This is a genomic window from Bradyrhizobium sp., from assembly GCF_022844465.1.
In the GTDB taxonomy this organism is placed as follows: Bacteria; Pseudomonadota; Alphaproteobacteria; order Rhizobiales; family Xanthobacteraceae; genus Bradyrhizobium.
This window is the reverse complement of the sequence record NZ_JALHLP010000017.1, coordinates 1,123-56,139: the sequence shown is the minus strand read 5'-3', so window position 1 is coordinate 56,139 and position 55,017 is coordinate 1,123. Positions and strand designations below refer to the sequence as shown.

Genomic DNA, 55,017 nt, shown 5'->3' with positions numbered 1-55,017 from the left:
CTTTGAACTCTTTCGCGGAGTCGGTGACGAGCTGCCGCGGCCGTCCGAACATCGGCCAGCGATGCTCGATGCCGCGCGCCGCCAACCAATCCTCCTTCGGACACATCGCCTGCGCGAGGCATAGGGCGACGGACAGCGCCGACGGCTTTTCGAGGGTCAGACAGAAGCCGAGTATGCTGCGCGTCGCCACATCCGCGACGAGGGTCAGGTACGCCCTGCCGACGAAGACGCCTTCGCCCTCCACGACCTCCACGAAATGGATGTCTGTGGGCGTGTGATCGATCTGACAAACCTCGAGCGGCTTCGAGGCGCGGATATATCCAGGTCTCGGTTTGAGCCGCAGCAGATGCTTCGGGTTCGCCGACCGCTTCTTGGCGATTTCCTCCGGGCTGAACAGCGACGGGATGCGGCGGTCGATAGCGCCATAGGAGGGCGCAGCCAGCCCGGCCTCCTCGCAACGGGCGCGGATTTCGGCCACCACAGGCGCAAGCGGCGGCGCCTCCAGCGTCAACCATTGCGCCTGCAAGGTCGCCGCGATGATTTCCTCGACTTCATGGTCAAGCCGCTTCTTCCTCGCGCCGTTCGTGCGTGGCAGCAGCGACGACACCCGCCGGTCGACCCGATAGCGCGCCAGCAGATTATAGACCTGCCAGGTCGAGAGGCGCAGTTCGGCGGCCGCCCGATCGACCGCCGCTCGATGCGGACCCGCCTCATCGAGAATCCTGTCGAGTTCGCGCGCGACGCGGCGCGCCGCCAGCCATGCCTGGTCCGACGGCGGCGAAGGCGAAGAGACGGTTGTTCGGGTTTGCGGTCGGTGCGGCAAATCGAGCAGTCGCTGCAATCGTTAGCGGAAAATTTGGCTCGCTTTAGCCCCTAAACCTAAACAACATATGACGTTTGCGCTGTTGAAATCGGGAAGTGAAAGCGACACCGCTCGCCGCCGCCGAGGATGCCTTGGCGCGCCTCGACGAGCGTCTGGCAAAGAGCCCGGTCCGCGAGGGCTGGGTCGCGCGCACCCATTATACCGACGCCTGCGCCAGTCTGTGGCTGGAGGGTGAGCTCGTCCATCTCGAAGATCTGGTTCTCCACGACGCCGGCATGGATATCCGCGCCCCGACCCACGAGCTGACCCGGGCTCGGGCCGTGATGCGCGTCCGGCGTCGTATCGCCGCGGCCAAGCCGGACTGGGCGCTGTCGGTCACCGGTCTTGCAAGCTTGCGCGGACGGGGAGGGCAGGGCGACCGGGAAGCGGGAAGCGACGACCGGAAGGAAGGGACGGGAGACGGCGGCGATGCGAGCGATGCCGAGGACACGTACGGCGAGGATCTTGATCAGCCGCTCGTCATCATCGAAACCGACCCGCGGCTCGCCGCCGCCTTCATCGCAGTCGACGCCGCGATCGCGAAATCGGACCGAACGCTCGGCGGCGAGACCACCCGCCGGTCCGAGCGCGATCCGCTGGTCTACGATCTCGATTGGGATGAAGACGCCCGGATCGAGGAGTGGCAGCGCGTCGTCGATCAGACCCGCAGCTTGCCGCCGGCGCTGGCGGCGGCGATCGCGGCTGAGGCCTGGGACCGGATCGAACCGCTGCAGCACACGCCGTGGCTCGGCCAGTTGCTCGCAGCTAGCGTGCTCCGAGGACGCGGCAAAACCCGGACGCACCTGGCGTGCCTGCATGCCGGGCTGAAGACCATCCCGCGCGAACGGCGGCGACCACTCGACCCGGCGGCACGGCTTATCATTCAATTGGAGGCCATCACGGCGGCCGCCACGGCCGGCCTCAAGGATCATGATCGCTGGCTTAACCAGCGCACCCTGCTCGCCCGCAAGCTGGCGGGCCGACGCTCCACCTCAAAATTGCCGGCGCTGCTCGACTATATGCTCTCCCGGCCGATCGCCTCGGCCGGCATGATCGCCAAGGAACTTGGCATCACGCCACGTGCCGCGCAGGACCTGGTGGCGGAGCTGGGACTGCGGGAGGCAACCGGAAGGGGACGATATCGGGCTTGGGGAATTCTTTAGGGCGGCCCGGTTAAGTGCGGCGGCGCGCCGCCACGAAGGAGGTGACGGTAACCGTGCTCGGTCATCCATCGCGCGCGGGCCAGATGAGTTTCCCAGGCGCGTCGCGCCCGATCCGGTTCTCGCGTGGGATCGATGTGCAGCACGATTTTAGCAACCTCCTTCCAATCGGCGCCGTCGCGTTCGGCGTCGAGCAAACGGAGATAGGTGATCAGATGCTCCTCGTCATAGCCGGTCAGGATCGGCGCGCTCGGCGCTTCATCGGCGACATCCGGGTCAAGCGGTGGCTTCTGCATGGGTGAATTCGCTGGCAAGATTCCTGGCGCCTGAAGCGTAGGCCAGTTGCCGCACCGGCGAATAGATCCCAATTGTGCACCACGTGGTGCATCGCCGGCATCGCCGGGCGTACCGCGGCTGCGGTTACATCTTCGATCCCGCTCGGGGCGCGGGGGCGTATTTTTTTGCGACTAGGTGGTCCTCGCAAATTGGGGATTTCCGATCTGACAATTTTGTGATAAAACCTCTGCTATAATTTGAGATAACAGAGGAAACGTCACCTATCATGACGTCCACCGACACCCAGCGACTTCGCGCGCTCGATCTCCTGAAGGCCCGGGGAATGCTCCGGCTGAAGGAATTCGTTGCCGAGGGCATTGGACCCGAAACGCTCGCCCGTCTCGTCCGAGAGGAAGCGGTCGTCCGCCCGGCGCGCGGCCTCTATCAACTCCCGGACACCCAGGTTGAGGCTGCCCATGCACTTGCCGAAGCGGCTGTTCTGGTTCCCAAGGGGGTAATCTGTCTGATCTCGGCGCTCCAATACCACGAACTGACGCTGCAGATGCCGTCGGCAGTCTGGATGGCGATCGACCGTGCTGCCTGGCGCCCCAAGATCGACTACCCACCGATTCGGTTCGTGCGCTTCACTGGGTCGGCGCTGACTGAAGGGGTCGAGCGTCACAGCATCGAGAATATCGACGTTCCCATTACAGATCCCGCGCGGACAATCGTCGACTGCTTCCGCTACCGTACCAAGGTCGGTCTCGACGTTGCAATGGAGGGGCTGCGCGAGGGCCTCCGCCGCCACCGGTGCAATCCGGACCAGCTCTGGCGTTACGCGCGCAAGGCGCGGGTCTGGTCGACCATGCGCCCTTACGTCGAAGCGATGGTGTCTGATGGCGCGTGAGCCCCGCAACATCGGCGCATCAGTGCGAGCTCGGCTCCTTGATCGGGCGCGCGCCGAAAGATCGGATTTTCAGATTCTCCTGACGCGATATGCGCTCGAACGTCTGCTTTACCGGCTGAGCGTCTCACCGCATCGTGACCGCTTCATCCTCAAAGGAGCAATGCTCTTGGTAACGTGGGTCACCGACCCGTTCCGGCCTACGCGAGATCTGGATTTGCTCGGCAACGGCGACAACGATTGCGAGGCCATCGCCGAAACCTTCCGGTCCATTTGTGCGCAGCCGGTTGCCGATGATGGCGTGACGTTCGACTTCGCTGCATTGACGGCGGCTCCGATCCGCGATGAGGCGAAATATGGTGGCGTGCGTGTCCGCACGACGGCAACCATCGCCGGCGCTCGTATTTCGATCCAGGTCGACATCGGCTTTGGAGACGCTATTACGCCTGCTGCTGTCGAGATCGACTATCCCACCCTGCTGGACGCCCCTGCGCCGCATCTTCGAGCCTATCCTGTCGAGACGGTGCTAGCTGAGAAATTCGAGGCGCTGGTAACGCTCGGCGTGGCCAATAGCCGGCTCAAGGATTTCTATGATCTCTGGGTGATCTCCCGAACGTTCAAGCTTCGCCGGTCTGGCCTTGTCGAGGCCGTTCAGCGGACCTTCGAACGACGCGGAACGGTGCTTCCGTCCGATATTCCTGTTGGTCTGACCGATGAATATGCGGGGGCATGGGCCGTTCAATGGCGCGCCTTCCTTGGCCGCGACCGGATGGCAGCCGCACCGGATGTTTTCGCCGTTACCGTCGCCGATCTGCGCGTCTTCCTAATGCCGCTGGTCGATGGATCGAAGGAAGAACGAATTTGGCGGCCGAGCGGGTCGTGGTCAGCGGAAGCAGCAATCAATCAGGCATAGACGAAGAGGCCACCAACTCCTTACTTCTCGCCGAGCAGCTTGCCTGTCGAATTATGGATGAAGTGCAGTTTGGCGCAGGCCGGGCATACCACGGACGAGTGGTGGTCTTTTGCATCCTCTGGCACGTCCGCCAGCCAATGCTGCACATTCATCCCGGTGCCAGGGCATCTGAATAGAATGGGGTGAGCCATCGGATAAGTTTGGCACAGCCAAAAAACCGAAACTTGATTTTGCTCAAGCTTTCACTGTCCGTTCTAAGCGGACTAAATACCTTGACCTATCTCAAGGATCTGCTGCGGCCCGGAACAAAACAGGCCGCTATCGATACACCGCGACGTTGCAGGTCTCGCAGACGAAGTTGGGGCCATAATCGTTAGCCACGATCTTAAAGCCGCTCGGGACGCATTGAACGGTTGGTGTCTCGGAATCTTCCTCCTGACACAGGCTGGCCATGCCTGCCTTGCTGCAAACCGGACACCGGAGTCTCTCATCCCATTCGTCCTTCATCGGACGGAAATGTTGCCGGAGCGGACTCGTTCCACTGCGAAAACAAAAAACTAGGCCACCAGGGGTCGAAACAGGCCAGTACCCAAAACCCGCTGATGAACAGGTCGCGAGCAGCGAGGCGGTGCGCATATGTGGGCCATACTGTCCGAAGTTTGTATATGGATTTCGGACGAACTTTTCGTCCGAAAAAGAGCTACAATTTTCGGACATGAACAGCGACTCACTCGATCTGACAGCCATGCTCGAGCGCATCCGTGCGGACGCGCCGCGCAAGGTCTGGACGCCCAGCGCCGTCCTGGCGCCCTCATGGATGCTGCCGACACTCGTCTCCATCGCCAACATGTCCGGTGTGGTCGATTGATGAGGTCGCCCTTCTCGACGAACGAGTGACCGAACCTCACGTTAAATTTGACGTTCCTTCCATCCTTCGCAAATGGCCCTCGCTGAATAATGCGCGTCGAAATGACGGCACGGGTCCATACATGGTGGCTGAAGGAACGCTTCAGGCGTGCATACGGGAGTTCATGGCCAAGCCGGAAGCGGCGCGTCACTTATATGAAATCCATACGGCGCCGCAGCCCCCACTAATTACCGAGGTCTTATCGGCCGCGCACATCATTGAACTTGCACGGCTGCGAGATTTTCTCTGAGCCAGCGCGAGGCGACGGGGCGGCTCGCAATTCAGTTCGGCGCGATGACGGCGGCCGCCGAGTACAGCCTCAAGGGCCACGACCGGTGGCCCCACCCGCGCGCAAACTAGAAGGCCGCCGCTCTATCCCGGCTGCTGGCATTGCTTGACAACGTGCTGACCCGACCCATCGTCGCTGCCGGAATGATCGCGCAGAAACTCGGGATCACCCGTGCCGCACACGACCTCGTCGCCGGGCTGGGGCCACGCAAGGCGACCGGACGGAGACGGTATCGGGCGTGGGGGATCCAGTAGGCCCACTCAGTGCGGTGCTCCGCCACGAAGCAGATGCCGATAGCCGTCCTCTGGACGGTCTGGTCGAGATGAGCCGAAAGCACCTTAAAGAGTCGCACCATATTGCCGCCGACTGCAGCGTGGTCACGATCCCAGACAGGCTTCGATCCCATCGTGCATGCAGCCACGCAAACGTAAGACGCCACTTCGCGCAATAGCTCCGACGCAAGCACCGTGAAGTCCCACTCGCGCGTGTAGGCAGCAATCGCGATTGGGGTCTATCTCCACTCGCTCGATTACTGGAAATGGTCCTTCTGTTGCAGTCATGCCTCGAATCCCAAGCGCGAATTTGCGACTCGAGAATGCTGGTAAGTGTGGCTGCGGGCAATTCGCTGGGGGTCTTTTATGCCCCGATTTTCAGACGCATATCGGCCGCAAGATACCAAGATTTGCTCGATCTGGAGTGATATTCAGTGATGTTCTTTTCTATCTGAGATGCTGGAATCGTGACCATAAATGACGCCTATTGATGTTTGGTGATAGTGCGGATTTAAGCCTTCCAAGCTCGATACAGCGCGGCTGGTGCGGTAGCTCTTCAAATAACGCCGGCGGAGGGAAGGAACCTCAGTTCAAGACAGACGCAATACGTAGTGAGGGACCTGGAGATTGGGCAACCTAACAACTCCGAAAAGTGTTCAGAAACTGCAGATGGCGTTACACGCGAAAGCGAAGGCAGAAGCCACCGCTTTTACGCGCTGTACGACAAGATCAGCCGTGAGGACATTCTGGCACACGCCTACGCGCAGTGTCGCTCGAACAAGGGCGCACCGGGAGTAGACGGTCAGGACTTCGCGGACGTCGAGGCGTATGGCGTCGAGCGGTGGCTTGGCGAACTGGCGCTTGCGCTCAGGGAAGAGACTTACCGACCGGACCCCATCAGAAGAGTGTTCATTCCGAAAGCCAACGGCAAACTCAGGCCGTTGGGCATCTCGACCGTGCGAGATCGGGTCTGCATGACAGCAGCGATGCTGGTGCTGGAACCGATCTACGAAGCTGATCTTCCACCGGAACAATACGCCTACCGCCCTGGGCGAACGCCCAACAGGCGGTGGCTGAGGTGGATAAGCAGCTGTTCCATGGCCACCCGGAAGTCGTCGATGCCGACCTCGCGGACTACTTCGACAGTATTCCCCATTCCGAGCTACTGCAGTCGATGGCGCGCCGGATCGTTGATCGGCGTGCTGCATCTGATCAAGATGTGGCTGGATTGCCCCGTTGAAGAAACCGACGATCGAGGACGGACGAAGCGCACGACCGAAGCCCGGGAGGCGGCGAGGCATTCCGCAGGGCTCACCCATCTCACCGCTGCTGGCGAATCTCTACATGCGCCGGTTCGTGCTGGGATGGAGGAAGCTCGGGCTGGAGCAAAGCCTCGGCACGCGTACCGTGACCTACGCGGACGATCTCGTGATCCTGTGCAGAAAGGGCAAAGCCGAAGAGGCATTGCATCGACTGCGCGAGATCATGGGCAAGCTGAAGCTGAAGGTGAACGAGGAGAAGACACGAATCTGCAGGGTCCCGGAAGGGCAGTTCGACTTTCTGGGATACACGTTCGGACGGATGTATTCGGCGAGAACCGGCCAGGCGTACCTGGGACACCGGCCATCAAAGAAGAGCATCAAACACGCGGTGGAGAAAATCCACGCGCTGACTGACCGAGCGGGGACAGGGCAAGAGACCACAATGCTGGTGAGCAAGTTGAACCGCATGCTGCGCGGATGGGCGAACTACTTCAAGGTAGGCACCGTCAGCACGGCTTATCGGGCGCTCGACAACTACACGGCAGTGCGGTTGCGTCGGTGGTTGCGCTCCAAGCACAAAGTCAGGCGGCGGCGCAAGGGCGGGAGCTATCCACTCTCGCACCTGTACGGGCACTTCGGGCTCGTACGCTTGAACAGGCTTGGGCACGACGTGTCGTGGACGAAGGCGTGAGATCTTGTCCGAGAGCCGGATGCGGGAGATCTGCATGTCCGGTTCGATGAGCGGGATGTGGAAACGGAGCCGTGGTCGAACCAGTGAGGCACCGCCAGACGAAAGAGGCGGGAACAGATATGTTCGAACCTAAAACCACCGCGCCACATCTCGACTCTACCGCAACCAAATTGATAGTTTTACGACATCGTCTTCGACCCTGGCACGCATGACGCCTCTGCGAGGCGCAGGAAGTTGGAAAGCAGCACATGCCCCTGTTCGGTAAGTATTGATTCCGGATGAAACTGCACTCCATAGGTTGGTTGATAGCGATGTGCTAGAGCCATGATCTCGCCTTCGTCCGAACGCGCCGTCACCATGAGAGAGGAAAGGGATACCTCGTCGAACTCGACGACGAGAGAATGGTATCGTCCTACGCAAAGTGGGGTCTGGAGTTCCTCAAACAGCCCTTGACCGTCGTGCGTCACATATGAGGCTCGTCCGTGCATAGGACGACGTGCGCGCACGACGCTTCCACCGAAGACGCTCCCGATACATTGGTGTCCAAGGCAGATACCGAGAATCGGGATGTGGCCAGAGAACTCACGGACGACGGCCATAGAAATCCCGGCCTCGGTTGGAGTGCAGGGGCCCGGCGAGATGACTATTGCGCGCGGCCGGAGCCGACCAAGATCGCCGACGCTGATCGCGTCGTTTCGTATCACTTCCGTCGCTTCTCCAAGCTCGCGAAAATAGCGGGCTATGTTGAAGACGAAGGAATCGTAGTTGTCGATGATCGCAATCATGACGTACCGTAATTCCCGGCACGAAATGCGTCAAAGATACGCTGCGCCTTGGCGAGCGTCTCCTCGTATTCGGCCGCTGGCTCCGACATCGCCGTAATCCCGCCGCCAGCATGAAAGACAGCCAAGCCATCGTCGATCGTTACGGTTCGGATCGCAACGTTGGTGTCCATGCACCCGTTAAATCCGATGAATCCGATCGCCCCGCAATAGGCCTCTCGCGCGACGCGTTCAATTTCGGCGATGATTTCCATCGATCGTACCTTCGGCGCCCCGGTGACGGAGCCGCCGGGAAAGCAAGCTCGTAGCAGGGTAACGGCGTCGTGTTCTCCTGCGAGTTTCCCTGTAATGACCGACACGAGGTGATGCACTGAGGCATAGGATTCGAGGTCACACAGCGCAGGGACCTCGACCGAATGTGCAGCGCAAACCCGTGACAGATCGTTACGGAGGAGGTCGACGATCATAATGTTCTCGGCACGGTCCTTCTCGGACGCAAATAGGAATTCAGCGCGGCGCTGATCTTCCATCGGGTCAACGGACCGTGCGATCGTGCCCTTGATTGGTCGCGTTTCAACCTGTCGCCCATCGAGTTTCAGGAATCGCTCGGGCGAACTGGATGCAATGGTCAGCTTGCCATAGAGGAGCAAGGCTGCAAAGGGAGCCGGATTAAGCGACCGCAGCCGACAGTAGAAAGCGAGTGGATCAAACCAGCTTGCTAGCTTCGCGCTGAAGCGCTGCGCGATGTTCGCTTGGAAGATGTCTCCTGCCAAAATCAAGTCGATGACGCGCTGCACTGCTTCGATGTAGCGTTCGCTGGTAAAATTCGAATGCCAGCCGCCCGCTGTATTGCAAGAGCCATTCCGCGGGGACTCTGGGCGTACGAGTAGCGCTGCAAACTCATCGGCTCGACGGCGTGCGCGCTCGCCTCGCCGTGCGGGATTCTGCTCTGGCCATCCGGTGGAAACAATCCAGCATTTGTTGTCACGATGGTCGTAGGTGATTACCACGTCATAGAAATGCAGGATCGATTGGGGCAATCCCTGACCGGCGATTGCTGGGGGCGGCAATCGCTCCAATGTCCTGTTCAGATCGTAAGCAAAAAACCCGGCCGCGCCCCCCTGAAACGGGGGAAGATCGGGGCGATGCTCTTGTGGATACGCAGCGAGAAGAGTGCGAAGAGCTCTCCATGGATCGCCTTCGAGCGGTTCTCCGCCGCAACTCGCCTGTCCGTTGGCAACCGTGTAGGTGCTGAACGGGTCGCAGGCCATGTATGAATACCGCCCGAGCGCCTCGTGCTTGGCTGCGCTATCCAAAAACGTGAGGTTCGGCCGATGTGCGAGACGTCGCATCGCCGTGACAGGATCAATCCAATGTACCTCACGAACGCGCATCGAGCTTACGTCACCAACGAAGGCTGTGCTGAGGGAGATTCCTCGACCTGTGCTTGCCCTTCCAACGAACGCAGCTCCCCCCTGGGATCAGTGCACTCTTGACTTCGACCGTCAGAATTTACCTCCTACTCAGCCGAAGCGTTGTAGTCGGCTGCGAACCGCAATTCCCGAAGTGGTCGCACCCGCTTGATCGATTCTTGATATAGATCGTGCGCCTTATACGCTGCGAGTTCCGTCTCGTTGTCGAACTCACCATAAACGACGACGTCGATGTCGTTGCCAAGCTGGTCGTTTTTTCGGTTGCGTGCGACCTCGAGCCGGCGCGCATGTGGGATCGTGGTGAGAACCGATAGGCCGTCGATCATTTGATCGATGTCGGCCTTGTCTTTAGCGGTGAATAAGACGATATGACGAATCATGGCCAGCCGTAGAGTAGGGTGTGGTCCAGGTCGCAAGACTATCTTGCGATCAAGTCTGACGCAACGCCAACGTCACTGACGCCTTCGTGCCGGCAGCAAGACGCCGGGGTTTGCACACTCTTGCGATGGCCCTACGGTTGCAACGGGGAATTCGCCAGATCAGCCCTTCCCGCATCACGACGCGGGAATGGTGAGGCGCTCAATGGTTTGAATGTGACGCGCGAGCAGGCTGCAGGCTTGGTCAACGTTGCGCATTCGCAATGCTTGCAGAATTAAGCGGTGATCCTGATTGGACCGCGGCCGCCAGCCGGTACTGCGCGCCATGGCGAACACCAATCGAGAATTCGCAAGCTGCAATTCATCGAGGCTGGCGAGCAGTCGCGGCATGGCGCAGGGCGCCACTAGCGCGTGGTGAAAGGCGCGGTTGGCGGCCTCAAATTCCTGAATCGTCTCGGCATTGTCTGCTTCAATCAGGGCCAGCTCGATCCGTGACAGATGGGACGGCGTCAGCTTCGGTGCGGCATTCCGCAACGCGACCACTTCCAGCGCTGCGCGCATCTCGGCGATCTCCTTCACCGAATTGGTATCGAGCGGCGCAACACGCACGCCGCGACGCGGCACAGCGACGACAAGATGTTGAGCTTCTAGCTGCCGAAATGCCTCACGCACCGGGACGTGGCTTGAACTGAATTCCCGCGCGATATGGTCCTGCCGCAGCGCCGCATCGGGCTGCAGCGCGCCACTGATAATGCGCTCGCCAATGATCTGCGCAATGCGGCCCGCCGTCGTCGTGTTCTCATCGCCGGTTATCATAGATTATCTATCATAAAATCGAATGCGTTTGCGTGCTGCCTAAGCTAGAATCGGTTATGGCTGTGATCATAGATAATATTTGATATTATCTATAAAAATTCAAAAGGGCAAGGTCTCATGATTCATGCCGGGGGAGCGAGGCAGAACGGCAGCCACAACGCAGAGCCTGTCCGCCACGACTGGACGCGCTCCCAGGCGGAGGCGCTCTATGGCTTACCGTTCGCCGGCCTGATGTTTCAGGCCCAGAGCATGCATCGCAGCAATTTCGACCCCAACCACGTCGAGACTGCGAGCCTGCTCAGCATCAAGACCGGCGGCTGCCCGGAGGATTGCGGCTACTGTTCGCAGAGCGCGCATTATGACACCGGCCTGAAGGCGACGCGCCTGATGGATCGGGCCGATGTGGTCGCGACCGCGCAGCGCGCCAAGGACGCCGGGGCCAGCCGCTTCTGCATGGCGGCAGCGTGGCGCAATCCGAAAGACCGCGACCTCGACCGGGTCTGCGAGATGGTGTGCGCGGTCAAGGGTCTCGGCATGGAAACCTGCGTGACGCTCGGGATGCTGACGACTGCTCAGGCCTCACGACTGCATGACGCCGGCCTCGATTTCTACAACCACAACGTCGATACATCGCCCGAGTTCTACGACAAGATCATCACGACGCGCACCTTGCAGGACCGTATCGACACGCTCGCGCGTGTGCGCGACGCCGGCATCAAGGTTTGCTGCGGCGGCATCGTCGGCATGGGTGAGCGCGTCGAGGACCGGCTCGGCATGCTCGTGCTGCTCGCCAATCTCCCCGGCCATCCGGAGAGCGTGCCGATCAACCTGTGGAACGAGGTCAAGGGCGTGCCGGTCGTCGACACCGCGGAGCGTCCCGATCCGATCGCGCTGGTGCGGCTGATCGCGGTCGCCCGCATCATGATGCCGCAGAGCGTCGTGAGGCTGTCCGCCGGACGGCAATACATGACTGATGAACTGCAGGCTCTGTGCTTTCTGGCCGGAGCGAACTCGATCTTCATCGGCGATGTGCTCCTGACCACCAAGAACCCGCAGCGTGATCGCGATGCGGATTTGCTGGATCGGCTCGGGATCAAATCCTGTCTCAACCAAGTGAAACAGGTCAACGCGCAGCCAGCGCACAAACTTCAGTGTAGGTAACAAATGCAAATTACTTTGATGAAAGGCACAATCCATCGCGCCTCGGTGACCCAAGCCGATCTGCATTATGAGGGCTCGATATCGATTGATCGTACGCTATTGGACGCTGCGGGATTTCTGATCAATGAGCGCGTCGAAATCTACAACATCGACACTGGCGCGCGCTTTGCCACCTACGTGATAGAGGCGCCTGGAGGGTCAGGCATGATAGGCCTCAATGGTGCGGCTGCAAGCCTAGCGATGATTGGAGATAAGGTGATTATCGTTGCATATGCCTCATGTGAGGAGGTCGAAGCGAAAGCATTCAGGCCGCGCGTCGTGCTGGTCGACGAAGAAAACCGCATCCTACCAAGTTGAAATCGACGAGGCCGACGCTGAGAACTTTTGCATTTTGCGGCCGTCATGCTTTTGCGCAACTGAGCGCGTGTCTGGAGCTGTACAATGAACCCAGTCCATGCGGACAAGATTGCCACCTACGTAACGGGCCTCCATGCCCTGAAAGCCGAGGACCGGCTGCGCGGCCTCAAGCCACGAGCGGGTATCGATTTCGCATCGAACGATTATCTCGCGCTGGCGCGCGCGCCGCGTATGAAAAAGGCTGTCTCGGCTGCGCTCGAGGCCGGCACACCGATCGGAGCCGGCGGGTCGCGGCTTCTTCGCGGAAACTGCGAGGAGCACGAAAGCCTTGAAGCAGAAGCCGCTAGGTTCTTCGGAGCAGAGACGGCCCTTTTTTTCGGCTCTGGATATGTCGCAAACTTTGCCGTCCTGACAACGCTGCCGCAACGCGGCGATCTGCTCGTCCTCGATTCGCTCGTACACGCGAGTATTCATGAAGGCGCACGGGCCGGCCGGGCCGAGTTTCGCGAAAGCGAACACAACGATCCTCGGTCGGTCGAAAACACGATTCGGGACTGGCGAGCGAAAGGCGGAACGGGCCGCGTCTGGATCGTGGTCGAAAGTCTCTACAGCATGGATGGTGATTTCGCGCCGCTCAAAGAGCTTGTCGCGATGGCGGATCGGTACGATGCGTTCCTGATGGTGGATGAGGCTCATGCCACAGGCGTCTACGGTGAGCTGGGACGAGGACTGACCGCCACCTATGAGGGGCGCGAAAATCTGGTAGTCGTTCATACCTGCGGCAAGGCGCTGGGGGCCGCCGGCGCGCTCGTCACCGCGACCCGCGTGCTGCGCGACTTCATGGTCAATCGCTGCCGTCCGTTTATCTTCGCGACCGCGCCGTCACCTTTGACCGCCGTCGCAGTGCAGGAGGCACTGTCAATCCTGCAGCAGGAACCTGACCGGCAACGGCGTTTGGCCAACCTGGTCGCATTCGCGCATCGGGAGATCGGCAAGCGCGGTGGCCGGAGCCCTTCCGACTCGCAGATCGTGCCGTACATCGTTGGCGACAACGCGCGGGCGATGGCGCTGGCATCCTCGCTGCAGGCTCGCGGCTTCGATATCCGTGGGATCCGGCCGCCGACCGTCCCCGCGGGTACGGCACGGTTGCGAATTTCCCTGACACTTAACGTCGCGGAGGATGACGTGCGTGCCATGCTCGACGCCCTAGTCGAAGAAACGAGAGGCGACGCTCGATGAGTCAGCGGATCGTGGTCACCGGTACGGACACCGGGATCGGGAAGACGATCTTCTCGGCGGGGCTCGCCGATTTTCTCGGCGCGGACTATTGGAAACCGATACAGGCCGGCCTCGAAGGAGAGACCGATTCCAAGGTCGTCGCACGGCTGGGCGGTCTCTCGGACGATCGCATTGTGCCGGAGCGTTACCGCCTGGAAACGCCCGCTTCGCCAGATCATGCCGCGGCAATTGACGGAGTTCGCATCGACGCGGAGGCGCTCGATGTGCCGGACACCGGCGAGCGCCCGCTTGTGATTGAGGGCGCGGGCGGGCTGATGGTGCCGCTCAGTCGTAGTACACTCTATATCGACATCTTTGCGCGATGGCGCCTTCCCGTCGTGCTTTGCGCGCGCACGGCGCTAGGCACCATCAATCATTCGCTGTTGTCGGTCGAAGCGCTGCGCAACCGCAAGATCGAAATTCTCGGAATTGCCTTCATCGGCGAACGAAATTCCAACAGTGAAAGTGCTATTTGCGAGATCGGACGGGTACGGGGACTCGGCCGGTTGCCCCGGCTTTCTCCGCTCACGACAAGCGCGCTGCAAGCCGCATTCAAAGCCTCATTCAACCGTGATGACTTCAACCCATGATAGCCAAGCAGAAGTCGCCGATCTGGCATCCGTTCACGCAACATGCGCTTCAGGACGAGATGACAAGCATTGTGCGCGGGGAAGGCGCATATCTGCAGACCGCGGATGGCCGCCGTATCATCGATGCGATCTCATCGTGGTGGGTCGTGACCCACGGCCATTGCCATCCATCCATTGTCAGCGCCATTCAGAAACAGGCAGAAAAGCTCAACCAGATTATCTTTGCCGGCCACACTCACGAACCGGCCGAAGAGGTTGCTGCGCTGCTTTTGAAGCTTGCGCCCCGTGATCTCGACTATGTCTTCTTCTCCGACAGCGGCTCGACCAGCGTGGAAGTTGCGCTGAAAATGGCGCTCGGCTACTGGCACAACATTGGCCAGCCGCGAACCCGCATTGTCGTGATGCAGCACTCCTATCACGGCGACACCGTGGGGGCGATGTCGGTCGGCGCGCGGGGTGTGTTCAACGCGGCGTACGGGCCGCTGCTGTTCGATGTCACTTCAGTCCCATTCCCGGCGAGCGGTCATGAACAGGCGACGCTCGATGCGCTCGAAGCTGCGTGCCGGAGTGAAAATCCAGCAGCCTTTATTGTGGAGCCGCTGATCCTGGGGGCGGGCGGCATGCTGATGTATCCCGCCTGGGTATTGAAAGAAATGAAGCGGATCTGCGAGGCATCGGACGTCCTGTTCATTGCCGACGAGGTCATGACCGGCTGGGGCCGCACGGGGACATTGTTCGCTTGCGAGCAGGCGGATGTGTCGCCGGATATCGCCTGCTATTCCAAGGGTCTCACGGGCGGATCGCTACCGCTCGCGGTGACACTCTGTGGCGCCGACATTTTCGACGCGCACTATTCGAAGGATCGTACGCGCACGTTCTTTCACTCGAGTTCATATACTGCCAACCCGGTGGCGTGCGCCGCCGCAAAGGCGAATCTCGATCTTTGGCAAAATCGGGAATCTTACGAGCGCATAGCTTCCGTCGTCGCGATGCAGGAACAGGGAATTGAACCATTCCGCGCCGACGCGCGTTTCAAAAACCTCCGGCGGACCGGCACCATTACGGCACTTGATCTGGAAGTGCGCGATGGAGGGTACCTCGCCGGCATCGGTCCGAAGCTTCAAGCCTTCTTTAACAGTCGAAATCTTTTGCTGCGTCCTCTCGGCAACACGATCTATGTCATGCCGCCTTATTGCGTCACGGCGGCAGACCTCGAGGAAATATACGCCGCCATCAGTGATGCAGCCGACGCGCTGGCTTGAGAGAGAATTAGGGGAGTTTAATTTGTCGCAACGCAGCTGCCACCTGTCTGCGGCGAGCTCAGTCGTCGCCGATGAACGCAGAACAACCTGTTTCATAGTGAGGGTACTGCTTCAATGAGTTCAAGTTCGCGCAATTGTCTCATAAACGAATATGAAACCGAGGACATGGAGGAGAGAACGTGAGTTCAGAGTTTCCAAAAAAAGCGCTGATGCCGCCGGACATCTTGGCAAGAAAGGGCAGTCTGCCGATCGTCTGCTTAACGGCCTATACCACACCAATCGCTGCGTTAGTTGATCGACATTGTGACGTCGTGCTGGTGGGCGATAGCGTGGGAATGGCTCTTCACGGCCTTCCATCGACGCTCGGTGTTACTCTCGACATGATGATCTTGCATGGGCAGGCGGTCCGCCGCGGAATTAATCGAGCTCTCATGGTCGTTGATTTGCCCTTTGGAGCATATGAGGAAAGCAGAGAACAAGCATTCCGGAATGCCGCGCGAGTGATGGCTGAAACCGGGTGTGCGGCTGTTAAGCTTGAGGGCGCTGAAAACATGGCGGAAACGGTTCGTTTCCTAACGGCACGTGGCATTCCGGTGATGGCTCATATTGGCCTTACTCCGCAGAGCGTGAATGCATTCGGTGGTTACAAAGTGCAAGGTCGAGGCCGCGATGGCGAGAGGATCATGCGAGATGCGGTCGCTAACTCGGAGGTCGGTGCGTTTGCTGTCGTTCTTGAAAAGGTTGCTGAATCATTGGCTCGCCTGATTACAGGAAAAATCCCCATTCCGACTATTGGGATTGGCGCATCTGGTGCGTGCGACGGTCAGATTTTGGTCACGGACGACATGCTTGGTATTTTCACGAAGTTCCGCCCGAAGTTCGTTAAGCGCTACGTGGAACTGGGGCGTGATGCCGACCAGGCGATCGCCACGTACGCAGCTGAGGTGCGCTCCGGGCAATTTCCGACATCAGAGCATGTCTTCGTTGATAAGCCTCATAAATCCGCGAAATAGTCGATACCGCAGGTCCGGAGCTTTCCGCCGGTCCTTTCAGGCCTGGGTTCGGCCGATGCGGGAAAAGCGGTAGCGCTCTCCCGCTACCAACCCTCCAAACCGCACCAGCTTTTCATTCTTCCCCAATGTGGCGACTCAATTGTGCCAATCAGATGCTCGGAAAGCTCTGCAGTACCGTTCGCAGTACCGATGCTGTTGATGAGCCTCTGCGAGCGAATGATTTCGGGCGCTCGCTTTCGTATGAATGCAGCGCTCTGTCTCGTTTGTCGAGGCGGTGAAAGCTCTGACCATCGTGCTCGCCATCGCCACCGCGCTGGCATCCAGCCTGGCTTGAAGAGCGTGAGCGGGATGTCGAGGGGAACGCAGGATCAAAGCTTCGAACGCGTGTACTCCGCACCGTCAATTTCTGTGCTTACGGTCGCGAGATACGTCCGAACGCAACGCTGGTGGAGACGCCGAGCAAAGCCCAGAACAGCAGGCTGGTGAGCGTCACCACCACGATGAACCTGTGCGACAGCGCGGCCCGAACCTCGCTGTGGGATTCCGGCGCAAGGGGCGCGCCAATCAGATGCGGAAGCGCGATCAGACCGAGGCCAAGTACCGCAGCCCATGCTGCGGAGCGGAAGGCCAGCAGGCAAAGCCCGATGGCTGTTGCAGCAGCCGTGGCGATCCACCAGGTCTGCCGCGCCGCCAGTTCGGCCACCGGCATGCCCGGCAATTCTGGCGGCAGGCCGAGGCCGGGCGCCGCAGTAAACACCACAAAGCCGCCAAGTCCCCACAGCAGGCCTTCCCGCCACGCCACCGGCCGGCCCCGGATCGCATAGACCCCGGTGAGCGGTAGTGCGAAGCCGATCGCAGTCAGGATATTGGCCGCGATCGTGAAGGCGTTGCGCTGAAACCCATCTTCGGGCTCCCATTCGCTATCCTGGCTACGGGCCTTATCGTGCTCGTGGGGGTCGCCAGCCTGCTCATGCCCAGCCGTCGGAGCCTCGGCTGCAGCCTTGCGTTCGTAGACTTCGCTCTTCTGGATCAACGGCACCGTTCCGAGGAATTGCGCGACCGAGATCACCGCGCCGACCATCAGCCCGGCGAGGGCGGCCGAAAACACAATAGATCTGAAAACCGGCATTTTTGGTCAGTGACAGGGAAACGCATTGGCGTGGCGGACATCGTGCGCGGCGTTGTGAACGGCGCTGATGTGCGAGAAGCCGACCACGCCGACAATAAAAAGGCCAAGCGCCATCGCCAGCACGGCTTGAACGACCACGCTCGAATCGGTGGCGATAGCGGGCAGATGGGCGGCCTGGGACTGTTGCATGTCGATCCTCGTCGATGATGACCTTGTTTAGCGGAAAACAAGGGCTGGCGCGACCCTAATTTTTCAACTGTCGGGTCACATCCCGGCTGGTGAGGTGAAAATTCGCGGTGTCAGCTACGTCAGCGCGAACCACTTTTGCGCGGGCCGCCGCCTGAAACGCGTCGCTATGGGTGTGGTAGAAGTCCACGCATTCCTGCGGCGACGGGACGATTCGCAACAGCGTCCGGAACGCCCGACGATGCACCATGCAGAGGCCCGTGTGATCGGCGGCCTGGAACGCCAGCGCGTCGATATCGTCCCGCCAGATCGGGGTCTTGCTGTAAGGCATCGGTTGATCGTCTGCACGGTGAGTGAAAGCTTGCCGAAGGTCGCAATCTAGCAAGGATGGCAGGCCGCGTCAAAACGGATTTTGCCGTGCCCTGGCTTGCGCATGTTGCTCGATTGAACTGTTGACGCCATCACGGTCAGATGCCACGGTTTGCGGTGGTGGTGCCCGCAAGGGCTATCCAAGGGAATGCGGTGCGCCTGCTCCAGCAGGCCATTCCGCGGCTGCCCCCGCAACTGTAGGCGGATAGCTGACGACCATACATACCACTGGGGATTCCAAAAGCTCCCTGGGAAGGTGGTCCGAGGCGACAACCCGCGAGCCAGGAAACCTGCTGCCGGTCATGGTCATGCGCGAACGCGTCAGGCGGGGTGCCTCGATGTCGCAGGAGTAGCTGGTCGCATCTGCCGCCACGGGCGAAGGCAGGATGGAGCAGCAACCGCGCTGACGGATGTTTTTTCGCCGTCGAGCGCTATCGTGTCAAATTCAGGCAATCATGATGATCCGGCGTCGCCGTTTCGCGTGCGCGCCGCGCAGAACAAGAGTGCATGTTTCTGCAATTGGGCCGGACCTGGGACGGCAACGTCGAAACGCCACGGATGTGCTGTTGCTCGGAGTACCTGTGATGAAGAAGATACTCATTATTGGCATCGGGGCTGGAGATCCCGGCTATGTCACCATGCAGGCTGTGGAAGCCCTCAACCGGACCGATGTCTTCTTCATCCTGGACAAGGGACCGAGCAAGACGAAGCTGATCGAGCTTCGCAAGGAGATCTGCCGGCGCTATATCAGGGGTAATGACCATCGGTTCGTTGACGCGACCAGTCCGGAATGGGCACGCGACACCGAGGATTACTTCTCGACCGTCGATGACCTCAATCGCGACAAGCAGGCCTTGTTCGAACGCCTGATTTCGGAGGAGATGGCAGACGGTGAATGCGGCGCGTTCCTGGTGTGGGGCGACCCGACATTCTACGACAGTACGATCCGTATCATCGAAATGATCGCGAACAGCGGTCGCCACCAACTCGACTACGAAGTCATTCCGGGCATCAGCAGCGTCCAGGCGCTCGCCGCCAAGCACAAGACAACACTCAACCGGATCGGTCAGTCGATCGAAATCACCACGGGACGGAAGCTGGCGGAAGGCTTTCCTGATAACGCCGATAGCGTCGTCGTGATGCTCGATGGCGGCGACACCTACAAGCGGTTTGCCGATCAGGATATCGACATTTATTGGGGTGCTTATGTCGGCATGCCCGATGAAATCCTGGTGTCCGGCAAGCTGAAGGACGTCGCAGGTGAAATCGAACGGGTCAGGACGGACGCGAGGCGCGCCAATGGATGGATCATGGATAGCTACCTGATGCGAAGGGCAACGTGAATAGTTCGGCAGCGATAGAGGTGAAGGGCTGGTGCCCGGGCGCGTTGCGACCGATGCCAAGCAGTGACGGATTGATCGTCCGCGTGCGCCCGCGATCGGCAACACTTGGCCTCGACGAATTGGCCGCGCTCGCCGACGCCGCAGGGCTTTTCGGCAACGGCCACATCGATCTGACGCGGCGGGCCAATCTGCAGATCCGCGGTGTCAGCGAAGCAACTCTGCCGCAACTGCACGAGGTGATCGCCCGACTTGGCCTGCTCGACGACAGTCCGGACGGTGAGGCCGTGCGCAACGTAATGATTAATCCGCTCGCCGGGATCGATCCCGCCGAGGTGCTGGATGTCAGGAGCATCGGTGGAGACCTTGCGCGATTGCTCGCTTTCGAAAAATCCCTTTGGGCGTTACCGACCAAGTTTGGCTTCGTTGTCGATGGCGGTGGTGTGTTGGGCCTTGCGGGCCAGCGCGGCGATGTTCGTCTTGCCGCCATTGCCCGCGGCCCGGACGCTGCGGTTGCGGTCGGGATCGAGACGGCAAACGGGGTAGAGTGGCTTGGTTCAGTCTCTCCCGGTGAAGCAGCGGAGGCCGCCATCGAAACAGGGCTTGCCTTCATCGGCGTGGCGTCGCGTGAAAAGCGGCAACGTATGCGCGACCTTTCCGATGAAAATCTTGCGTCTATTCGATCCGCGATCGGGCCGCGGCTCGATGCGCTCCGCCAGAATCCGCGCAATGCCGATGGGCCGTTGATTAGGCGCGCCGGCTTGATAGAGCTGGGTGCAGGCCGGCTCGCGGTAGGGATCGCAGCGCCCTTTGGACGCGTCGAAGCCGATCAGTTCCGGGTGTTCGCTGACGCGATGGCGGCCCATGGTGTCAAGGAGATCAGGCTTTCGCCCTGGCGCGCGCTCTATGCCGAGGTACCCAGCGAGCAGTCCGGGCAAAGCATCCTGGTGGCTGCGGCAAGCGTTGGCTTGATCGTTGACCCCGGCGATCCCCTGCTTCAGATCGAAGCTTGCCCGGGCGCCCCCGGCTGTCAGTCGACCTCGCTCGATACGCGTGGCGATGGACGCCGGCTGGCGGGACTGCTGCCGCTGTTTGGCTTCACTGGGACGATCCACGTCTCCGGCTGTGCCAAGGGGTGTGCGAAATCGGGGACGAGCGATCTCGTGCTGGTCGGTGCTGAGGGTCGTTACGGCCTCGTGCGTAACGGAACCGCCCAGGGTTCCCCCGCGCGCCGTTTTTCCTTTTCCGATCTTGCCGCCGATCCAGGCAAAATCTTCGATGCGGACCGAGGCAGCAGGCATGACTGAATTGCGCTCCTACATTCGGGATGGCACCGAGATCTATCGCAACTCGTTTGCGATCATCCGCGCCGAGGCCAATCTTTCCCGTTTCAAGCAGAACGAGGAGAAGCTGGCTGTCAGGATCATTCACGCTTGCGGCATGGTCGATATCGCCGATGACCTCTTGATGTCTCCGACATTTGCCGCGCGCGCATCCGAAGCATTGTTGCGCGGCGCGCCTGTTCTTTGTGATGCGAAGATGGTCGCCCACGGCATCACCCGCAGCAGATTGCCCAGGAACAACAGCGTCGTCTGCACTCTCGACGATCCGACTGTAGCGCAGCTCGCAACCGAGGTTGGAAACACACGCTCGGCGGCGGCGCTTGAGCTTTGGCGGCCGCATCTTGAGGGAGCTGTTGTCGCCATCGGCAACGCGCCGACTTCGCTGTTTCGGCTGCTCGAAATGCTCGAAGAAGGCGCGCCGCTTCCTGCCGCCATCATCGGCATTCCCGTTGGTTTTGTCGGGGCTGCCGAGTCCAAGCATGCCCTTGCGGCGCAGAGCCGCGTTCCATTCCTTGTTGTCCGCGGTCGCAGGGGCGGTAGCGCCATGGCTGCTGCGGCGGTCAACGCGCTGGCGAGTGATCGTGAATGACCAGTATTGACGCAATCGGTGGAACCGCCCTTGGTGGAACACTCTACGGCATCGGGGTCGGACCCGGCGATATCAGCTATCTGACGCTGCGGGCTGCAGCATTAGTGCGGGATGTCGACGTGATCGCTTTTTTTGCCAAGCGAGGCCTGCAGGGAAATGCGCGGGGCATCGTCGATCCGCTGATCGCGCCACACCGCCATGAACTGCGGCTCGAATATCCCGTCACCAACGAGATCCCGCCCGAAGATCCTTCATACCAGCAGCAGATTAGCCGGTTCTATGAGGAAAGCGTCGAGATGCTTGCCGCGTTGCTGCGGCAAGGCAAGTCGGTAGGGCTTCTGGCCGAAGGAGATCCGTTCTTCTACGGTTCCTTCATGCACATGTGGCGCCGTCTCGAAGCAATTTTTCCGCTTGAGGTCGTGCCCGGCGTCACCGGCATGTCAGGCTGCTGGACGCGCGCCAACGCGCCCATCACCTGGGGCAACGACATCCTCTCGGTACTGCCCGGGACCTTGGGCGAGGAGCAATTGACCCGCCGGCTCGCGGAGACCGACGCGGCTGTCATCATGAAGGTCGGCAAGAACCTCGTAAAGGTCCGCCGGGCTGTCGAGGCGGCCGGATTGCTCTCCCGCGCGCTCTATGTCGTGCGCGGCACTATGCGAGGCGAGCAGATCATGCCTTTGTCCGAATGCCCTGACGGCAACGGCCCCTACTTTTCGATGGTGCTGATACCGGGGCAGGGGAGGCGGCTGTGAGCGGCTCGCTCGTCATCGTCGGTCTTGGACCCGGGTCGTCAGATCTTTTGACACCGGCGGCGGCCAGAGCGCTTCGGGCTGCGACCGATCTCGTTGGTTATGGGCCCTATCTCGATCGAATTCCGGAGAACATTTCCGGTCAGCGCCGTCATGCTTCGGACAACCGTGTTGAGGTCGAACGGGCGCGCCACGCACTCGCACTCGCCGCCGAAGGCAGGCAGGTCGCCGTCGTCTCGGGCGGGGACCCCGGCGTATTCGCCATGGCGGCGGCGGTCTTTGAAGCAATCGAGATCGGCGATCCCGCGTGGCGAGAACTCGATATTCATGTCGAGCCCGGTATCACCGCCATGCTGGCTGCCGCAGCAGAAGTCGGCGCCCCGCTCGGAGGTGACTTCTGCGCGGTCTCGCTGTCCGACAATCTGAAGTCATGGGAGACCATCGAGCGGCGCCTGCGGGCCGCGGCTCAAGGTGACTTCGTCATCGCGCTCTACAACCCGGCGTCAAAAGCCCGCCCGCATCAGCTTGGGCAGGCATTCAATCTGTTGCGAACGATCAAGTCGCCGCAGACCGTGGTGCTGTTCGTTCAAAAAGCAGCCACACCCGAAACGCGTGTCATCGTCGCAACGCTTGCGGAAGCCGATCCGGCGCTTGCCGATATGCGTACGCTGGTCATCATCGGGGCCACGGCAACGCGGCTCATCCCCCGAACCGGACGGCGGCCCTGGGTCTATACGCCCCGCGCTGAAACGGGGATGGCGCGATGAATGAGCCGCTGTTCCAGCCACTTGGCGGCGCCCTCGGCATTGCCCAAGGCATGTCCGTGCGGCTTATACGGACGCGCGATCATCACAACGGGAATGCCGAGCTGTCGCGTCGCCGTGATCTTCGCGTAGGTTGCCGCACCTCCCGAATTTTTGGAGACAAGCACGTCGATCTCCTCGTCCATGAGGAGCGCCGTTTCGGCCTGCTCGTCGAAGGGACCCCGGTCGAATATCAGCCGGATATCGTGCGGCAGCACGACACCCTCCGGCGGGTCGATCATGCGTGCGGTATAGTGATGGTGAGGACTGGTTGCGAAGGCGCCCAGGTCGAGACGGCCGAGGCTGAGAAAAACCCGGCGCGGCTCCGGTCCGAGCGCATCGGCAGCCCCTTCCGCGCTTGCAACCGTCAGCCATGTGTCGCCCGGCACGGGTTGCCAGGCCGGCCGCATGATCGTGGCGAGCGGGATCGCAAGCCGCCCACAGGCGGTCACGGCATTGGACGAGATTTGATCGGCATAGGGGTGTGTCGCGTCGATGACGGCCGCGATGGCTTCTTGTTGCAGCCACGCGGCCAATCCGTCGGGACCCCCGAAGCCGCCAATCCTGGTGCGAACCGGTTGCGTCCGTGGCTTCGAAGTGCGTCCGGCCAGCGAGAGCGTCGTTTCAAAGCGGGGGTCGGCCGCAAGCAGATGCGCCAGGCCGGAGGCCTCTGTCGTACCTCCGAGGATGAGAACGCGCATCGGGGCTTGTTCCATGATGACTGAGCCCGCAATTTGCACAGGGCCGCGTTGGCTGTCTATCGTTGGCATTGGTGAGGACGGCGTGGAAGGACTTTCCTCCGTCGCCCTCCAACTGATCCGTTCGGCCGAACTGGTGGTGGGCGGCGCGCGCCATCTAGAATTGGCGAGCGGACTTATTCGGGGCCGGCGTCTGGCGTGGCCGAGCCCCATCAGTGACGCGTTCCCCGAGATCGAACGACATCGCGGGCGTGCCGTCGCGATTCTCGCGAGCGGCGATCCCTTTCATTTCGGCGTCGGCAAGCAGATTGCGGCCTTTGTCCAAGCCGATGAGTTCATTTGTCTGCCACAGCCCTCAGCTTTCAGTCTCGCCGCCGCGAGGATGGGCTGGCCGCTGCAGGACGTCTCGCTGGTCACGCTCCACGGCCGCGCCCTCAGTGGCATTATTCGGCACCTGCAACCCGGCGCGCGGATTCTGGCGCTCTCCTGGGACAACGCGACGCCGCGCAAGCTTTCCGAACTTCTCACCACGCATCGCATGGGAAAGACGCGAATGACCGTGCTTGAGGCTATGGGTGGCGCTCGCGAGCGCATACGTCACGCGACGGCTTCGAATTTTGATCTCGAAGAGATCCAGCCACTCAACACGATCGCCATCGAGATAGTCGCGGAACTCGAAGCCATCATCGTCCCTTTGGCGCCCGGCCTTGACGACGATTTTTTCGAGCATGACGGCCAGCTGACGAAGCGGGAAGTTCGTGCGGTGACGTTGTCGTCGCTGCAGCCGCTGCAGGGTCAATTGCTCTGGGATATCGGGCTTGGAGCGGGTTCGGTCGCAATAGAGTGGCTGCTGCGGCATCCATCCCTGCGCGCGATCGGCATCGAGGCGCGCAGCGACCGCGCGGGCCGGGCGGCCCGCAACGCCGCAGCACTTGGCGTGCCGGAGCTTGAGATCGTGCAGGGCCTGGCGCCGGACGCGCTCGCGGGGCTTACGAGACCGGATGCTGTCTTTATCGGCGGCGGGATGATGGATGAAGGCGTGTTCGACGCGGCGTGGTCCGCGCTGAAGTCAGGCGGCCGTCTCATTGCCAACGCCGTGTCGTTGGAGACCGAGGCGCGGCTGGCCGGCCGTTTCCAGCAATTTGGCGGAGATCTCGTTCGACTGCAGGTCGCAAGAGCCGATAGAGTGGGCGCCATGTCTGGCTGGCGGCCGGCGATGCCGGTCACGCAATGGCGAGTGAGGAAGCCATGATCGTTGCGGGCATTGGATGCGGACGGGAAAGTTCCTCCGAGGACATTGTGAGCCTGATTTTCGTGGCTCTTTCGAATTTCGGCATCGCGCAGGAGAATCTCGCGGCGATCGCGACCGAAACCTCGAAAGCCGACGAGCGCGGCATCGCAAGCGCGGCCCGGTCGCTGTCGATCCCCATCGTTCGATGCCCGGTTGCGGATCTGGGGCGGGTCGCCGACCGGGTTTTAACACGCTCGTTGCGCGTTCAGGAGATCAAGGGGGTTCCGTCGATCGCGGAGGCCTCAGCCCTCGTCGCGGCCGGCCCCAACGCCCGGCTGCTCGGAGCGCGGGTCGCGGCCAACAGGGTAACCTGTGCCATCGCCATCGGTGAGGGATCGTGACGGTTCATTTCATAGGGGCCGGACCCGGTGCCCCCGATCTCATTACGGTGCGCGGACGCGATCTGATCGCGAGTTGTCCGGTCTGCCTGTATGCAGGCTCGCTGGTGCCCAGGGCGCTTCTTGAATACTGCCCGTCCGGCGCGCGCATCGTCGATACGGCGCCGATGTCGCTCGACGAGATCGTCGCCGAATTCAAGCGAGCGACCGACCAAGGTCAGGATGTCGCGCGCCTCCATTCCGGCGATCTGTCGATCTGGAGTGCGCTTGGCGAACAGTTGCGACGGCTCGAAGCGCTCGATATTCCCTTCACGGTTACGCCGGGCGTTCCGGCCTTCGCAGCCGCCGCCGCTGCGCTGGCCAAGGAACTGACGCTGCCCGAAGTCGCTCAATCCGTCGTGCTGACCCGGACCTCGGGACGGGCCTCGTCGATGCCTGAAACCGAAAGCCTGGCCGCGTTCGCGGCTACCCGCGCGACGCTCGCCATTCATCTCTCCATTCATGCGCTTGAAAAAACCGTCGCAGAACTCATTCCCGCCTATGGCGAGGCGTGCCCGGTTGCCGTGGTGTTTCGTGCCAGCTGGCCGGACGAGCGGATCATCCGCGCGACGCTCGGCACCATCGTCGGCGAAGTCGAGAAAACCAACATCGATCGTACCGCGCTTATTCTCGTTGGCGAGGTGCTGGCCGCGCGGGATTTCCGCGACAGCGCGCTGTACGACAGCGCCTATCAGCGGCGGTTCCGGGGGAGAGGCTCGTGATGGAGACGAAGCTTCGCGTCGACAACCTTCCTGACTTTCCGGATTTTCCACCGGGCGAGGTCTGGCTTGCAGGTGCCGGCCCGGGTGACCCCGGACTTCTGACACTCCATGCGCTCCACGCGCTGAGGACGGCTGACGATATCGTTCACGATGCTCTGGTAGATCCACGCATTCTGGAACTTGCTGGCAACCAGGCCAAACTGATCTTTGCGGGCAAGCGCGGGGGAAAGCCATCGGCTCAGCAGGGCGATATCAACGAGCTTCTGATCGAACGCGCCAGGATGCGGCGGCGCGTTCTGCGTCTCAAAGGCGGTGACCCCTTTTTGTTCGGGCGCGGCGGTGAAGAAGTTTTGGCGCTGACGCGCGCCGGTCTTCGATTTCGGATCATACCAGGCATTACGTCGGGACTTGCGGCAGCCGCACTCGCCGGTATTCCCGCGACAATGCGGGATACCAACCATGCGATCATCCTGATGGCGGGCAGCCGATCGGCCGATGGCACCTCGGTCGCCGAGTGGGAGAGACTGGCTAGCGTCGGACAACCGATCATCGTCTATATGCCGATGGCCAACTTGCCCGACATCATGAGTGCGTTTGAGCGCGGCGGGATGGCGCACGATACCCCCGCTGTGGTCATCAGTTCATCCACCACATCGGAAGAGCGCATTATCGAAACGTCGCTTGGGACGGCGGCCGTCGATGCTGAGAGACAGGGAATCGGCGCGCCGGCCATCGTGATCGTCGGCGCGATTGCGTCGATGCGCCAGCAGCTCTTGGCCAACATGGTTGGTCGGCCATGATCCATCCCGCCGGTCCCCCAGGCCTCATCGTTGCCGCGCCCCGTTCCGGCGCCGGGAAAACAACCGTCACGCTTGGGCTGTTACGCGCGCTTCGCCGTCGAGGCCTTGCCGTGCAGCCCTTCAAATGCGGACCGGACTATATTGATCCGGCCTTCCACGAGGTCGCGGCCGGTCAGCCAAGCTATAATCTGGACAGCTGGGCGATGGGTGCGGGCCTGATCGCAACGCTTGCGGCGACGGCATCGATGGATGCCGAGATTTCCGTTGCGGAAGGCGTGATGGGATTGTTCGACGGCGCCGCGGCTCGAGGACAATCTGGGTCCGGCACGACGGCCGATCTGGCATCGCTGCTGGGGTGGCCGGTGGTGCTGGTGCTCGATGTCACCGGCCAGACGGAAACGGCTGCCGCCGTCGCACTCGGATGCGCCAGATATAGAGATGACATCGATATCGCGGGCGTGATTCTCAACCGCGTCGCGAGCGCGCGGCATCTTGCGCTGATTGCACCGGCATTCGAGCGGATCAAGTTGCCGGTTTTCGGGGCGGTACTGCGTGATGAACGGATCGCTTTACCGGAACGGCATCTCGGCCTTGTTCAGGCGCGGGAAATCGCGGCGATCGACCAGCATCTGGACAGACTTGCCGATGTCGTCGACGCCGCTGTCGATGTTGATGCGATCAGACGATCGGCGAGGTCCGCGAAGGTTTTGCCCGCAACCAGCGACGAGCGGTCAAATGAGTCGAAGCATCATTTGCGGCCGCCCGGGCAGCGCATCGCGCTGGCGCAGGATCGGGCATTTTCATTCATGTATCCTCATTTGCTTCGGCAATGGCGCCGAGCTGGCGCGGAAATCATTCCGTTCTCACCATTGGCCGATGAGGCTCCCGATGACACCGCCGACGCGGTTTGGTTGCCGGGAGGCTATCCGGAACTCCATGCCGGCACTTTGGCGTCGGCGCATGGTTTCCGCGCAGGTCTTCGCACATTGGCCGAACGTTCCATTCCCATCCACGGTGAGTGCGGGGGCTATATGGTGCTGGGGCGCGGGCTCGAGGATGCCGACGGGCGCAGGCACGAGATGATCGGACTGCTTGGACTCGAGACCTCTTTCCTGGAGCGTAAGCTCCATTTGGGCTATCGGCGCGCCCGGCTTCAGCGGGACTGTTCGCTCGGTGCGGAGGGGACGGAAGTGTTCGGCCATGAATTCCATTACGCGAGCACGGTTTCGGTCAATGGAGATTCGCTGGTCGATTGCAGAGATGCTTCAGGGACAAAAGTGCCTGAACAAGGTGCGCGGCAGGGTTCGACAACGGGAACGTTTTTTCATGTCATCGACGGGGCGGCCGCATGACGCAGATGCCTGATCCATCTCCGCGAAAGTTTAACGAGGAATTTCGGCGGTCATTCCGGGACCTCATCCTCTGGCGCCGCGATGTCCGCCGGTTTCGTCGCGATCCTATTGATCCCTTGTTAATGCATTCGCTGCTTGAACTCGCCAGCCGCGCGCCCTCTGTCGGACATTGCCAGCCCTGGCGGTTCGTGCTCGTCGAGTCAACTGGTCGTCGTGAGGAGGTGAAGTCCAGCTTCGCGCGCGCCAATGCGCGGGCGCTGGAAAATTATTACGGCGAACAGCGTGCGCATTATGCGCGACTGAAGCTTGAGGGCCTCGAAAACGCTCCTGTCCATGTCGCCGTCTTCGCCGACGAGGCGGCGGAGGAGGGCAGTGGGCTAGGCCGCCACACCATGCCGGAGACGCTGCGCTATTCAGTCGTGGCCGCGGTTCAGACCTTGTGGCTTGCGGCACGCGCCGAAGGGTTGGGGCTTGGCTGGGTCTCCATTCTCGAGCCCGACATCATTCATCGGGTGCTCGAGGTGCCGCAGACCTGGGCGCTGGTCGCCTATCTCTGCATCGGCTGGCCGGTGGAGGAGCATCTCGATCCCGAGCTCGATCGTCATCGCTGGCAGCAACGGCTGGATCTCACGGGGATGATCTTTAAGCGGTAGAGCCTGATCGGTACGTCATGATCCATGTTAGTTCGCTAAGCGCCCTCAGCAGCGTTACAGGGCGGCTTCATAGCTACGACCTGCTGACGCTGCTGTCGCCGGATTCTCCGGAGATGGACTGGAGCGGGTTTGCATGCGACTGGCATGTGCGACTGGCTTTTCACGATATCGCCGAACCGACGCCGGGCCTGACGGCGCCGAACCGCGATATGATGCAGGCGGTTCTCGATTTCGGCCGCAACGGCGGGCGTCAGCGAGCGCTGTCGATCCATTGCTGGGCCGGGATCAGCCGCTCTAGCGCGGCTGCTTTTGTCATTGCCTGCGATCGCAATCCGGGATTCGAACGCGACATCGCCACCGAACTGCGCCGGCGGGCACCGTTCGCCACGCCCAACCGGCTGATGGTCAGGCTTGCGGATGATCTGCTCCAGCGGGATGGCCGGATGATCGAGGCGATCGACGGGATCGGCCGTGGCGCCGAGGCGCGCGAAGGTGAGCCGTATCAACTGCCGCTGAAATGGCCTATCGGATAATTGCTGCGACGCCGAGCAGGAAGCCGATCTCGAACATCTGCTCGATTGCGCCCAGAACGTCGCCGGTGTAGCCGTCGATCAGTCTGCGCGCCCAGAGCGCGATGGCAGTGGACAGCACGGCCCCTAGCAGAAGTCCTGAGATGACCGACAGGATCGATACGAAAGCAAGCGGCACCAACGCGCCCACGACGACGATCAAGGCGAAGCGTATGTCATTCGCACTGACGGGCGCATCGGTAAAGCTGACCTTCATCGCTGCGGTATCGCCAGCGTAAGGCAGTGCATTGATCACAAAGGCCGGCGTGATGCGCGCGGCGGCATGTGCTGCGATCAGCGCCGCGGCGCCGCTCCATAACGGCATTTCCGCCAACGCCGTTACTCGCAGGGCAACGCCGAACGCCAGCGCGAGTGCCCCGTAAGCTCCGATCCGGCTGTCTTTCATGATCGCGAGCCGCTTTTCCACGCTCCTGCCGCCGCCAAAACCGTCAGCGGTATCGGCGAGGCCGTCTTCGTGCAAGGCGCCGGTGACGACAATACTCGTGGCCACCGCGAGCAATGCAGCGATGACCGGACCCCAGATTGCGCCTGCGAGCAGCAGCACCGCGGCCGATACGAGGCCGACGCAAATCCCGACTGCAGGAAAATATTTCACGCAATGCGATAGCCATTCCGCCGCGGTTGCGGCATCGGACGATGGCACGGGAACGATGGTCATGAACCGCAGCGCGTTCAGGAACTCGCCGGTCCCGCTCATCTCAGATGTTTCCGGCCAGCACGTCGCTGAGATCGGCGACATCCGTCAGGAGCCGCGCCGCTGCACGCACCAGCGGCACCGCGAGCAAGGCGCCGGTGCCTTCGCCGAGCCGCATGCCGAGATCGAGCAGCGGCTTGGCCTGGAGGGCGGCGAGTATCACGTCATGGCCCTTCTCCGCGGAGCGATGGGCGAAAATACAATAATCGCGCGCTGCGGGACAAAGGCGTACCGCCAGCAATACTGCGGCGCTGGAAATAAATCCGTCAACCAATACGGGCCGGCGCTGCGACGCCGTGCCCAGCACCGCGCCGGCCATCATCGCGATTTCCAGCCCGCCGAACTCACGGAGCACATCGAATGGTGCGGTGACGTCGCTGCGAGCCGCCGCCCTTTCGATCGCCGTGCGTTTGCGGGCCATGCCGGCGTCGTCCTGACCGGCGCCGACGCCGATGCAATCCTGAAGCGTTGCCGGCACGAGCCGATGGACCAGCAGCGCCGAGGAGGCGGTGTTGCCGATTCCCATTTCGCCGAGCGCGATAATGTCGGCGCCTGTGGAAATCTGATCGATCGCGATCCCACATCCGCGCGCCAGCGCATCGGCCGCCTGTTGCGGCGTCATCGCCGGCTCGCGCGCCGCATTGGCGGTGCCCATGCGGATTTTTGCAGCAATTAAGTTCCCATAAGCGGGGAGATCCGCGGCCACGCCGGCATCGACGACGCAAATCGCCGCGTTGCTGGCGGCGGCAAAGGCATTGGCGCTGGCGCGACCGGCCAAATAGGTCATCACCATCGCTACCGTCACGGCGGAGGGGTATTGCGACACGCCTTCCTCGGTGAGGCCATGGTCGGCGGCGAACACCAGGAGCACGGCCTTGTCGCCGCGTGGTGGGTCGGGGTGCCGGATCATGCCCAGCTGCACGGCAAGATCTTCGATCCGCCCCAGTGATCCCGGTGGCTTGGCCTTGCCATCGATGCGCCCGCGCATGGCAGTGGCCAGCTGCTGATCGAGCGGCGCAATGGGTGGCGGCTGCCAAAACTCTTTCAAATCGGGCGACATCGGGTTTCCTTTCGCGACGGCTTACCTGACGCAACAGCCGCCATGAGGTCAACACCGCCTGTGCACGGTTGACCCCGGCTGAGGCGCCAGCTAGCGTCGTCCGCGATGGTCCTTCCGCGTGGAAGGTGAAAAGGGAAGCCGGTGCGAGAGTTCTCAAAGCCGGTGCTGCCCCCGCAACTGTAAGCGATGAGCCCTCGCCGATGCCACTGGGATGTCCCGGGAAGGCGGCTGACGGCAGCGACTCGCGAGCCAGGAGACCTGCCATCACGAACTGTGCTTTGGAGGCGTCGTCGGGGCGGGGTGCACCGGACGGGAGCGAGCTTGACGGCGACAAACCGTAAAGCGCGACCCAACAAAGCTCGCGGCCGCTAGCGGCCTGAATGTGAGCCTATGATGGATCGCGAAAGCGCTGAGGAGCAATCCTCTGATTCGATGCAGGTCGAACCGCCGCAGGCAAACGTGCCCGGCGGTCCCGTCGTTGTCAGCGTTTGCACGACCTGCAAGACCGCCGACGGTAGTGCGGTGGTCGGCCCCGTTATGTTCGCGGCGGTGCGGGCCGCACTCGGGGAGGATGATCCCAACGTCGTGGTGCGGCCGGTGCAGTGTCTCAGCGTCTGCAAGCGCCCGGCGACCGTCGCGGTCACGAGCCCGGATGGCTACACGTTTTTATTCGGCGATCTGCAGACCGAGAGCGGCACCGCGGCGCTTGCGTCGTTCGTGAGGTCCTATCAGAATTCCGACTACGGCCTGGTGCCGTGGCGCGAGCGTGCCGAGGTGCTGCGCAAGGGCATGGTGGCCCGGGTGCCGCCAATGCGCTGGTCGCCGGATGACGGGCGTGCGCCGAAATGACAGCGCTCGCGACCACGCTGGTGCTGGGCGGCGCGCGTTCCGGCAAATCCGCATTTGCCGAGAGGCTGATCGCCGACAGCGGCCTGGCGCGGATCTATCTTGCGACCGCGGCCGCCGGCGACGACGAGATGAAGGCACGCATCGCGCATCATCGCGCGCAACGTGGCGAAGGCTGGACCACCATCGAGGAGCCGCTGGCGCTGGTCGATGCGTTGACGCGGGAAGCGACCCACGGCCGCGCCGTATTGGTCGATTGCCTGACGCTGTGGCTGTCGAACCTGATGCTGGCGGAGCGCGATCCCGATATCGAGGCACGCCGGCTGACGCGGTTTTTTGGCGTGGCCAAATATCCCGTCGTTCTCGTCTCGAACGAGGTCGGCCTTGGTCTGGTGCCGGATACGCCACTCGGCCGCCGTTTTCGTGACGCGCAGGGACGTCTCAATCAGATCGTCGCGGCTTGCGTGCCCAACGTCGTGTTTATCGCCGCCGGACTTCCGTTCTGGCTCAAAAATTCACGCCTTCAGGAGAGCTGATATGTCCCGCGTTCCCGTCACTGTGCTCACCGGCTTCCTCGGCGCCGGCAAGACCACGCTGCTGCGCTCACTGTTGACCCAGGCGGATGGCCGCCGCATCGCCGTGATCGTCAACGAATTCGGCGATGCGGGATTCGACGGCGGGCTGGTGGAGGAGTGCGCGGAAAAAGCCTGCGCCCCCGGCGATATTGTCGAGCTGACCAATGGCTGCATTTGCTGCACGGTGGCCGACGATTTCGTACCGACCATGGATAAATTGCTGTCGCGGGACCGGCCGCTTGACGCCATCGTCATCGAGACGTCGGGCCTGGCGCTGCCGCAGCCGCTGCTCAAGGCGTTCGCGTGGCCCGCCGTGCGTACCCGCGCCACCGTCGATGGTGTCGTCACCGTCGTGGATGCACTGGCGCTGTCGGAAGGCCGCGTCACCCTCGATGAAGCCGCGGTCGCCGCGCAGCGGGCGGCGGACAACTCGGTCGATCACGACGACCCGATTGAAGAAGTGTTCGAAGATCAACTGGCCTGCGCTGATCTGGTGGTGCTCTCGAAGAGCGATCTGGTCTCGCCCGACGCGTTGGCGCTGATTGAGGCGCGACTCGCGGCAGTGCTGCGGCCGGGCGTGCGGATCGTACGTTCGCACGGTGCGCTGGCGCCGGCCGTGCTGATCGGCCTCAATTCTGCAGCGGAGGACGACATGGTCGCGCGCGCGGGCCATCACGGCGAAGAGGAGGAGCACGATCATGACGATTTCGACAGCATCGTAGTGACCCCGTCCCCCGCCGACAGCGTCGACGCGATGCGCCTTCGGGTCAGCGATGCCCTGAATTTGACCGGGGTGTTGCGCGTCAAGGGGCATGCCCGGATCAGCGACAAGGCCTCGCCGATCGTGGTGCAGGCCGTCGGCAACCGGGTCGAGCTGTCATTTGCCCGCCCTGACGTGAAGCAGGCCGAGCATCTCGTGGTCATCGGCCTCAAGGGCTTCGACGGTGACGCGGTCCGCCGCGCGCTGGCTGGGTAGCAATAGCCGGAAACACGCATGCATCTGAAGCTCGACGGCAGCGGCAGTATTGACGACGGCGACGTCGCCCGCGATCTCGGGCAGGCTTGCGCCGACATCGTCGTGCTGTCCGCCGCCGACAGCGATCTCGCCGCGTTCGGCGCCGCGCATGCGACGTTGCCGGGCGATTTTCCTAGCGTGCGGCTGACCAACCTGTTGGCGCTCGGTCATCCAGCGTCGGTCGATCTCTATGTCGAGCGTACGCTGCGCGAGGCGAAGATTGTACTGCTGCGTATGCTCGGGGGCGAAAGCTACTGGCCGCACGGCGTCGAGAGCCTGCGCAGCGACGCGCTACGCCGCGGCGCATTGCTGGCCTGCATCCCCGGCGAGCTGAGCTGGGACGCGGGACTGGCCGCGCGCGGCACGTTGAACGCCAGCGATACCCATGCGTTGTGGCGCTACTGTACTGAAGGCGGCGTGGACAACGCGCAACTGGCGCTGCGCTTCGCCGCTCATCTGATCGGCCGGGGGGACTTGCCGTCACCGGCGCGGCCGATGCCGTCGGCCGGGTTCTGGCGCGGCGAGCCCGCGGTTGACGGCCGCCCGAACGCGGTCGTGATTTTCTACCGCGCTTTGGTCGCGGGCAGCGATACCGCTGCCATCGACGCGCTGCGCACGGCGCTGGACGCACTTGGACTCAATGCCGTCTGCCTCTATGTGACCAGTCTCAAGGATGAGCGCTCGGCGGCCTTCCTGCGCGCGGCGCTGGCGGCCCATCCACCTGATATCATCATCAACGCCACGGCGTTCGCCACCGCGACGGCCAGCGACGATGCCGGTGTGTTGTCGGTATCGGGCTGTCCGATCCTGCAGGTGGCCCAGGCCGGTATCTCGCGTGCGAACTGGGAAAGTTCGACGCGAGGCCTGACGTCGCGCGATCTGGCGATGCATGTCGTGCTGCCGGAGGTCGACGGGCGCATCTTCGCCCACGCCATCGCTTTCAAGGAACGCGGTAATTCCGAAGCGGGATTCGCACCGACCACGTTCCGCCCGGTCGATGACCGCATCGCCGCTACCGCCGATCTGGCGCGGGCCTGGGTGCGGCTGCGACGCACGCCGAGCAATCAGCGGCGTGTCGCTGTGATCCTCGCCAATTATCCGAGCCGCGACGGCCGCCTCGCCAACGGCGTGGGCCTCGATACCCCGCAAAGCCTGATCAATGTGCTCGGCGCGATGCGCGCCGCGGGCTATGCCGTTGAAAATATGCCTGACGATGCGGCATCGATGATGCATCTCATGCAGGCGGGCCCGACCAATGCGCTTGACGAGCGGGGCGCCCGTCCGGGCGGGGTGTCATGGCGCATCGCCGACTATCTATCCGCATTTGCGGAATTGCCCGACCATGTGCAGCGCGCCGTCGAAGCCCGTTGGGGCCGCGCGGAGCAGGATCCTCATGTCGTGAATGCCAGCTTTCGGCTCGGACTGCATCACTTCGCCAACGCCGTCGTCGGCGTGCAACCCGCGCGCGGTTACAACATCGATCCCAAGGGCACCTATCACGATCCCGATCTGGTGCCGCCGCACCATTATCTGGCGTTCTATCTCTGGATCAGGCGCCACTTCGACGCCCACGCCGTGCTGCATCTCGGCAAGCATGGCAATCTCGAATGGCTGCCGGGCAAAAGCGCCGGTCTGTCGGCGAATTGCCTGCCCGAAGCGGTGCAGGGGCGGTTGCCGCATCTCTACCCCTTCATCGTCAATGATCCCGGCGAAGGCATTCAGGCCAAGCGCCGTTCCGCCGCTGTCATTATTGATCATCTGACACCGCCGATGACCCGTGCCGAATTGCATGACGATCTGGCGCGGCTTGAAACATTGGTTGACGAGTACGCGCTGGCTGCCGATCTCGATCCCAAACGCGCCGCCGTGATTGCCGAAGACATTCTGTCGCTGGCCCGCGCGCAGCGGCTCGATGCCGATGTGAACGTGACCCACGAGACCCCGACCAACGACGCCTTGCGCGCGCTCGATGCGCATCTGTGCGATCTCAAGGAAATGCAGATCCGGGACGGCCTGCATATCTTCGGGCGAACGCCGCAGGACACGCAGCGCAACGATCTTCTGGTCTCGATCGCGCGGCTGCCGCGTTCCGAGAGCGAGCCGCAGGATGCCTCGTTGCATCGCGCCTTGGCGCTCGATCTTGGCCTGCGCGATTTCGATCCGCTGACCCGCGATCTCGCCGACGATTTCATGGGGCCTCGCCCCGAAATCCTGTCGGAAATCAGCGCGGCCGTATGGCGCACATCCGGCGATACGGTGGAGCGGATCGAACTGCTCGCGCATCGATTGGTGTCGGGCGTTCTGTCCTGCGACGCCGCGTGGGAGCGCACCAAGGCCGTGCTGGACTGGATCGGCGCAAAACTGCGCCCGGCCATCGACGCCTGTGGCGATGCTGAAATGGCGGCCTTGCTGCAGGGGCTCGATGGCCGGTTCGTGCGGCCCGGTCCGTCCGGCGCGCCGACCCGCGGCCGGCCCGATGTGCTGCCGACCGGGCGGAATTTCTTCGCGGTTGATGTCCGCGCCGTGCCGACGCCATCGGCGTGGCGGATCGGTCGGCTGGCTGCCGAGCGGTTGGTTGAAGGCTATTGGCAGGAAGCCGGGGAATGGCCGCGCGCCATCGCGTTGTCGGCCTGGGGCACCGCCAACATGCGCACCGGCGGCGACGATGTCGCGCAGGCGCTGGCGCTGATCGGTGCGCGGCCGCTGTGGGAAGAAACATCCGGCCGGGTCACCGGGTTTGCCATCACGCCGCTTTCCGAATTGAAGCGGCCCCGGATCGACGTCACGTTCCGGGTCTCCGGATTGTTTCGCGACGCGTTCCCGACCCAGATGGACATTATCGGCAGCGCGGTCCGCGCCATCGCCGAACTCGACGAGCCCGACGACGCCAATCCGATTGCCGCCAATGTCAGGGCCAAGCGACGGGCGCTCGAAGCCGATGGCGTGAGCAGCGAGGCGGCGCAGCGGCAGGCGGCCTATCGGGTGTTCGGCTCGAAGCCGGAGGCCTATGGCGCAGGCCTCGGCGCCTTGATCGACGAAGGCGGCTGGGATGATCGCGGCGATCTCGCCGGTGTCTATCTCGACTGGGGCGGTTATGCCTATGGCGGCGGTGTCCAGGGCGAGGCCGCGCGGGGCGATTTCGCCGAGCGGCTCGCCACCATCGATCTCGTCGCGCAAAGCCAGGATAACCGTGAGCACGATATTCTCGATTCCGACGATTATTATCAATTCATGGGCGGCCTCGCCGCTACGGTGCAGAGCTTGCGCGGGAAAGCGCCGCGCATCGCACATGTCGATACGTCGCGGCCGGAGGCGCCGCTGTCACGGCCGCTGTCACACGAAATTTCCCGCGTGGTGCGCGGCCGCGCCGCCAATCCGAAATGGATCGCCGGCGTGATGCGCCACGGCTATAAGGGGGCGTTCGAGATCGCCGCCACGGTCGATTATCTGTTTGGGTTCGCCGCCAGCACCGACGCGGTCTCGAACCATCATTTCGATCAATTATTCGCATCCTATCTGGAAGACGAGCGCGTGCGAAATTTCATGGAAACGGCCAATCCGGCGGCTTTGCGTGAAACGGCCGCGCGGTTTGCCGAAGCGATCCGGCGCGGGTTGTGGACGCCGCGCTCCAACCGGGCCGCCTATCTGATCGCCGAACTCTTGCCGGAAGCCCAAAGGGAAATCGCATGACGGGGACTTCAACCGAGAACGATGACGCGGAAAACGCCCGCCACAAGGAAAAAGCACGCAAGCACAAGGCCGCGCGCGACAAGATCATGGCCACTAAAACTGGCGAGAAGGGCCTGTTGATCGTCCATACCGGCACCGGCAAGGGCAAGACCTCCGCCGCGCTCGGCATGGTTTTTCGCCATATCGGTCATGGCTATCCCGTCGCTGTCGTACAATTTACGAAGTCGCCGGCGTGGGACACCGGCGAGGTGCGGGTGCTGGCGAAATTTCCGGAACTGGTAACGCTACACATCATGGGCGAGGGCTTTACCTGGGAGACGCAGGATCGCGCCCGCGACATCGCCGCCGCCACCGCGGGCTGGGAGCGCGCAAAGGAACTCATCCGCGACGATCGTCACCGCATGGTGCTGCTGGATGAGCTCAACATCGTATTGCGCTACGAATATCTGCCGATCGAGGATGTGTTGAATTTTCTGCGCGACGAGAAGCCGGCCGACAAGCATGTCGTCATCACCGGCCGCAACGCGCATGCTTCCCTGATCGAGATGGCCGATCTCGTGACCGAAATGACTCTGATAAAACATCCGTTCCGCCAGGGCGTGAAGGCCCAGAAAGGCGTCGAGTTCTGATGGGCCCCGCCACGCCGGCGTTGATGATCCAGGCCACCGGCTCCAATGCCGGTAAGTCGACATTGGTCGCGGGGCTGGCGCGCGCGCTGGTGCGGCGCGGATTGAAGGTGGCGCCGTTCAAGCCGCAGAACATGTCGAACAACGCGGCTGTTACGGTGGAGGGCGGCGAGATCGGCCGCGCCCAGGCGGTGCAGGCGCGTGCGGCGCGAATGGTCCCGAGCGTGCACATGAATCCGGTGCTGCTGAAGCCGGAAACCGACAGCGGCGCGCAAATCATCGTGCAGGGCAAGCGTTGGGGCACGCTGCGGGCCAGGAATTATCTCGACAAGAAGGCGGCGTTGTTGCCGGCGGTATTGGACAGCTTTGCGCAGCTCGCGCGCGAGGCCGATATCGTGCTTGTCGAAGGCGCGGGCAGTCCCGCCGAAATCAATTTGCGCGCCGGCGACATCGCCAATATGGGATTTGCCGCCGCGGCTGACGTGCCGGTAGTGCTGGTCGGCGATATCGATCGCGGCGGCGTCATCGCCAGTCTTGCCGGCACACATCTGGTTCTCGAGCCGGACGAGCGCGCGCGCATCCGCGGCTTCGTCATCAACAAGTTTCGCGGCGATGTCAGCTTGTTCGACCAGGGCCTCGCCGCGGTGACGCGATTGACGGGATGGCCCTCGCTCGGCGTGGTGCCGTGGCTGCCGCGGGCGGCATGGCTGCCGGCGGAAGACGCCGTCGATCTCGATCGCGCCCACCCATCGGCATCGTCACGCGTGATCGCGGTGCCCGTGCTCGCACGCATCGCCAATTTCGACGATCTCGATCCCCTGGGCATGGAGCCCGGTGTCAAACTGGTGTTCGTGCGGCCCGGCGAGCCGATTCCCGGCAATGCCGAGGTGGTGATCCTGCCGGGCAGCAAATCCACCGTCGGCGATCTCGCCTTTTTGCGGACGCAGGGCTGGGACATCGACATCAAGGCCCATGTGCGCCGCGGCGGTCATGTGCTCGGTCTCTGCGGCGGCTATCAGATGCTGGGGCGAACCATTGCCGACTCGGAAGGAGTCGAGGGCCCCGCCGCGACGGTGGAAGGCCTCGGGTTGCTGGATATCTCCACGGTCATGATCGCGGACAAATCCACCAGGCTGGTGCAAGGCATCCATTCCGCAACGGGCACGCCCATCGAGGGTTATGAAATTCATCTTGGCCGCAGCGAAGGCCGCGATTGCGCAAGGCCCGTGGTGACGATCGATGGACGTCCCGATGGTGCGAGCACGGCCGACGGACGGGTGCAGGGTACCTATGTCCACGGGTTGTTCACCGGCGACGCATTTCGAAAAGCGTGGCTGGCCCATCTCGGAATTGCGTCCTCACTCGCTTATGCGTCGCAAATCGAATCCGCGCTCGACGCGCTGGCGGACCATCTGGAAGCGCATCTGGATATCGATGCCATTTTGAGCATCGCACGAAGCCGTCAGACCACCAGTGCCAGTGCGGCGTAGGCCGCTGCTTCGATGACGCACGCCGCAGTGTAAAGGCCGAGCGCGCGACCGATATCGTTGGGTACGGCTTGGCGGGTCGCTTCGGAATTGAGAAAGGGATCTTCGACCACGTGTTCGGCATAGCGGCGCGGGCCGGCCAGCGCCAGTCCCAGCGCCCCCGCCATCGCGCTTTCCGGCCAGCCGGCATTCGGCGAGCGATGTTTGGAGGCATCGCGTCTGACCACGCCCAACGATTTGGCGACCGATCCGCCGGCAATCGGTGCGGCGACCGCCAGCAACAAGGCCGACAATCTCGCCGGCACCAGGTTGACGAGATCGTCGAGCCGCGCCGCCGCCCAGCCAAACGACGCATATCGTTCGGTGCGATGCCCGATCATGGAGTCGGCGGTATTGATGGCCTTGTAGGCGATCAATCCGGGCAGCCCCAGCAGCGCCAGCCAGAACACCGGCGCCACCACCCCATCGGAAAAATTCTCGGCGCAGGATTCGATTGCGGCCCGGCACACGCCGGCTTCATCGAGTTGCTCGGGATCGCGTCCGACGATCATGGCGACCGCCTCCCGTGCGCCGGCTAGGCCGCCTTCGGCAAAGGCCGAGCGTACCTGGGCGACATGCCGGTAAAGGCTTCGCTGTGCGATGAAGATGGAAGCGATCAGTGCGAGAATGATGTTTCCTGCCGGAAACTGCTGGGTGGTTGCCTGAATCAGAGCGCCCACGAATCCAGCTATAACGACCAATATGGCCGTGGTCGCGATCCCGGCGGATTTGCGCTGCTGCGGCGACAGGTCTTCTCTGTTGAACCTGCGATCGAGAAATTCGATCAAGGCCCCGAACAAGGCCACCGGGTGTGCCAGTCGCCGCCAGAGCCAGTCGGGGTCGCCGATTAGCGCGTCGAACGCCAGGGCCGCGATGACGATGAACAGCCCGCCGCCTGAGATCAGCACCTCAATGGTCCACGCGTTCAAGCTCGGAAGCCAGGCGCTCCAGTGCTTCCGCCAGCATCGGTCCGCCACAAACGGTGAGCCGTTCCGGAATCACGATGCGTTTCGACGCGGGATAAAATCGCTCGAGTGCCGGATGCAGCAGGAAGGCGCTTCCTTCATCTTCCGCGAAACCGCTATCTTGTGACACCATAATGAAGTCCGGCTTCAGACTGACAATGTTTTCGAGCGACGCAAATCCGCCGGATTTGATACCGAGATCGCCGGCCGCGTTGGTGAGGCCGACATTGGCCAACAACGAACTGGTCAGGCTGTCGCGGCCGGAAACCCATCCGCGCCGCGATACCGCAAGTACGCGATAGGGTTTGCGGGCTGCCACTTGATGGGCATGCGCGATCGCGGCGTCGAGCCGGCTGATCTCCGCCAGGGCGCGATCCGGATGCCGGGTGACATCGCCCATCAGGCGAATGCTTTTCTTGACATCGTCCAGCGATCGCGCGGCATCGAATTCGACGACGCGGACGCCTTGGTCCTTGAGCAACTGCCTTGTGGCCAGCCGGGTGAAACGGCCTGCGACCACGACATCCAATTTTAGCATCAAAACATCTTCCGCCGCTCCCGAAAGTTGCGGAAATTGTCTGGCTTTGGCGGCGTCCCACGAGCGCGCCGGATCGCGCGAATAGGGGCTCAGTCCCAGGATCTGCTCTGGGTTGGCCAGGATCATCAAAAGCTGGTCGGTACAGACATTGATCGAGGCAATCCGTGGCAGGCCGGTGGACCGCGCGGCGGATGGCAGGCCGAGGCAGCTGACAATCATCAACATCGCACCGAGCGCGCGTCGTAACCTCTCGCGCTTTGGCGCGGATGATGGCATGAAGTGCTGATGAAACACGGCGGCGATCTTACTGAAGCAATGGCGCGGTATGGCGGGTCGCCGCAAATGTGGCTCGACCTGTCGACCGGCGTCAACCCCTGGCCGTGGCCGATTCCCGCCGACCTGCCGGGCGTCGTGTGGCAGCGCTTGCCCTCGCGTGCCGACGAAGAAGCCTTGATTGCGGCGGCGCGTGAGGCTTACGCGGTACCAGCCGGGGCTGAGGTCGTGGCGGCTGCGGGAACTCAGTCGCTCATTCAATGGCTGCCGCAACTGGCGAGCGCGGGACCGGTCGCGGTCGTGGAGCCCACCTATAACGAGCACGCGCTGGCGTGGCGGATGGCCGGTCACGAGGTGATCGCGCGCGCCGGTCTCGAAGATCTTCCCGAAGCGGTCCGCCATGCCGTCGTCGTGAATCCCAATAATCCCGACGGACGCGTGATCTTCCGCGCGGCGCTGGCGCGCGCTGCGGCGCGGTTGCGGGAGCGCGGCGGATGGCTGATCGTCGATGAAGCCTTCGCAGACATTGAACCCGAAATCAGTGCAGTCGGACTGTGCGTTGATCTGCCCGTTGTGGTCCTGCGCTCGTTCGGGAAGTTCTACGGTCTTGCGGGACTTAGGTTGGGATTTGCTATCGCGCATAAAGACATCGCACAACGCGTCGCTTTGGCGCTTGGTCCATGGCCTTGCTCTGGACCGGCCCTGACCATCGGCATCGCCGCGTTGCGCGACCATGAATGGGCTCACGGCACGCGAGATGCGCTTCAACACCAGGCGTGCGAGCTCGATGCCGTGCTGGCAGCCGCAGGATTCAGGATGGTCGGCGGAACCGGTTTGTTCCGGCTCGCGCAGCGAGCCGATGCAAGCAAGGTGCACGCTTCGCTCGCCACGCAGCACATCTGGTGCCGGCGTTTCGAGTGGGCCGACGATCTGCTGCGCTTCGGTCTGCCGTCGCATAAACATGATCTCGACCGTCTCGCTGGCGCATTGGCGTCGTTTAAGTAGCTGTGTCGGAACAATTACGCGAGCGCCAACCACGCCCGTATAAAGCAAGCATCAAACCGATTCGACCAGCTTGTTAGCCAAGGACAGATGGCAATAGATTATTTGGGCGCGGGCTCGCGAAATTCGCGAACGCGACCGTTTTGACAGAGGCGTCAAAGGTCGATGGAAGGCCACGCCGAGATGGATATGTCCGTTACCGAAGACGGTTCTCTTTGGCAGCGGCTGACCTCCGAACGCGCCTAGGCGCGACTTTACCGGCATCGTGGTACGGGCGCGACATGGGATGTCGTAGAGGCGCTCGCACGATCGGAGGTACCTTGACGTTGCCCCCGCGGTTTAATCCATGTTGAACTGGAATCTGGCCCTTTAGGGAAGGACCAGACAATGAAGCGGAAGCGGTTTACGGAAGAGCAGATCATCGGGGTTTTGAAGGAGCACGAGCTGGGCGCGAAGGCTGCCGACCTGTGCCGGAAGCACGGGATCAGCGAGGCGACTCTTTACAACTGGAAGAGCAAATACGGCGGGATGGACGTATCCGAAGCCAAGCGGCTGAAGCAGCTTACGGACGAGAACGGCAAGCTGAAGAAGCTGCTGGCCGACGCCATGCTCGACAACGCGGCCTTGAAGGACCTGCTGTCAAAAAAATGGTAACGCCCGCCGTGAAGCGAGAGGCGGTCGCGCATCTCACGACGGAACACGGGATGAGCGAGCGGCGGGCGTGTCGGCTGATCGGCTGCCAGCGGATGACGGTGCGCTATCGCTCGCGACGTCCCGATGATCCCGCCTTGCGCGAACGGTTGCGGGCCCTGGCTCGAGAGCGCCGGCGGTTTGGCTACCGGCGGCTTCTGATCTTCCTGCGCCGGGAAGGTTTCATGGTGAACCACAAGCGGCTTTTCCGCATCTATCGAGAGGAACGCCTGATGGTACGCAAACGGGGCGGTCGCAAAAGGGCTTTGGGCGTACGGGCGCCGATGGCGGTGCCGCAGCTGCCCGACGATCGCTGGTCGCTCGACTTCGTCTCCGACCAACTGGCGAGCGGCCGCAGATTCCGGATCCTGGCGATCTTCGATGATTGCACCCGGGAATGCCTCGCAGCTGTGGCCGACATCTCGCTGTCCGGTCGCCGGGTGGCGCGCGAACTCGATCTTCTGATCGCTAGGCGCGGCAGGCCCAGGACGATCCTAAGCGACAACGGGACCGAACTGACCAGCAACGCAATCCTGGGGTGGGCCGAGAAAAGCCGAGTGGGATGGCACTACATCGCGCCAGGCAAGCCCATGCAGAACGCCTTCGTTGAGAGCTTCAACGGGCGTCTGCGGGACGAGTTCTTGAATGAGACGCTGTTCACGTCCCTGCCTCAGGCGCGCCTCGCGCTCGAAGACTGGCGACGCGACTACAACAATGTTCGGCCCCACTCCGGCATCGGCTGGCTGGCACCGGCCGTCTATGCGGCCACATTCTCACCGCAACGGGACCAAGTCGCTGCGCTCGAAAGGGGCTCCGCGCCTTGGTCCATTGCTCAAACTGTGCATGATGCCAACCGCCAGACTCTAAGTCCCCCTGGATAAACAATGGGGGCAACGTCACGCGGCCTCGAGCAGTTTGAAGACCATCGCGAGCGCCGTCCTGTTGGACAGGCATCCCTTCGATCGGATGGTGCGGTGGCGCACGGTAGCGAAGGTGCTTTCGATGGGATTGGTGGTCCGCAGGTGTCTCCAATGCTCGGCCGGGAAGTCGTAGAACGCCAGTAGCGTGTCCCGATCCTTGCTCAGGCAGTCGGCGGCCTTCTCATATTTGGGCGTGTAGCTCTCGATGAAGGCGTCGAACGCCAGCTCGGCGATGGCTTTGGTTTCAGCCATCCAGATTTCCTGCAACGCGCGTTTGGCTTTCGGCTGCTGGCTCTTCGGCAGCTTGGCGAGCACGTTCGCGGTCTTGTGCACCCAGCAGCGCTGCTCGCGCGTTTTCGGCCAGACCTCACCGGCAGCCTTCCAGAACCCGAGTGCGCCATCGGCGATGGTAAGCTGCGGCGGCACGTCGAGCCCGCGCCGCTTCAGGTCGAGCAGCAGATCGCGCCAGTCCTGGGCGCTCTCGCGGGCGCCATCGGTGAAGCCGACCAGTTCCTTGCGGCCTTCCGGCGTCGCGCCGATCAACACCAGGATGCACTGCTTTTCGTCTTCAAGGCGCGCCTGGAGATGGATGCCATCGGCCCAGATGTAGACGTAGCGCTTCGTCGATAGATCGCGCTTCTGCCAAGCGGCGTGTTCGTCGAGCCAGCCGTCCTTCAGGCGGCCGATGGCAGATGCAGACAACCCGGCAGCATCCTTGCCGAGCAGCGCTGCCAGCGCCTCGGAGAAGTCGCCGGTCGATATCCCCTTCAGGTAAAGGATCGGCAGCAGCGTCTCGATCGACTTCGACCGGCGCAGGTAGGGCGGCAGGATCGACGGAGAGAACCGGATGCGGTCGGGATCGGCGGCGTCCGCTTCGCGATCGCGTACACGCGGCTGGCGGACGGCGACCGGACCGATACCGGTCATCACCTCGCGCTCCGGCAGGTGACCATGGCGCACGACGCGCTGGTGACCGTCCGCGGTCTTCAAATCGGCATGCTTGCCGAGAAAGTCTGCAACCTCGGCCTCTACCGCCTGGGCGAGCAGGGAACGCGCACCATGGCGCAAGATTTCGGTGAGTTGATCCTCGACGTTTCCTGGCTGAATCAGCTGGATGATGTTATCTTTGGACACGGCATATCGCTCCTTTGGTGGAGAAGTGGAGGCGTCAAGCACCCCCACGATATGCCGCCTTTCCGATTCCCGCCGTCACCAACTTTCAGCGATAGCTCCGGATGATGTTGAATCCGGCCGTATCAATGAGGGGAAATTCATGAGTCTCAGAGCAACCGGCGCCAGCGCTTCGCACGAGCCCACCCTGCATTGCCCGAACTGCAACCACGAGATCAAGCTCACGGAATCGCTGGCCGCTCCCCTCCTCGAGGAAACACGACAGCGCTTTAATGAGCAACTGGCCGCCAAGGACGCAGAGGTCACCAGGAAGACCGAGGCCCTGCGCAAGGAGCAGGACGCGGTCGCGCGGGCGCGCGAGCAGATTGAAGACCAGGTGACGCAGCGCCTGACGGCCGAGCGCAGTCAATTGGTGGCAGCCGAGGCCAAAAAGGCGCGTGAAGCGGTTGCGGGGGATCTACAGGCCAAGGCGGCAGAGACCGCCGAACTGCGCAGGAACCTTGAAGCCAGCGATGCGAAGCTGGCTGAGGCGCAGCAGGCTCAGGCCGAGGTAATACGCAAGGAGCGCGCGCTGGCTGACGAAAAGCGCGAAATGGATCTGACGATTGAAAAACGTGTTCAGGCCTCGGTTGACGACATCCGGGCGAAGGCCAAGCAAGAATCAGATGAAGCTGCGCGCCTGAAGGTCGCCGAGAAGGACCAGACCATCGAATCAATGACGCGCACGATCGAGGAATTGAGGCGCAAAGCGGAGCAAGGCTCGCAACAATCCCAGGGTGAGGTTTTCGAGGTAGAGCTTGAGGAGCTCTTGCGCGGCAAGTTTCCGATGGATGCCATTGAGCCGGTCGCCAAGGGCGAGTTGGGGGCCGATGTTATTCAGCAAGTCAACGGCTCTATTGGGCAACCCGCCGGCATGATCCTCTGGGAATCCAAGCGGACCAAGGCCTGGAGTGATGGTTGGCTTGCCAAGCTCCGTGAGGACCAGCGGCGCTGTGGCGCCAACGTTGCCCTCATCATCTCGCACGCCCTTCCCAAGCACATCGAACATTTTGACCTGGTCGACGGCGTTTGGGTCGCGCACCCGCGTTGCGCGCTGGCCGTGGCGGTTGCGCTGCGTCAGTCCCTCATCGAGATATCGAGTTCGCGGCTGATCCAACAGGGACAGCAAACCAAAATGGAGCAGGTCTACGACTACCTGACAGGCACGAGATTTCGCCAGCGGGTCGATGCCGTCGTCGAGAAGTTCAACGACATGCGTGAGGATCTAGACAAGGAGCGCAAATTCATGGGTCGCCAGTGGGCCAAGCGAGAAACCCAAATCGTTGCGGTCATTGAATCCACTGTTGGCATGGTGGGCGACCTGCAGGCGATCGCCGGCAAAGCGATGCCGGAAATAACCAGCCTCGACACGCCGATGCTTGAAGGGCCAGGAGCAGCCGCCGCCTAATACAACCCGCCCAGATAGGGCGAGGAGGAGAATCCCCTCCCCTCTCCCAGGGAAGCCACCTTGGGCTCTACCTTCAAGAAGGCGGAGGGTCGCGCCTTTGCGATCGAATCGCTCCCCGGGTCACCTCAGGTGAGGCCGCCAATCGATTTCGACGTCGCTGCGTATCCGCTTCGCGACGTACCCCACAAGCGCCGCCATCATACTGAATATGGCCGTTACGATGGCCGTGCGCTGCTCCCAGCCCAGTTTCTCCCACTTCGTAGGATTCTCTCGGGCACCATTCTTCCAGAACGCCTTCGCAATGCCCGCAAACCGCACTCTTGGTGCATTCTCGAAGCTACCCACGAATTCGCCAAAGGCGTGGTATTCATCGATCGGGCGCGGCGTGGTCGACGTCTTGTCGACGTCCAAGCTTGCGATGTTTCCCTTGAACGCGACGAAATCGGCGTTACCGGAAGATTCGGTTCCAGCGGCGCGGTCGACAGGGCGTAGGAAAGTCAGCCATCCGTCCCGCCAAGCACCCGAAGAACGCTCTCTTCAACACCGTAGATCGAAGATGTAGCCGGTCGCTTGTTGATTCGGACGGCGGCGCCCAGATAGGCGTCGGGCCCGCCGATCGTGGCGCGGTCCCGCTTCACCGCCCCCGCCGGATCGATCGACCTGCATGCGAGTTCGCCGATCGTCTTCGTAGCCCCGCGAGGCTTGGCGGCTTGGATCGAATAGGTCTTTCCGTCGGTCTTTACGGTAAACGTTCGAGTAGAGGGGGTAATCCCGGATCCTGCCGCCGCGAGGAGGACCGCATTCAGATAAAATCCCAAGCTGCGACCCTCGCTGCGGACGGTAAGTTCTGCGTCCTTGTCGGCGAATTGCGTCGTCTTGCTTCTCTTCGAACTAGGGTCGGCATCGATTGAATACATTGCGAACGAACCCGATTTTGTTGTCATCCTTCCGCTAGACTTTGACCGATCGAGCGTGCCGAATTCGGCGGGCGCCGGGTCGAGCGAGATCGCGAATTCACTAAGATCAACGATCTTCAATTGATGGCCCTCGACGGCCGGTGCAGTGTTTATGGCGTCGCCGAAACAGTCCGCATAGAACTCGATCGTGGCTTCGAAGCCGCCCGTGTTTGATAGCTTGCTCCATCGCACAGCGAACGCGTTGTCTTCCTTCGGGCTGTTCCAACGAAGCGTGCCGTTCTCGAGCTGCGAAGGAAAGATCTGGAACGGCCCGCGATCGTCGTCCACCTGTGCACGGGGCCGCTTCCCGCGGGTGTCTTGAATTTCTCCTTTGGTACCGATCGTCCCATTGACCGGGGCGTCGAGAACCATGTCCAATCGCACCGGGATCGGCCGGTAAAAGAATTCGGCCATATGGTATACGGCCGAGCTTATGCAGACACCGACTACGAGCGTTACAAACGAAGCGGCCAGTCCGCGCAGGAAACTTGGTCCGCGCAGGCTGATAAAGCACGCGTGTCCTGCGATCATCACAGCAACCAAGACGAATGCAACGACAAGCGCACCCGCGGCATTCGCAATCAGGTTCTCCAGGAGATAGGGCCCCGATAAATTACGTTCCCAGATTCCCACTGCAAGATCGCAGGTGACGAGCGACAGATAGGATGCAAGGACGCCGGACACGAAGACGCTTCGCGCGCCATTGCGCGGAAACGAAAAGCCGACAATAGCGACGGCTACCGTCAGAAACTGCAACTGAAAGGCACTGGCCAGCCATTGCCGGAGACTCGGAAATCTCACGAGGCTGTCCTGGTAAGCCGAACCGTAAATGGACGGAGAATCGCTGCGGATCAGCGCATACAGGTAATTCTGGATATCAGGTCCGGTGCTTACGACGAATGATAGGCTGATTCCCAGGCAAGCGGTCGACAAAACCCAGCAAATCGATCCAATAGGATGGAGGCGGGCGGACCGGAGGGTCTCACCAACTCTCGCATACAGTTTCCGCCAGTAGCGCAGCAAGTTCGAACTCGACATCGGATTATCTTTTCAATTTTGCGATAGCACCTCAGGCCGTTCAGCCTTGCTCCGGCGTAGCCGGGTCTGATCGAGCCGGGGCAAGAAGGTCTTCTCGCACGTACCATCAGAAGCAGAACGAAGGCGCCGGTTCTTTCGCCTCGTCTTGGAGCTACTCGTCGCCCCCCACATGGCCCTGCACCATCGCGGGCCTGACCTCTTTCACAAGAGCCAGCTTGGCGAACCGCGAGGTGATCGCCTCCTTGATGCCTTCTGGGGCCGGAAGATCCTTCAACGCGGCCGGCCATGTGTCGAGCGCCCGCGTGACGGTCCCACGCATTTCCCGCTCTAGCACCCTCAGATCGACTTCGATGTAAGGCGCGATCCGTCGGAGGCGTCCAGTATCCACGAGCCGCGGATCCTTGGTACCGTTGAACCGGAGCGCCATCGTGTCCTTGAGATAGGTCAGCGTCGAGACGATGTCATACGCGGGCGAGAGCCGCGCGCGACGCCCGTCGGGGTAGACGAACGACCAATTCTTCAGATGCCCGTCGCAATTGCCCAGCATGATGTCGATGGTGAGCCGTCGCAATCCTTCGAGCGTGTCTCCGATGGGATCGTCGGAAAATCTCTTGATCGAGCGCAGGATCGTTTCCTGATTCCATCGCCAATACTTTTCATCCGTGATCGCGCCGGCCAACTGTGCGAAATCCTCTGTGTGGATCCGAGCGTTGCCTGAAGCGCGGTCGAAACGCTTCACGGAGAGCGCGTTCTTGCCTAGCTCTAGGAACTGCGGCGGAACGCCTTCGATCGTTTTGATCTCGACAAGTCTCGCTTCGGAGACGTTGGCTCCAGCCAGCCGCGCGAGTTCTAGGGAGGTGAACTCGTTCTCGACCAAATGGGGAAACTTGTCGCTCGGCAGCTTGAGGATCACGTCCCCGCTCTCGTCGGCACCGGGTGCGGTCAACCGGTGCCTGTCGCCGTGCATGGAGAATTTCATCTGGACGCCGGCCAGCGAGAAGGTGATTGGCTTGCCGGTCGCCGCCGCGGGCATCTCGGTCATCGCCCCTTTCGGGGGCGGCTCGCCGGTCTCGCGGCGGGCGACGATCGCGCCCGGAAGGTCGCCGCCGAGCCTGGCGAGAACGTCGTAGTTGTCGAAGGTGCCCGTGCCGAACTCCTTCTCGACCAGATCCAGGAGCGCGCCTTCCGGGAGGAGGTTGTCGAAATACGGCGGCAGGTTCCGGCCGTGCGTAATCTTGTCGCCTCGCGCCGCGAGGCGCTCTAGCGTCTCCTTCTCGGTGGCGCCGTGCCACGTCAGGCTGAGCAGAGGGCGGGCCTGCCCTAGCCTGACGTAGGCGTCGTCGACCTCGAACGTGATCACGCCAGAGGCGTCGCGTACCATCGTGCCCACGCGAACCTCTCGGTCGGGGGACGGACGGAGAAAGATGCCCAGGATACCGGGCCGGTTAGGGACGGCCATTTCCGCTCATGCTCTCTTCCTCTTCGGAAGGATCCGGGATGAAAACGTCGTCGTGCAGGCTACGGACGACGGTCGGATAGGCGGTCGTAATCGACGGCCGCCCGATCAGCGCCATGATCTCCTCCATCCTTTCGGTCGGAACGAAGGTCAGCGCCAGCCCGGCCGCCTCCCCGACCTGTGCCAAAGCGTCGACGGTGGCGTTGAACTTGCCGTTCTCGATACCGCTGAGCCGGCTGGCCGCGTTCCCCGTCCGCTGTCCTAGATCCGTCAGCGTCCAGCCTTTTTCGCGACGGGCGGCCGCCAATTGGAGGCCTAGTCGCTCCCTGGTTTTCTTCTGTTCCATTGTTTTATCTTTTAGAGTAATTTTACTTCATATTTCACATATACGATAAAACTCCGGTTGTCAACTTATTCACGTATACAATAACTTCTACCAATTATTATCCTAAACGATAACTATTGCGGGTTCCTCCATACGGAACCAACTTTTCGACTTCCCAGCCAGCCCACGCGATGTCGACTAGGCAAGACCTACTGCTCCGTTCGGTGCAGTGCCGCCGATGCTGCTGATGATCGCCGCGAACGCACAGGGCCGACTGCAGATCACGGAAGAGGAAGCGCGCTTCCACACGCAGCTACAGGCCAGCGTCGCCATACGGGATGCAACTCGGAACCGCGATCCATTTCTTCGACTCTGCGGTGCCAAGTGCGGCGCGACAATCAAGATGGGAATCATCCAGATTGTCGCGCTACAGCCAAGCAAGCAACTGGCTACTCAACTCGTCTTCAGGTTATCGCGCCCCTGAATCCGGCTGCGGTCCTCGATGGCCTTCGCCATCTGCAGGTACCGCTCCAGTTGGCCCGCCCGCCATCGTTGTTCCGACCAGAACCATAGCTTGCCCTCGCGCACCACGAGCCGGAGCGCGGGCGGGTCGATCGCGTCGAGATGAGAGAGAAGCGTCGTCGGCAATACCATGCGTCCCGTTCCGTCGAGGCGGAGCCGGATGTACCGGTCCATCGCCGCGAGCGCGACTGCGCTTCGATCGGGCTCGGCGAGCCCTCCCAGAACCGCCTCCATCTGAGCAATCCGGTCCACTCCCTCGTCCTTCCACGACACGACTTCGGCCGATCCGTCCGCTTCAAGGACCGCCAGCAGGTCGGTCGTCCCGTCCGACAACCAATCCAGACGCCGGCGAGCCATCAGCGGGATCGACATCCGATCCTTAGAAGACAACCCCACGACCTCGGTCCAGACGGATGGGTGCACCCGTGACACCGGGTTCCAATTTGGCTCGCGACCAGCTGTCATGGGACGATTTGGGAAAAATTTAACAACAGGATTTCCACCGACTATCAACACCTCCATACACTACAAGTGTCGTGCTTGTCACTGTACTGCGTTTGCGTCTTGCTAGACCGCAGTTTATGGTCGCTGGGAAAAATTTAGGACCATGCAATGCTCGCCCATACACGACCACTTTCCCTTGAAAATCCACCTTCTCGCGCGTCGTTGACGGAAACGGTTTGCTGGTCGCGCATGCAGACCGAGGCCGGCCAAGAGCTGCAGGCTATTGTCGACAGGAAGGAGCTTGAACGCTCGGCCGGAGGCGGCGTTTTTTGCTGGGGCGTGGGCAACGCGCCCTCCCGATCGATCCCCGGTCTCGCCCGCGATGGCGTCGATGTCGATGTCGTCTTCTCGATCATGAAGTCCCGCCCGAAGGCGGTGGATGTCGCGCCTAGCCACCTTCGCATTTGGCGGTCTTTTTTCGACCATTCCGGCCAAGAACAGCCGCTGCCGCCAGCCTCATTGATAACGAGTCGAGCCGACGTCGGCCTTCGCACCAGGAACGTCCACTACGCGCTGATGTGCCAATCGGACCAGCAGCTATCGTTGGGCGATTTTGGGCCCTTCGATCCGAGCGCCTATCGCAATGTGTCGGACACCGGAGGGGCCGTCGGCGCATCGCAGGTGACTGCCATTCTGCGGCGCGTCTCCGGAGAGGCTCACGCCACGGCGTACAAGGTAAATTTGAGGGCCAAGCTGGGACAGGGATACTGGGTCCGGCTGGGCGACGCGCTCGACCTGAGCGCGGAACGCAGGTCACTGCTCGAAGGAGTTCTGGCGAACTTGCGGTCGGTCACACCCCGTGAATGGCTCCGGATGGTCTCCGACCTTCGGTCGGGGCCTTCGAACACGACCGGACTTCAGCCGAGACTGTTCTAACTGACTTGGAGCGTGTAGAACGAAACGGGAATCATCAGCGGACGGGCGGTGGCGGAGTGGCGGCCGAGTCGGGCAAACTCAGGAAGGATCTAAAGGATGCCGGCCTGAGCGATCAGGCTATCGACGCCGCTTGGCCGACCTGGTGGAGCGACGAGGCGGACGGGTCGGCGTCGGCTCGCGCCGAACTGCGCTTTGCCTTGGCACGCAAGCTCGGTGTATCGCCTAAAGCCCTGTCGGACGATCGGGTCGAGTTCGTCTGGCACGACACGGCCCGCTTCAAGCATCTCTCCGGAGAGGGTACCGCGCAGAAAGCCGCGCTCGCCTCCTTCGGGGTCGCGGTCGCTCATCTCCTCCTTCAAGGTGTCGACGGGGCGGCGGTCCATCCGCCTTCAGCCGAGGAACTTCGCGATGCCATCCGCGAAGGCGGCGCTCCGTTCGTCGACCTGACTTCTCTTCTGGCGACCTGCTGGGCGCTCGGCATCCCAGTCATCCATCTTCGGGTGTTTCCGCTCGCGACGAAGGCGATGCACGCGATGGTCGTCGAGGCCAAGGGGCGCTTCGCGGTCCTTTTGGGAAAAGACGCACAGTATCCGGCGCCGGTGGCATTCACGCTGGCACACGAACTTGGTCACGCTTCGCTCGGCCATCTCAACGGCGCTTCGGCCATCGTCGACCTCGACGATCCGATCGAAAGCGAACAGGAGGACGACGACGAGAAGGCGGCCGACAGGTACGCACTTGCTCTTCTGACCGGCTCTCCCGAACCCGATATCCGGACCAACATCGACAAATTCGGCGCACGTCAACTTGCAGCAGCCGTTCAGGAGGAAGGCCCGAAGTGTCAATCGGCGTTCAAATTTGACCCCGCGTATTGCCTCATCTGAGGATGTTACTTTCGCTTGACTGATATCGCGTCGTCGTATGGTCGGCGTGAAGTCTCGGCAATGCCTGGAGGATCGGAGGGGCTGGGGGCGTCGCGGAGTGCCCATCACACGGAGCGTCGCCCCCAGCCCCGGGTTTACAGACTGGCGCCACATCCTCAGCGGGGGGCGGGATGATCATCTCGGCCGCTTTGCGTCTGATCGATCGCAGCAAGCGCTGCACGACGGTGTGCTGCGGCGGACCGAACTGTTCGGGGCAGCGTTCGGCGAGGCGACCGAGAATGGCCAGCGCGGTCAGACGGGGCTCGGCCGCCAGCCAGCCTTCGATGTTGGCGAGGTGCGGATCGAGCATTGAAGGCATTCTCATGCGCTTTTTGTATGGCCTGCGCATGCGGCGATGGATGATGCGCTGCTCCCCCAGATGCACATCATTGCCGAGCCGCTTCGCGAACGCTGCTGCGTTCGTTATCGGTGCCGGGCACTTGGCAGCTGCGGCGAGCTTACCCGCTCGGGCGCTGACGCGCGTGCCCAACTCCGCCTGGGCGGCCCTAATCTCGGCCAATAGAGCTACAGGATCAAGCGTGCGATAAAGCTCCCGAAGACGCCGTTTGACGCCTTTGCTCAACTTGGGATGCGCCAGTGCGCGCGCATAGGGCGTGGCCGGAACATAATAGCGCTTGATCACTTTCGCGCCCTCGCGTCGCTTCTCCTTTAGTTTAAAGGACGGCTGGAAGAAGTTGGTATGTAGCCGCGATGCGGCGTACAGGCGTTCCAGCACGCGCGTCGTTCCGATGCCATCGAAGCGACCGTATCCCACAAGCCGCCGGACAACCGCGCCGTTCTTCTGCTCGACGAAAGCTTGATCATTCTTCTTGTAGGCGCGTGAGCGCGTCACCTCGATCTTTTGCGCGCGACACCATGGCACGACGACATCGTTCATGAACGCGCTGTCATTGTCGAAGTCGGCGCCGCGAATGAGCCAGGGAAACAGGTTCTGTGCGCGCTCCATGGCCTGCACGACGAGGCCGCCCTCGCGCGTCACCAGCGGCATGCACTCGGTCCAACCAGTCGCGACGTCGACCATCGTCAACGTCTGAATAAACGAGCCAGCCACGGATGTGCCGCCATGGGCCACCATGTCGACCTCGCAGAACCCCGGCGGCGGATCGTGCCAGTCGTTGAACGTCCGGATCGGCACTTCACGCCGTATCGCCGAATAAAAGCCGACCCGCCGGCGCTTACCGCCGGCCGCGGCAATTTTGGTCTCGACCAACAGGCGATCAATCGTAGCCGCGCTGATGCCGAGTACCAGGGCTCGATCAGCCTCGTTCAGCTTAAGCCGGCCATGCTTCTCCAGCGACGGCAGCAATGTCGGGACCATTACCGTGAGGCGCTTGCCGCAGATCCGATCCGAGGCCTCCCAAAGCGCGACCAGCGCATCCTTGATCGTGGGCCCGTAGGTGGGCCTGCGCCGTCGCCGGGCCTCCGGCGAAATTAGGACCATCGCCCCAAGCGTTCGAACCGCATGCTTGCGGTGCCAACCCGTCACAGCGCAAAGCTCGTCGAGAATGCGTCCTTTGTCTGCCCGCCCTGCCGATCGATAGCGGTCTACCACCGCCGCCGTGATCTCGCGCCGCGCACCCATGCTGATCCGTCCTGCCATCGGCGATACCGATCCGATTCGGTATCGTCCCCACACTCCCGACGGTCAGTTCTCCGGTAACATTCTTGATGAGGCAATGCGCCCCGTATCGGCGTCCAATTTTGACCCCTTTGGGCGACGGGTTTTGGCGGTAGCGCTCGCGCCGTCGGAGCTGGTCGGGGTTGCGGAGACGGTGCGAGCGCGGGCTGCGTGATCGTCG

At 62.1% G+C, this 55,017-nt stretch carries 58 protein-coding genes, 2 pseudogenes and 2 riboswitches (1 of these 62 only partly in view); of the genes and pseudogenes, 38 read left to right on the top strand and 22 right to left on the bottom strand.

Translation table 11 applies throughout. The features are described from left to right. Positions 1-823 (bottom strand): annotated as a pseudogene (locus Q0D31_RS20300) (transposase family protein) (its annotated part extends 833 nt beyond the left edge of the window); the annotation flags it as partial. Between the two features lie 95 nt (positions 824-918). Between Q0D31_RS20300 and Q0D31_RS20295 the strand changes: the two are divergent. After that, a complete protein-coding gene (locus tag Q0D31_RS20295) occupies positions 919-2,025 on the top strand; it encodes an RHE_PE00001 family protein (protein ID WP_291855090.1) in 1,107 nt (368 codons plus the stop codon). Here the strand turns inward: Q0D31_RS20295 and Q0D31_RS20290 are convergent. After that, complete coding sequence (locus Q0D31_RS20290) at positions 2,022-2,318, bottom strand: DUF2285 domain-containing protein (protein WP_291855088.1); 297 nt, start codon at positions 2,316-2,318, stop codon at positions 2,022-2,024. The two genes, Q0D31_RS20295 and Q0D31_RS20290, sit on opposite strands and share 4 nt — an antisense overlap. Positions 2,319-2,584: 266 nt before the next feature. Here Q0D31_RS20290 and Q0D31_RS20285 point away from each other — a divergent pair, with 266 nt between their 5' ends. Continuing rightward, on the top strand, positions 2,585-3,205 hold the full coding sequence (locus tag Q0D31_RS20285; RefSeq protein WP_291855086.1) for a type IV toxin-antitoxin system AbiEi family antitoxin domain-containing protein: 621 nt from the start codon (positions 2,585-2,587) through the stop codon (positions 3,203-3,205). After that, entirely contained in the window at positions 3,195-4,115 is a 921-nt protein-coding gene (locus Q0D31_RS20280) for a nucleotidyl transferase AbiEii/AbiGii toxin family protein (RefSeq protein ID WP_291855084.1), read from the top strand. The genes Q0D31_RS20285 and Q0D31_RS20280 overlap by 11 nt, the downstream gene beginning before the upstream one ends. A 20-nt stretch (positions 4,116-4,135) precedes the next feature. Here Q0D31_RS20280 and Q0D31_RS20275 read toward each other — a convergent pair whose 3' ends face one another. Then, a complete protein-coding gene (locus Q0D31_RS20275; protein ID WP_291855176.1) occupies positions 4,136-4,267 on the bottom strand; it encodes a hypothetical protein in 132 nt (43 codons plus the stop codon). 563 nt (positions 4,268-4,830) lie between these two features. On the opposite strand from Q0D31_RS20275, the gene Q0D31_RS20270 reads away from it, so the two are divergent. The 4 genes from Q0D31_RS20270 (at position 4,831) to Q0D31_RS20255 (ending at position 7,536) form a co-directional block, all read left to right on the top strand. Continuing rightward, positions 4,831-4,983: a hypothetical protein gene (locus tag Q0D31_RS20270; protein ID WP_291855081.1), complete on the top strand. Its 153-nt coding sequence runs from the start codon at positions 4,831-4,833 to the stop codon at positions 4,981-4,983. Between the two features lie 429 nt (positions 4,984-5,412). After that, positions 5,413-5,565 carry a helix-turn-helix domain-containing protein gene (locus Q0D31_RS20265; RefSeq protein ID WP_291855078.1) on the top strand — a complete coding sequence of 51 codons (153 nt, stop codon included), beginning with the start codon at positions 5,413-5,415 and terminating at the stop codon, positions 5,563-5,565. A 1,096-nt stretch (positions 5,566-6,661) separates the two neighbouring features. Continuing rightward, the gene (locus tag Q0D31_RS20260) at positions 6,662-6,823 is read left to right on the top strand and encodes a hypothetical protein (RefSeq protein WP_291855075.1); all 162 of its coding nucleotides are present in this window, start codon (positions 6,662-6,664) and stop codon (positions 6,821-6,823) included. Continuing rightward, positions 6,820-7,536 carry a group II intron maturase-specific domain-containing protein gene (locus Q0D31_RS20255; RefSeq protein ID WP_291855072.1) on the top strand — a complete coding sequence of 239 codons (717 nt, stop codon included), beginning with the start codon at positions 6,820-6,822 and terminating at the stop codon, positions 7,534-7,536. The genes Q0D31_RS20260 and Q0D31_RS20255 overlap by 4 nt, the downstream gene beginning before the upstream one ends. Before the next feature lie 179 nt (positions 7,537-7,715). On the opposite strand, the gene Q0D31_RS20250 is transcribed toward Q0D31_RS20255, so the two are convergent. From Q0D31_RS20250 to Q0D31_RS20235, 4 genes are all read right to left on the bottom strand, one after another. Continuing rightward, positions 7,716-8,321 carry an aminodeoxychorismate/anthranilate synthase component II gene (locus Q0D31_RS20250; RefSeq protein WP_291855069.1) on the bottom strand — a complete coding sequence of 202 codons (606 nt, stop codon included), beginning with the start codon at positions 8,319-8,321 and terminating at the stop codon, positions 7,716-7,718. After that, on the bottom strand, positions 8,318-9,712 hold the full coding sequence (gene pabB, locus Q0D31_RS20245) for an aminodeoxychorismate synthase component I (RefSeq protein ID WP_291855066.1): 1,395 nt from the start codon (positions 9,710-9,712) through the stop codon (positions 8,318-8,320). The genes Q0D31_RS20250 and pabB overlap by 4 nt, the downstream gene beginning before the upstream one ends. Positions 9,713-9,837: 125 nt before the next feature. Beyond that, complete coding sequence (locus tag Q0D31_RS20240) at positions 9,838-10,131, bottom strand: Dabb family protein (protein WP_291855063.1); 294 nt, start codon at positions 10,129-10,131, stop codon at positions 9,838-9,840. A 174-nt stretch (positions 10,132-10,305) separates the two neighbouring features. Continuing rightward, positions 10,306-10,944 carry a GntR family transcriptional regulator gene (locus Q0D31_RS20235; protein WP_291855060.1) on the bottom strand — a complete coding sequence of 213 codons (639 nt, stop codon included), beginning with the start codon at positions 10,942-10,944 and terminating at the stop codon, positions 10,306-10,308. 117 nt (positions 10,945-11,061) lie between these two features. On the opposite strand from Q0D31_RS20235, the gene bioB reads away from it, so the two are divergent. The 6 genes from bioB to panB all read left to right on the top strand — a co-directional run bounded on the left by bioB (position 11,062) and on the right by panB (position 16,605). After that, complete coding sequence (bioB, locus tag Q0D31_RS20230; protein ID WP_291855057.1) at positions 11,062-12,105, top strand: biotin synthase BioB; 1,044 nt, start codon at positions 11,062-11,064, stop codon at positions 12,103-12,105. A gap of 3 nt (positions 12,106-12,108) precedes the next feature. After that, positions 12,109-12,462 carry an aspartate 1-decarboxylase gene (panD, locus tag Q0D31_RS20225; protein ID WP_291855053.1) on the top strand — a complete coding sequence of 118 codons (354 nt, stop codon included), beginning with the start codon at positions 12,109-12,111 and terminating at the stop codon, positions 12,460-12,462. Positions 12,463-12,546: 84 nt separating this feature from the next. Further along, the gene (locus Q0D31_RS20220) at positions 12,547-13,701 is read left to right on the top strand and encodes an 8-amino-7-oxononanoate synthase (RefSeq protein ID WP_291855051.1); all 1,155 of its coding nucleotides are present in this window, start codon (positions 12,547-12,549) and stop codon (positions 13,699-13,701) included. Next, positions 13,698-14,330, top strand: a complete 633-nt coding sequence (gene bioD, locus Q0D31_RS20215) for a dethiobiotin synthase (RefSeq protein WP_291855048.1) — start codon at positions 13,698-13,700, stop codon at positions 14,328-14,330. The genes Q0D31_RS20220 and bioD overlap by 4 nt, the downstream gene beginning before the upstream one ends. Next, positions 14,327-15,592 carry an adenosylmethionine--8-amino-7-oxononanoate transaminase gene (locus Q0D31_RS20210; protein ID WP_291855045.1) on the top strand — a complete coding sequence of 422 codons (1,266 nt, stop codon included), beginning with the start codon at positions 14,327-14,329 and terminating at the stop codon, positions 15,590-15,592. The genes bioD and Q0D31_RS20210 overlap by 4 nt, the downstream gene beginning before the upstream one ends. A 209-nt stretch (positions 15,593-15,801) precedes the next feature. Continuing rightward, positions 15,802-16,605 (top strand): 3-methyl-2-oxobutanoate hydroxymethyltransferase, encoded by an 804-nt coding sequence (gene panB / locus Q0D31_RS20205; protein ID WP_291855170.1) that lies wholly within the window; start codon positions 15,802-15,804, stop codon positions 16,603-16,605. 412 nt (positions 16,606-17,017) lie between these two features. On the opposite strand, the gene Q0D31_RS20200 is transcribed toward panB, so the two are convergent. The 3 genes from Q0D31_RS20200 to Q0D31_RS20190 are packed head-to-tail and all read right to left on the bottom strand — an operon-like array spanning position 17,018 to position 18,251. Further along, entirely contained in the window at positions 17,018-17,734 is a 717-nt protein-coding gene (locus tag Q0D31_RS20200) for a CbtA family protein (protein ID WP_291855044.1), read from the bottom strand. Positions 17,735-17,740: 6 nt separating this feature from the next. Beyond that, a complete protein-coding gene (locus Q0D31_RS20195) occupies positions 17,741-17,923 on the bottom strand; it encodes a CbtB domain-containing protein (RefSeq protein ID WP_291855041.1) in 183 nt (60 codons plus the stop codon). Between the two features lie 55 nt (positions 17,924-17,978). Further along, the gene (locus Q0D31_RS20190; RefSeq protein WP_291855038.1) at positions 17,979-18,251 is read right to left on the bottom strand and encodes a hypothetical protein; all 273 of its coding nucleotides are present in this window, start codon (positions 18,249-18,251) and stop codon (positions 17,979-17,981) included. A 142-nt stretch (positions 18,252-18,393) separates the two neighbouring features. After that, a riboswitch (cobalamin riboswitch) is annotated at positions 18,394-18,602 on the top strand. Between the two features lie 271 nt (positions 18,603-18,873). On the opposite strand from Q0D31_RS20190, the gene cobF reads away from it, so the two are divergent. The 5 genes from cobF to cobJ are packed head-to-tail and all read left to right on the top strand — an operon-like array spanning position 18,874 to position 23,080. Next, positions 18,874-19,632, top strand: coding sequence for a precorrin-6A synthase (deacetylating) (gene cobF / locus Q0D31_RS20185; RefSeq protein WP_291855034.1), 759 nt, complete (start codon positions 18,874-18,876; stop codon positions 19,630-19,632). After that, on the top strand, positions 19,629-20,936 hold the full coding sequence (gene cobG / locus Q0D31_RS20180; RefSeq protein ID WP_366518537.1) for a precorrin-3B synthase: 1,308 nt from the start codon (positions 19,629-19,631) through the stop codon (positions 20,934-20,936). Before cobF ends, cobG begins: the two co-directional genes overlap by 4 nt. Beyond that, complete coding sequence (locus Q0D31_RS20175; protein WP_291855031.1) at positions 20,929-21,561, top strand: precorrin-8X methylmutase; 633 nt, start codon at positions 20,929-20,931, stop codon at positions 21,559-21,561. Before cobG ends, Q0D31_RS20175 begins: the two co-directional genes overlap by 8 nt. Further along, positions 21,558-22,316 (top strand): precorrin-2 C(20)-methyltransferase, encoded by a 759-nt coding sequence (locus tag Q0D31_RS20170; RefSeq protein ID WP_291855028.1) that lies wholly within the window; start codon positions 21,558-21,560, stop codon positions 22,314-22,316. The genes Q0D31_RS20175 and Q0D31_RS20170 overlap by 4 nt, the downstream gene beginning before the upstream one ends. Continuing rightward, entirely contained in the window at positions 22,313-23,080 is a 768-nt protein-coding gene (cobJ, locus tag Q0D31_RS20165; RefSeq protein ID WP_291855025.1) for a precorrin-3B C(17)-methyltransferase, read from the top strand. The genes Q0D31_RS20170 and cobJ overlap by 4 nt, the downstream gene beginning before the upstream one ends. On the opposite strand, the gene Q0D31_RS20160 is transcribed toward cobJ, so the two are convergent. Then, a complete protein-coding gene (locus Q0D31_RS20160) occupies positions 23,044-23,817 on the bottom strand; it encodes a cobalt-precorrin-6A reductase (protein WP_291855022.1) in 774 nt (257 codons plus the stop codon). The genes cobJ and Q0D31_RS20160 overlap by 37 nt on opposite strands. Before the next feature lie 13 nt (positions 23,818-23,830). On the opposite strand from Q0D31_RS20160, the gene cbiE reads away from it, so the two are divergent. The 7 genes from cbiE to Q0D31_RS20125 are packed head-to-tail and all read left to right on the top strand — an operon-like array spanning position 23,831 to position 29,542. Continuing rightward, positions 23,831-25,066 (top strand): precorrin-6y C5,15-methyltransferase (decarboxylating) subunit CbiE, encoded by a 1,236-nt coding sequence (gene cbiE / locus Q0D31_RS20155; RefSeq protein WP_291855019.1) that lies wholly within the window; start codon positions 23,831-23,833, stop codon positions 25,064-25,066. Continuing rightward, positions 25,045-25,446 carry a cobalamin biosynthesis protein gene (locus tag Q0D31_RS20150; protein ID WP_366518536.1) on the top strand — a complete coding sequence of 134 codons (402 nt, stop codon included), beginning with the start codon at positions 25,045-25,047 and terminating at the stop codon, positions 25,444-25,446. Before cbiE ends, Q0D31_RS20150 begins: the two co-directional genes overlap by 22 nt. Continuing rightward, positions 25,443-26,204, top strand: a complete 762-nt coding sequence (gene cobM / locus Q0D31_RS20145; protein WP_291855014.1) for a precorrin-4 C(11)-methyltransferase — start codon at positions 25,443-25,445, stop codon at positions 26,202-26,204. Before Q0D31_RS20150 ends, cobM begins: the two co-directional genes overlap by 4 nt. Beyond that, positions 26,204-27,004, top strand: a complete 801-nt coding sequence (gene cobA, locus Q0D31_RS20140) for a uroporphyrinogen-III C-methyltransferase (protein ID WP_291855011.1) — start codon at positions 26,204-26,206, stop codon at positions 27,002-27,004. Before cobM ends, cobA begins: the two co-directional genes overlap by 1 nt. After that, complete coding sequence (locus tag Q0D31_RS20135; protein ID WP_291855008.1) at positions 27,001-28,356, top strand: cobyrinate a,c-diamide synthase; 1,356 nt, start codon at positions 27,001-27,003, stop codon at positions 28,354-28,356. Before cobA ends, Q0D31_RS20135 begins: the two co-directional genes overlap by 4 nt. Before the next feature lie 5 nt (positions 28,357-28,361). After that, positions 28,362-29,009, top strand: coding sequence for a 5,6-dimethylbenzimidazole synthase (bluB, locus tag Q0D31_RS20130; protein ID WP_291855163.1), 648 nt, complete (start codon positions 28,362-28,364; stop codon positions 29,007-29,009). Between the two features lie 17 nt (positions 29,010-29,026). After that, complete coding sequence (locus Q0D31_RS20125; protein ID WP_291855005.1) at positions 29,027-29,542, top strand: tyrosine protein phosphatase; 516 nt, start codon at positions 29,027-29,029, stop codon at positions 29,540-29,542. On the opposite strand, the gene cobS is transcribed toward Q0D31_RS20125, so the two are convergent. Then, positions 29,532-30,296, bottom strand: coding sequence for an adenosylcobinamide-GDP ribazoletransferase (gene cobS, locus Q0D31_RS20120; protein ID WP_291855003.1), 765 nt, complete (start codon positions 30,294-30,296; stop codon positions 29,532-29,534). The genes Q0D31_RS20125 and cobS overlap by 11 nt on opposite strands. Before the next feature lies 1 nt (position 30,297). Then, complete coding sequence (gene cobT, locus Q0D31_RS20115; protein WP_291855000.1) at positions 30,298-31,353, bottom strand: nicotinate-nucleotide--dimethylbenzimidazole phosphoribosyltransferase; 1,056 nt, start codon at positions 31,351-31,353, stop codon at positions 30,298-30,300. A gap of 89 nt (positions 31,354-31,442) precedes the next feature. After that, a riboswitch (cobalamin riboswitch) is annotated at positions 31,443-31,634 on the top strand. Between the two features lie 112 nt (positions 31,635-31,746). Between cobT and Q0D31_RS20110 the strand changes: the two genes are divergently transcribed. From Q0D31_RS20110 to Q0D31_RS20085, 6 genes are read left to right on the top strand one after another with little or no spacing between them, the layout of a single operon-like run. Continuing rightward, complete coding sequence (locus tag Q0D31_RS20110; RefSeq protein WP_291854998.1) at positions 31,747-32,202, top strand: DUF1636 domain-containing protein; 456 nt, start codon at positions 31,747-31,749, stop codon at positions 32,200-32,202. Next, positions 32,199-32,735: a bifunctional adenosylcobinamide kinase/adenosylcobinamide-phosphate guanylyltransferase gene (cobU, locus tag Q0D31_RS20105; protein WP_291854997.1), complete on the top strand. Its 537-nt coding sequence runs from the start codon at positions 32,199-32,201 to the stop codon at positions 32,733-32,735. Before Q0D31_RS20110 ends, cobU begins: the two co-directional genes overlap by 4 nt. A gap of 1 nt (position 32,736) precedes the next feature. Continuing rightward, a complete protein-coding gene (gene cobW, locus Q0D31_RS20100; RefSeq protein ID WP_291854994.1) occupies positions 32,737-33,750 on the top strand; it encodes a cobalamin biosynthesis protein CobW in 1,014 nt (337 codons plus the stop codon). 18 nt (positions 33,751-33,768) lie between these two features. Further along, positions 33,769-37,479, top strand: a complete 3,711-nt coding sequence (cobN, locus tag Q0D31_RS20095; RefSeq protein ID WP_291854991.1) for a cobaltochelatase subunit CobN — start codon at positions 33,769-33,771, stop codon at positions 37,477-37,479. After that, positions 37,476-38,108, top strand: a complete 633-nt coding sequence (gene cobO / locus Q0D31_RS20090) for a cob(I)yrinic acid a,c-diamide adenosyltransferase (RefSeq protein ID WP_291854986.1) — start codon at positions 37,476-37,478, stop codon at positions 38,106-38,108. Before cobN ends, cobO begins: the two co-directional genes overlap by 4 nt. Then, a complete protein-coding gene (locus Q0D31_RS20085) occupies positions 38,108-39,595 on the top strand; it encodes a cobyric acid synthase (RefSeq protein ID WP_291854983.1) in 1,488 nt (495 codons plus the stop codon). Before cobO ends, Q0D31_RS20085 begins: the two co-directional genes overlap by 1 nt. On the opposite strand, the gene cbiB is transcribed toward Q0D31_RS20085, so the two are convergent. Both cbiB and Q0D31_RS20075 read right to left on the bottom strand, forming a co-directional pair. Further along, complete coding sequence (gene cbiB, locus Q0D31_RS20080; protein ID WP_291854980.1) at positions 39,568-40,560, bottom strand: adenosylcobinamide-phosphate synthase CbiB; 993 nt, start codon at positions 40,558-40,560, stop codon at positions 39,568-39,570. The two genes, Q0D31_RS20085 and cbiB, sit on opposite strands and share 28 nt — an antisense overlap. Continuing rightward, positions 40,541-41,359: an ABC transporter substrate-binding protein gene (locus tag Q0D31_RS20075; RefSeq protein ID WP_291855159.1), complete on the bottom strand. Its 819-nt coding sequence runs from the start codon at positions 41,357-41,359 to the stop codon at positions 40,541-40,543. The genes cbiB and Q0D31_RS20075 overlap by 20 nt, the downstream gene beginning before the upstream one ends. A 60-nt stretch (positions 41,360-41,419) precedes the next feature. Here Q0D31_RS20075 and cobD point away from each other — a divergent pair, with 60 nt between their 5' ends. From cobD to Q0D31_RS20060, 3 genes are all read left to right on the top strand, one after another. Continuing rightward, positions 41,420-42,412 carry a threonine-phosphate decarboxylase CobD gene (gene cobD, locus Q0D31_RS20070; protein ID WP_291854977.1) on the top strand — a complete coding sequence of 331 codons (993 nt, stop codon included), beginning with the start codon at positions 41,420-41,422 and terminating at the stop codon, positions 42,410-42,412. A gap of 384 nt (positions 42,413-42,796) precedes the next feature. Beyond that, positions 42,797-43,063 (top strand): transposase, encoded by a 267-nt coding sequence (locus tag Q0D31_RS20065; protein ID WP_291854973.1) that lies wholly within the window; start codon positions 42,797-42,799, stop codon positions 43,061-43,063. Further along, complete coding sequence (locus Q0D31_RS20060; RefSeq protein ID WP_291855156.1) at positions 42,946-43,980, top strand: IS3 family transposase; 1,035 nt, start codon at positions 42,946-42,948, stop codon at positions 43,978-43,980. Before Q0D31_RS20065 ends, Q0D31_RS20060 begins: the two co-directional genes overlap by 118 nt. A gap of 18 nt (positions 43,981-43,998) precedes the next feature. Here the strand turns inward: Q0D31_RS20060 and Q0D31_RS20055 are convergent. Further along, positions 43,999-45,153, bottom strand: a pseudogene (locus Q0D31_RS20055) (IS256 family transposase); the annotation flags it as partial. 139 nt (positions 45,154-45,292) lie between these two features. Between Q0D31_RS20055 and Q0D31_RS20050 the strand changes: the two are divergent. Continuing rightward, positions 45,293-46,597 (top strand): DUF2130 domain-containing protein, encoded by a 1,305-nt coding sequence (locus tag Q0D31_RS20050; RefSeq protein ID WP_291854970.1) that lies wholly within the window; start codon positions 45,293-45,295, stop codon positions 46,595-46,597. Between the two features lie 120 nt (positions 46,598-46,717). On the opposite strand, the gene Q0D31_RS20045 is transcribed toward Q0D31_RS20050, so the two are convergent. From Q0D31_RS20045 to Q0D31_RS20030, 4 genes are all read right to left on the bottom strand, one after another. Then, complete coding sequence (locus tag Q0D31_RS20045) at positions 46,718-47,008, bottom strand: hypothetical protein (protein WP_291854965.1); 291 nt, start codon at positions 47,006-47,008, stop codon at positions 46,718-46,720. An 86-nt stretch (positions 47,009-47,094) separates the two neighbouring features. Beyond that, on the bottom strand, positions 47,095-48,591 hold the full coding sequence (locus Q0D31_RS20040) for a hypothetical protein (RefSeq protein ID WP_291854960.1): 1,497 nt from the start codon (positions 48,589-48,591) through the stop codon (positions 47,095-47,097). A 151-nt stretch (positions 48,592-48,742) separates the two neighbouring features. Further along, a complete protein-coding gene (locus tag Q0D31_RS20035) occupies positions 48,743-50,050 on the bottom strand; it encodes a HipA domain-containing protein (protein WP_291854958.1) in 1,308 nt (435 codons plus the stop codon). Further along, positions 50,037-50,393: a helix-turn-helix transcriptional regulator gene (locus Q0D31_RS20030; protein WP_291854955.1), complete on the bottom strand. Its 357-nt coding sequence runs from the start codon at positions 50,391-50,393 to the stop codon at positions 50,037-50,039. The genes Q0D31_RS20035 and Q0D31_RS20030 overlap by 14 nt, the downstream gene beginning before the upstream one ends. A 217-nt stretch (positions 50,394-50,610) precedes the next feature. On the opposite strand from Q0D31_RS20030, the gene Q0D31_RS20025 reads away from it, so the two are divergent. Continuing rightward, positions 50,611-50,856 (top strand): hypothetical protein, encoded by a 246-nt coding sequence (locus Q0D31_RS20025; protein ID WP_291854952.1) that lies wholly within the window; start codon positions 50,611-50,613, stop codon positions 50,854-50,856. On the opposite strand, the gene Q0D31_RS20020 is transcribed toward Q0D31_RS20025, so the two are convergent. Then, positions 50,826-51,266: a hypothetical protein gene (locus Q0D31_RS20020; RefSeq protein ID WP_291854950.1), complete on the bottom strand. Its 441-nt coding sequence runs from the start codon at positions 51,264-51,266 to the stop codon at positions 50,826-50,828. The two genes, Q0D31_RS20025 and Q0D31_RS20020, sit on opposite strands and share 31 nt — an antisense overlap. Before the next feature lie 321 nt (positions 51,267-51,587). Between Q0D31_RS20020 and Q0D31_RS20015 the strand changes: the two genes are divergently transcribed. Continuing rightward, positions 51,588-52,274, top strand: a complete 687-nt coding sequence (locus Q0D31_RS20015) for a hypothetical protein (RefSeq protein ID WP_291854948.1) — start codon at positions 51,588-51,590, stop codon at positions 52,272-52,274. 56 nt (positions 52,275-52,330) lie between these two features. After that, positions 52,331-53,158: a hypothetical protein gene (locus tag Q0D31_RS20010; RefSeq protein ID WP_291854946.1), complete on the top strand. Its 828-nt coding sequence runs from the start codon at positions 52,331-52,333 to the stop codon at positions 53,156-53,158. Here the strand turns inward: Q0D31_RS20010 and Q0D31_RS20005 are convergent. Next, positions 53,151-54,818: a transposase family protein gene (locus Q0D31_RS20005; RefSeq protein WP_291854944.1), complete on the bottom strand. Its 1,668-nt coding sequence runs from the start codon at positions 54,816-54,818 to the stop codon at positions 53,151-53,153. The genes Q0D31_RS20010 and Q0D31_RS20005 overlap by 8 nt on opposite strands. Positions 54,819-55,017 lie beyond the last annotated feature (199 nt).

Bases quoted from the DNA above. Each gene is read 5' to 3' on its own strand.
- Q0D31_RS20135 (WP_291855008.1), top strand. From the start codon at position 27,001: ATGATCCATCCCGCCGGTCCCCCAGGCCTCATCGTTGCCGCGCCCCGT.
- Q0D31_RS20220 (WP_291855051.1), top strand. From the start codon at position 12,547: ATGAACCCAGTCCATGCGGACAAGATTGCCACCTACGTAACGGGCCTC.
- cobT (WP_291855000.1), bottom strand. From the start codon at position 31,353: ATGTCGCCCGATTTGAAAGAGTTTTGGCAGCCGCCACCCATTGCGCCG.
- Q0D31_RS20195 (WP_291855041.1), bottom strand. From the start codon at position 17,923: ATGCAACAGTCCCAGGCCGCCCATCTGCCCGCTATCGCCACCGATTCG.
- Q0D31_RS20025 (WP_291854952.1), top strand. From the start codon at position 50,611: ATGCTGCTGATGATCGCCGCGAACGCACAGGGCCGACTGCAGATCACG.
- Q0D31_RS20290 (WP_291855088.1), bottom strand. From the start codon at position 2,318: ATGCAGAAGCCACCGCTTGACCCGGATGTCGCCGATGAAGCGCCGAGC.
- Q0D31_RS20285 (WP_291855086.1), top strand. From the start codon at position 2,585: ATGACGTCCACCGACACCCAGCGACTTCGCGCGCTCGATCTCCTGAAG.
- Q0D31_RS20125 (WP_291855005.1), top strand. From the start codon at position 29,027: ATGATCCATGTTAGTTCGCTAAGCGCCCTCAGCAGCGTTACAGGGCGG.
- Q0D31_RS20035 (WP_291854958.1), bottom strand. From the start codon at position 50,050: ATGGCCGTCCCTAACCGGCCCGGTATCCTGGGCATCTTTCTCCGTCCG.
- Q0D31_RS20150 (WP_366518536.1), top strand. From the start codon at position 25,045: ATGGCGAGTGAGGAAGCCATGATCGTTGCGGGCATTGGATGCGGACGG.
- Q0D31_RS20160 (WP_291855022.1), bottom strand. From the start codon at position 23,817: ATGCGCGTTCTCATCCTCGGAGGTACGACAGAGGCCTCCGGCCTGGCG.
- cbiE (WP_291855019.1), top strand. From the start codon at position 23,831: ATGATGACTGAGCCCGCAATTTGCACAGGGCCGCGTTGGCTGTCTATC.
- Q0D31_RS20065 (WP_291854973.1), top strand. From the start codon at position 42,797: ATGAAGCGGAAGCGGTTTACGGAAGAGCAGATCATCGGGGTTTTGAAG.
- cobD (WP_291854977.1), top strand. From the start codon at position 41,420: ATGAAACACGGCGGCGATCTTACTGAAGCAATGGCGCGGTATGGCGGG.
- panB (WP_291855170.1), top strand. From the start codon at position 15,802: ATGCCGCCGGACATCTTGGCAAGAAAGGGCAGTCTGCCGATCGTCTGC.
- Q0D31_RS20085 (WP_291854983.1), top strand. From the start codon at position 38,108: ATGGGCCCCGCCACGCCGGCGTTGATGATCCAGGCCACCGGCTCCAAT.
- Q0D31_RS20275 (WP_291855176.1), bottom strand. From the start codon at position 4,267: ATGAATGTGCAGCATTGGCTGGCGGACGTGCCAGAGGATGCAAAAGAC.
- Q0D31_RS20240 (WP_291855063.1), bottom strand. From the start codon at position 10,131: ATGATTCGTCATATCGTCTTATTCACCGCTAAAGACAAGGCCGACATC.
- Q0D31_RS20175 (WP_291855031.1), top strand. From the start codon at position 20,929: ATGACTGAATTGCGCTCCTACATTCGGGATGGCACCGAGATCTATCGC.
- bluB (WP_291855163.1), top strand. From the start codon at position 28,362: ATGCCTGATCCATCTCCGCGAAAGTTTAACGAGGAATTTCGGCGGTCA.
- cobA (WP_291855011.1), top strand. From the start codon at position 26,204: ATGGAGACGAAGCTTCGCGTCGACAACCTTCCTGACTTTCCGGATTTT.
- Q0D31_RS20170 (WP_291855028.1), top strand. From the start codon at position 21,558: ATGACCAGTATTGACGCAATCGGTGGAACCGCCCTTGGTGGAACACTC.
- Q0D31_RS20020 (WP_291854950.1), bottom strand. From the start codon at position 51,266: ATGTCGATCCCGCTGATGGCTCGCCGGCGTCTGGATTGGTTGTCGGAC.
- Q0D31_RS20200 (WP_291855044.1), bottom strand. From the start codon at position 17,734: ATGCCGGTTTTCAGATCTATTGTGTTTTCGGCCGCCCTCGCCGGGCTG.
- Q0D31_RS20050 (WP_291854970.1), top strand. From the start codon at position 45,293: ATGAGTCTCAGAGCAACCGGCGCCAGCGCTTCGCACGAGCCCACCCTG.
- cobW (WP_291854994.1), top strand. From the start codon at position 32,737: ATGTCCCGCGTTCCCGTCACTGTGCTCACCGGCTTCCTCGGCGCCGGC.
- pabB (WP_291855066.1), bottom strand. From the start codon at position 9,712: ATGCGCGTTCGTGAGGTACATTGGATTGATCCTGTCACGGCGATGCGA.
- bioB (WP_291855057.1), top strand. From the start codon at position 11,062: ATGATTCATGCCGGGGGAGCGAGGCAGAACGGCAGCCACAACGCAGAG.
- Q0D31_RS20250 (WP_291855069.1), bottom strand. From the start codon at position 8,321: ATGATTGCGATCATCGACAACTACGATTCCTTCGTCTTCAACATAGCC.
- Q0D31_RS20110 (WP_291854998.1), top strand. From the start codon at position 31,747: ATGGATCGCGAAAGCGCTGAGGAGCAATCCTCTGATTCGATGCAGGTC.
- bioD (WP_291855048.1), top strand. From the start codon at position 13,698: ATGAGTCAGCGGATCGTGGTCACCGGTACGGACACCGGGATCGGGAAG.
- cobU (WP_291854997.1), top strand. From the start codon at position 32,199: ATGACAGCGCTCGCGACCACGCTGGTGCTGGGCGGCGCGCGTTCCGGC.
- Q0D31_RS20040 (WP_291854960.1), bottom strand. From the start codon at position 48,591: ATGTCGAGTTCGAACTTGCTGCGCTACTGGCGGAAACTGTATGCGAGA.
- Q0D31_RS20235 (WP_291855060.1), bottom strand. From the start codon at position 10,944: ATGATAACCGGCGATGAGAACACGACGACGGCGGGCCGCATTGCGCAG.
- Q0D31_RS20190 (WP_291855038.1), bottom strand. From the start codon at position 18,251: ATGCCTTACAGCAAGACCCCGATCTGGCGGGACGATATCGACGCGCTG.
- panD (WP_291855053.1), top strand. From the start codon at position 12,109: ATGCAAATTACTTTGATGAAAGGCACAATCCATCGCGCCTCGGTGACC.
- cobS (WP_291855003.1), bottom strand. From the start codon at position 30,296: ATGAGCGGGACCGGCGAGTTCCTGAACGCGCTGCGGTTCATGACCATC.
- Q0D31_RS20075 (WP_291855159.1), bottom strand. From the start codon at position 41,359: ATGTTGATGATTGTCAGCTGCCTCGGCCTGCCATCCGCCGCGCGGTCC.
- Q0D31_RS20280 (WP_291855084.1), top strand. From the start codon at position 3,195: ATGGCGCGTGAGCCCCGCAACATCGGCGCATCAGTGCGAGCTCGGCTC.
- Q0D31_RS20015 (WP_291854948.1), top strand. From the start codon at position 51,588: ATGCAGACCGAGGCCGGCCAAGAGCTGCAGGCTATTGTCGACAGGAAG.
- cobO (WP_291854986.1), top strand. From the start codon at position 37,476: ATGACGGGGACTTCAACCGAGAACGATGACGCGGAAAACGCCCGCCAC.
- Q0D31_RS20210 (WP_291855045.1), top strand. From the start codon at position 14,327: ATGATAGCCAAGCAGAAGTCGCCGATCTGGCATCCGTTCACGCAACAT.
- Q0D31_RS20270 (WP_291855081.1), top strand. From the start codon at position 4,831: ATGAACAGCGACTCACTCGATCTGACAGCCATGCTCGAGCGCATCCGT.
- Q0D31_RS20005 (WP_291854944.1), bottom strand. From the start codon at position 54,818: ATGGCAGGACGGATCAGCATGGGTGCGCGGCGCGAGATCACGGCGGCG.
- cobF (WP_291855034.1), top strand. From the start codon at position 18,874: ATGAAGAAGATACTCATTATTGGCATCGGGGCTGGAGATCCCGGCTAT.
- cobN (WP_291854991.1), top strand. From the start codon at position 33,769: ATGCATCTGAAGCTCGACGGCAGCGGCAGTATTGACGACGGCGACGTC.
- Q0D31_RS20030 (WP_291854955.1), bottom strand. From the start codon at position 50,393: ATGGAACAGAAGAAAACCAGGGAGCGACTAGGCCTCCAATTGGCGGCC.